This window comes from Herminiimonas sp. (genome assembly GCF_030655415.1).
The window spans coordinates 1-55,847 of the sequence record NZ_JAURVN010000015.1 but is presented as its reverse complement, the minus strand read 5'-3'; the positions used below and the strand labels follow the sequence as shown (position 1 = coordinate 55,847).

Here is a 55,847-nt window from a genome sequence, read left to right as displayed (position 1 = left end):
TTCATTATCAGTGGCGACAGAGCGCGCAGCAAATGTGCGCCTGATGATTTTTGACGTCGATGGTATTTTGACCGATGGCAGTCTGCACTTCGGCGCAGATGGCGAAGTAATCAAAACCTTTAACGTACTCGACGGCCACGGCATTAAATTGCTGCAGCAATCCGGCGTCGCGACGGCAATCATCAGCGCACGCCAATCGCCTATCGTGCTGCGTCGTGCTACCGATCTCGGGATTCAACATGTATTCCAAGGCATACATGACAAGCGCAGCGCATTCGAACAATTGCTCGCGCAAACGAAGACTGCAGCAGACGCATGCGGCTTCATCGGCGACGATGTCATCGACTTGCCGATTTTGTCGCGCGTCGGCTTTGCTGCCAGCGTACCTAACGGCCACCAAGAAGTCCGCTCGCGCGTGCATTATGTGACGCAAGCCAGCGGTGGTCGTGGTGCGGCGCGTGAGTTGTGCGACTTCATCCTGCGTGCGCAAGGCAACTACGAGACGGCTATCGCGCCGTACCTTTCATGAAAGCGATACGCCCTGCTACCAGCGTGCGCCTGATTGTGCTGATCGTATTGAGCGCAGCGCTCGCGCTGGGCAGCTTTTGGCTGGTCGAAGTGATGCAGAAAAAAACTGAAGATTCGATGCCAGATCGCGTGCGTACCGAGCCCGATTTTTATGTGGAAAAATTCAATTTCGTCCGCATGGCAAAAAGCGGTGAGGCGCGTTACAACCTGACCGGCACCGAGATGAAGCATTACCCGCAAGACGATTCGTATCAAATACAAAATCCGGTCATGCATAGTTACAGCCCAGATCGCCCACCGATGGTGAGTCGATCATTGCGTGCTACGGTGACCAATAACAATAGCGAAGTTCACATGTACGACAACGTGCATATAGACAGACCGGCATCGGCAACGTCACAGCATTTTCAATTGAAGACCTCGTATTTGCTGCTGCTGCCGGACGATGATGTGATGAAAACACCGAAGCCGGTTGAACTGCATCTTGGAAAATCAACACTGAATGGCTCGGGCATGTTCGCCAACAATGCAACTGGCGAGTTCCGTTTGTCGAGCAATGTAAAAGGCCAATATCAGGCGCCTGCCGTCACCAATTGATTTCGTGATCCGGCTTTTAATCGATGGATTATTTTAGAAAAATGTCATGAAACGATTACTTTCTGCAATGCTGCTTGTCGCTGGTTTAGGTACGCTTTCTTTCGCGCACGCCGAGAAAGCCGATGCGACCAAACCGACCAATGTCGAAGCTGATCAAATGCAGTACGACGACGTCAAGCAGATCAACACTTTCATCGGCAATGTTGTGCTGACGCGCGGTTCGATTTTGATGAAGTCCAACAAGATGGTCGTTACGCAAGATCCTTCCGGCTATCAATTCGTCGTCATGTATGCCGCGCCCGGCTCGCTCGCAAGTTTCCGTCAAAAACGTGACGGCGGTCCAGATCAATGGATAGATGGTCAAGCCGAACGCATCGAATACGACGACAAAAATGAAATCATGAAACTGTTTTCCAAAGCACGCATGCGCCGTTTGGAAAATGGCAAGCCGACGGATGAAGTGAATGGCGAGTTCATTTCCTATGACACGCGCGCTGAATTTTTCACCGTACACAACACCGCCGGCGGCGATAGCAAACCAGGCGCGGGACGCATCAAGGCAGTGATTCAGCCGCGCGCCGCCACTACCCCAAAGGCGCCATAAAATGTCGAGCAAGTTAATCGTCAGTGGTCTGCAGAAAAGCTATGGCGCGCGGCAGGTTGTGCGCGACGTCGCACTGCAGGTTGAAAGCGGCGAAGTGATTGGATTGCTGGGCCCAAATGGGGCTGGAAAAACCACTTCGTTTTACATGATCGTTGGCTTGGTACCTTCTGATGCCGGCAGTATCGAACTGGATGGCGTCAACATTTCGCGCCAGCCCATACACGCACGCGCACAACTTGGTTTGTCGTATCTGCCGCAAGAAGCGTCCGTCTTCCGCAAGCTAAGTGTCGAAGACAATATCCGTGCCGTGCTTGAACTACAACGCGTCAATGGCAAGTCTTTAAGTAAACCGCAAATCGAACAGCGTCTCGATACTTTGCTGGCTGATTTGCAAATCGAAAAGCTGCGAGAAAATCAGGCGCTGTCTTTATCAGGCGGCGAACGTAGACGCGTCGAGATTGCGCGCGCACTCGCGACCAACCCACGTTTCGTTTTGCTTGATGAACCGTTCGCTGGCGTTGATCCAATCGCCGTGATTGAAATTCAGCGCATCGTGCGCTTCCTGAAAGAACGCGGCATCGGCGTACTCATCACCGATCACAATGTGCGCGAAACTCTGGGTATCTGCGACCGCGCCTACATCATCAATCAAGGCGCCGTCTTGGCCAGTGGTAGCCCGGATGAAATCATTGCAAATGAATCAGTCCGCCGGGTTTACCTCGGCGAACACTTCCGCATGTAACGGCGGAAGAAGATAACACTCTATGAAGCAATCCCTGCAGCTACGCGTTTCGCAACACCTGGCACTCACGCCACAATTACAGCAATCAATCCGCTTGCTGCAATTATCCACGCTAGAACTGCACCAAGAACTCGAACAAATTCTGGCAGATAATCCGCTGCTGGAACGCACTGACGATCCTCTCGATCACGCGATACGCTTATTAGCCGATGGCGCGATCGGTTCCACTGGCACCACTCCAGAAGGCGCGAGCGTAGAAGCGAATGCGCAAGTACCTGAGAGCGACACCAGCTTTGATGCGCCATCCGACGCACCCGAGTCATCCAACGGCGACGCCGAATGGAGTTTCGACGACGTAGCGCGCACATCGAAAGCACCCGAAGATGACGACGCGCGCCCGCAGCTCGAAGCGCACGAAACAACCTTGCGTGAACATCTGCTGGAACAGATGCGCGTTACCGTTCGCGAGCGACGCGATCGCGCTTTGCTCGAATTAATTATCGATGCATTAAACGACAACGGTTATCTGGAAGAAGAGCTAGAAGAAATTCATTCTCGCTTGCCAGAAGAGTTGGAAATCGAGTTAGAAGAATTGCAGATTGCACTTAACCTTCTGCAGAGTTTTGATCCACCTGGCGTAGGTGCACGCAACGCGTCTGAGTGTTTGGCACTGCAAATCAAGCGCATGCCAAAAGTAGCCATGGTCACACGTCGCATGGCACTCGCAATTGTAGAAAATCATCTCACGCTGTTTGCGCAACGCGACTTCAACAAATTACGTAAAGCGCTGGATTGCGATGACGAAGATTTGCGCGAAGCACAAGTCATCATCAAGCAATGCAATCCGCATCCGGGTGCGATCTTCGCCAGCGGCTCATCTGATTATGTAGTGCCAGACGTCATCGTCAAACGTACACGCAGCGGTTGGCAAGTCATGCTTAATCATGACGTCATGCCGCGCCTGCGCGTCAACAGCATGTACGCGAACATTTTGAAGCAAAGCAAAGGCGACGGATCGCTCGGCTCGCAGCTGCAAGAAGCAAAATGGTTGATCAAGAATATGCGTCAACGCTTCGATACTATCCTGCGTGTATCGCAGGCGATTGTAGAGCGGCAACGAAACTTTTTCTCGCATGGCGCTGTCGCGATGCGCCCACTTGTGTTGCGCGAAATAGCTGATACACTAGGTCTACACGAGAGCACTATTTCTCGTGTAACAACGCAAAAGTACATGCTCACACCGCATGGAATGTTCGAATTGAAATATTTTTTCGGCAGCCATGTCGCAACGGAAACAGGTGGCGAAGCATCCTCCACCGCGATACGGGCGCTGATCAAACAACTGATAGGAGCTGAAAACCCGAAGATCCCATTCTCTGATAGCAAAATCGCAGAAATGCTGGCGGAACAAGGCATGGTTGTGGCGCGGCGCACAGTTGCAAAATACCGTGAAGCCTTGAAAATCCCACCAGTCAATTTGCGTAAATCGTTGTAGAACTGTCCTTAGTAGTTTTTGTTATACCTTGCTGTGTTCTTGTGGCCAGGTAACAAGGCGCATGAACCTCCAGTGAATTATCATAGGAGCACTGTATGAATCTCACAATCAGTGGACATCACCTCGAATTAACCCCAGCAATCCGCGAATATGTACAAGGAAAACTGGAGCGTATCAAACGACATTTCGATCACGTTATCGATATTGCAGTCATCCTGACTGTAGACAATCTTCCCGAAAAAGAAAAACGCCAGAAAGCAGAAATCAACTTGCGCGTGAGAGGCAAGGATCTGCATGCGGAAAGCATAGCCGACAATTTGTATGCGGCGATTGACGCCTTGGTCGACAAACTCGATCGACAAGTCATCAAATACAAAACCAAACAGCAAGATCATCAACATGAGGCAATCAAACGATTACCGGATGAATCGGACGCTGTCGCGCCTTAGGGTGCAATAACCTGATCGAGAAATCGGTCGTTAAAAATGAAGGGCGCAATTGCGCCCTTTTTTATTGTTCACTCAGAAAAATAATCGCGTTGATACCTTTTCAAGAGGCTAATCGCATCAACTATTGGTTGTCAAACCCATCATCTAATCTCACCTCAATTTTCAGTTGACTCTTTACAGGCATCCCATCAATTTTTCCTGGCTGAAATTTTGATTTTGAAAACGTTTCCATAACCAATCGCTGATCGCTTTCCGACAACGGAGAATCATCAATGAAGATTTCATCAATCTGCCCCTCCTCATTTATCAACAACCTCAATACAGCTAATTGCGCAGATGCACTGTGCAATGAAAAAGCCAAGCTAGGAGAAAGATCTAGCTTAACTTGCGGCATCTCACTTAACTCATTCGCAGGAAAATAGTAAGGCTCTAAAGCCCGCACTATTGGAAACAATATATCCTCTTCTTTGGGGGCGTGTATTCTTTGAGTCTCTAGATCAAGAGTATCTTTTTCTGGCTTTTTAGAGCCTGTCAGGAATTTAGTTTGCGATAGAGATAAATGATCTGCAACTACCTCTACTTTTCCTTTGTGGTGGCCATTGAGTTTGGACGAGTTAACTGCACCAGGAACGACCGGCTTAACAAGCTCCGCAATTATCAATACAGATCCTTGCTGATGCTTTGCATGAGCAACATCAATACGTCCGCTGCCAAACACAAAAACCATACATAAATGCGCCGCAGTGGAAATAAGCAAGCAGAAAATTCGAGAGGAACGATTTTGCAAAAGACTTTTATACAGCGATCATCTAAGTAACGACAGACTTGATTACGGGATGATCAAATGATCCCGTAATCCTCTTTCTCTATTGGGCGTTCAAGACTCGCCAAGAAACTCGACGAGTACCACTGGCCGAAGGCGGATTTACTGGGGGAGTTATAACAATAGTTCCACCTAAATCGCTACCACTTGATGCCCCCGTTGATGTTCTAATTAATGCTCGTACTGTCCCATCAGCCTGCAATATCATCACTGGGCGTGTAACAAGACCCGAACCCAAACTAATACCACTCACACCATTTGATCCTTCGACTGCCCCACCGGTCAGGTAATTCAGCGCATAAACAAAACTGGCGGCCGTGCCCGTCGTTGCGCCACAGGCACTCACGGTCGATGCTTGCGGCGTAATCGTCGTAAACAAAATAGTCCCCAAAGCAAGTGCGGGATCAGTGCTAGAACGTTCACCGCCAGTCAGAAAATCAACGTACCAACCATTTTTGGTGTTCCAATCCACACTGTTGCTACTACTGGTACGCACTACCTGTTGAGGTATACAAACTGAAGTGGCAGTATTAGCAGGGCAAGTCGTGTTGGTAAATGTTTGAGCGACGAAATTATTACTCGTAGTACGTGGATTCCCTAAGGTGGTTGAGTTCAAATTGTCTTTGATTGCATAAAACGATTGCGTGTCAGCATTAGCAACATCTGTAGTACCTAAGTAGCGTCCGGTCCCGACAAAAATTACAGGTTTTCCGCTAATAGTGGCCTGCACAGGCCTAGTCGTAATCGGCTGCGCATTCCCTGCCGCGTCTACCAAACTCACCAATAATTGTGCGTCGTAACCGGTTGCGCCAATATCTCCATTAATGTCAAACCGCCACAGATTTCCCAGCGTATCACCACCGTATGCAGCCCTCGCTGTGTTATCTGTCGATGACTCGAGCACGTGTGCACTAATACGAGTCAAGCCGCTAGGCGTTGTTGCACTACCAACTCCGGTACTGATGTCTCTTATAATGTCGCCTGTATTTGCGTCAAGCACATACAATCGACCTTTTCCCACATCTGCCGCAACAGTTCCATCAGTATTGTTATAACCGGAACTGATAAGGACCACCCATCTACCATCTCTAAGTTTAGTAATGGTTGGATTGCCATAGCTGTAACCAAGATTGGCATCGGTAAATTCCCACAATAATGTCGGCGACCCTGGAGTAGTTATATCAAGTGCGTAATAACCTTTTCCACCCCGATTCAACCCACCAACCAAAATGGTTTTCCACTGCCCAGCCGTACAAGTGGTTGGAGTAGTCAAGTTTGCGTTGGGGCAAATATCACCAGTCTCAGGCGAGTTATCGACAGAATATTGATGTTGAGTCGAATAGTTTTTATCAGCTAACTTATACAAATCCGGCAAGACCATTCCTGGAACATATGCCCATAACTCTTGCCCCGTAATCGCGTTAAAGGCATGCAACATACCGTCATTAGCACCCACATACACTGCACCCGCACGTGAAGACTTGTTTATCTTGAACTGGCTGTAATTAGCGTCTCGGTAGTTATATAAAGGCGTTTGTACATAGCGCGCCTCGGACGACACGATGTCACCTAAAACGTGAGTACGTTGTCGGAAATATCCTGTCGCACCACCTGCCTCATTACTGCGATCCCCACGCAGAAAATTAACCAATGCCTCCCCTGCTGCACCACCAGTTGCAATAGTGTTGTTGCTTTGCAGTGCAGTACTCAAACATGTCCCCCCAGCAGGAGAGCAAAACTGCGATAAACCCGATCTTGGACTAGCTACATAAGTAACATACGGGGCAGTGAAATAGCTTTTCTGAGTATTTGATAAACTCGCCCACTCAAACGAAATCAACCCGCTCGCGCCTTTCGTATAGATAGTTCTTGCAGCAAGTGGTGTGGCCGGTACTAATGTCGTTGCGGCCTCATCGACATTTATCACTGCTGTGTTGCTCACATCCAAACCACCTGCATTGAATGTTGCAGGTGAAACATATTCAGAATTGACCGAGTAACAGCTGCCACTTTGTCTAAACACACTGCCGACGACATATAATTTTCCTGCTGCCCATTCTGTTGTCGCACAATCGAGTAACTTCATAGATGACCAATTCTGGGCAGTCAACGACCCCGTAGCAGTAATCTGCTGACGAATAAGCTCCCCGTACCATTCCACCGACTTGTAAGAAGAGCTGAACACGTAATTGTCGCTGGCACTTACGTTTGGATTGCTGCTCGCGGCCGCCGCGGCCGTACCAGGACGCGGGGTATTAGAGATTGTTGCCAACGCTTTAATCAAGCTACTCGATAGAGATGATGGATCCGCAGCACTAAAGTAAGTCCCATGCCCATTAATCGCGGTATGCCACAAATCATCAATAGTGGTATTAGCATTCGCAACAGGCGCAGGCCAATTACACGCGCCACTGCTTTGCCAAGAGCAAACACCAGCGCTGGAACTTGTAGCATTTCCCTTCAGCACATCGAAAAAATCACCGCTTGTGTCATTCCAATAATCTTGAGTATCAGTAGGCGCATAAACCATCTGCCCTTGAGCCCCTAAACCCAGCGTGAATGTCGTCATATGCTGCGCAGTTGCAACGTCCCGACCGTTTGATGGGACATTATTAGTGCACAGGTTATTTGGAGTCGTTGCTGGGGAAATAGTAGGTCCAACGCACGTTCCAGTTACATCGTCACCCGTTGCTGTTGAGTCGCGCAAATCGGTATTGTAGTAATAGGACGCTACGTCAGCGAGCGTATCCGACGCGCCGCCATCAGTAGATCGATATGAACATGCCCTAGCAGTTGCCACCGTGTAATTAGGAGGAGCTGATTCCCTGATAGGAGTGCAGGAAGATGCATCCGAAGTACTCGTACTATACTGGCAATCTGTTGCATTGCTGATAGTCATATTGCCAGCATTTGGACTGAGATTCAAAGTACAACTAGACACATTTGTCCAAGCAGTCCAGTTATATCTGCAGGTGTTCGTATTCGCGTTACAAGTCGCAACGGTAGTCCAACCGCCCCCCGACCGTCTCTGAAGCGGGCCTGTGCGTTGCTGTAAAGTGCTGGTTGTGATTTGAAGTTGCGCGGCACCTCCGTCATAGTAAGGCCTAGATAACCCTACGTCTTGATTACCCACAGGAACACTGTCATCTAGTTTGAAGCCTGCGCCACCATTCCAAAACCCATCTGTAGATAAAATTGTATAGTTTTGTTGACACGAATACTGCATAGGATCAACAACCGTACTACCTTGGAAAGTTGTTCCATTCAGTTTTCCCGCGTACAAGCGACCAGCCTGCGACAGAGCGGAACGTAATCCGGTACCGTTACTCGGCTGCGCACTAATTAATTTGGTGTACCAATCGTATTTTTGGGCGCCGGTAAATTCAGCTAGATTAAGATAATCGCTATTGGTATTATTATTAATACTCATATAACCCAAACGAAACCGCGAAACTCCACTGCTTATATCTGCTGCTGAATCAATCGTTGAAAATGCATTACTGGCAGATGTTTTCATCATCTGCATACGCGTCCGGTAATACGTCCACCAGTTCGCATAGTTCGTCATTTCTTCATTGTACGTACAGGTAGTGCCAACGCAGTCAGTACGAGTAGCGGCTTTACTACTGCTACCTGGATAAGGATAACTAGTAATCTCCGGAGTAAGTACTGTGCGTCTATTTTCACCCCGGATAGTGGTACTTGCCACAGCAAACGCTGCAGCAGTCACGGTCATACCAGTTTTGGTCACCGCCGGCAAAGATGTGGTTGCACTAGGCGCAACAATTGTGACGACAGCACCAGACCTAGATGCACTGTAACCAATCACTTGGCAATTAGTACTCACCTTAGTAAGAGTACAAGCGTTGATGTTATCCACAATTCGCTGTGCAACAGTATTGGCATTATTACTACTGACCGTCGAAGCAGACAGAATTTCAGAGCCACCTACGGTGATATTACTCACAACAGTATTTGTTGAGCCGGAAACAGTAATTGTTGCAACCGGTGGCGAGGGTGCCCGCACCCAGTCATAGCCCGTACCAAAAGTTGCCCTGCAAGTGCTTAAAGCATTATTAGTGCACCAACGCACTGTCGCGGGATAAGGATAAGTCGTAGTAGGCGCTGTAGCTGCAACACATGTTTTTAAATTCGGCGCTGTGCAATATTCTCCTGGCACCATCGTATAAAAATATGGCGGCGTTGCAGTATTTGTGAGTAAGTCTGACGTAGTCGTGCTTTGAATACCGTAAGCGTCATCTTTAACAGCTTTCCAATTTCGTGCAGAAGTCGTGGCGGTATTGTCCCCACCTGTGGTCGCCGATACTCCAGTCTGACTTGGATAAGTAGTCGTGTTAATTACTCCAGTAGCCCCAACCGAAATTGGTGGCACATATTTAACTGCAGGGTTGTAATACATACCGTTATAAGCGGCATTGCGGAATAAATATTCAGCACGAGCAGAAGCTGGATCCTGACCAGTACTAGAGCAAGAAGAATTACGGGTTGAAACGCCAGCACAGGCCCAATCCGGCATGAAATCCCAGTCCATACTGCCAGAATCATCAAGGATGAAAAAGACATTAGGCTTCACGTCCGTGGACGACGGTGCAGAATATGTATTCAACGGTGTTGTAGAGATGTCAGTTGCCGCCGCTGCAGAGCCGATAACAGCCCACACCATCAGCACAGCGCCGATTTTTTTGAGCGATTGATTATGGGGCATTTCGATCTCCTGAATTTGAAGCATATTTTGCGGCGTGCGCAATTGCCAATATGGTTGGGTTATTGCTGCCTCACCCATTACATTGAGGCCATTGCTTGAACATAGCTGACGGTATTTCGTGGTCCGACGATACGGACAGTAATTCTGTAATAAACAACCGATGGGGCATTAAGCTGAATTTCTTGATTTTCATTATTCCCTGTAGCCGCAGTCACCACCGGCGATGCAATACACGAACCGCCCGATGTCTTGCCACCGGCGTTATTGCACATACGGTCAATTACGTAAGAAATCTTGTTACCAGCCTCGTCTGCGGCGCCGTTGTTCAAATCAAATTTTCTGGCAGCTAAGGTTGCAGCCCAATAAGCATCCCACGACTGTCCTGCAGCCGGGCTATGTGACGCGGCACTGCCATTTGCGGCGTACCCGTTCCCCGAACTGTCCGCCTCCAAAGTTGCTGCACTTGCTCCAGCTAAAAATGCAATTGCGGCTTCAACACCCGCGTCACCAGATCGGGTTGCAGCCTGTTGGAAAGCTAAATTTCCCGCAATCAAATTATTCGTATCCACCGAGCGCATTAATGCAATGCCGGCGAGCGTCATCGCTACCAACACAATAAGAGCAATGATCAGAACTACACCCGACTGCCTTGAGCGCCGCATTGGAGAGAAAGCTTTGATTAACATCCTGTCGGCACTCCCATCCACGTAACGTTTCGAATCGGGACTACGGTCTGTGAAACTTTATAACGATAGTGCTTCCAAGGCTCATCTAGGGCGGCATCTGGACCCAAGGTTCCCGTGGCAGCAACAATGGGAGCACCCGCGTTACCATCCCAAGTAGGGGCATTTACCAGATTATTCACATTCAACGAGGTTGTCGTAACAAGCCCTTTTTCAAATTGATTGCTACGTGCCACCACAGCTATTCTTACTGCAGAGGTTCTTGACCAACCGCAAGTGGCCGGTATGCCACTTGCATCTGCGGCACTGCCTGGCGTAATTTGATCAAACACATCAGGAACTGCATCCATCGTCGCGGTAGTATCGCGAGCGTACTGCGCTTTCAAGCTGACAATATTGCTAGCGAGGGGTACCCATATCGCTGGATTTGCCTTATTAGCATCCAGACCGCAATCGTTGAGCATGTAATCGCATACGGTAAGACTCCCGCCGCGAACAGCATAGGCACGCACCGTGGGAGATGGTCCGAGGTTATAAAGTATCGTTCCCACCGCCCCAGTTGCTGCGGTTACTGTATTTGTAGCGACAGCAGTGATACGATCTACAATCAAGGTGCCACACGTAGCTGGAGGAGTAGGTCCAGCGATTACCTTGTCCCCAACGCCGACTACACCAGCTGTGAATGAACTTGGCATTTGAACCGTATAGACGGCAGAAGCTTGCGCAGTAATGGTATTGCCTTGAGGCTGCCCATTTCCATTCCCGAACAGAATTAACAAGCGATCAGTATTCGGGTCACCTGCCGGAATAATTGTAGTAGCTGGATTAATCGTTACAGGCGCCAAAGGCACAGCCGTTGCTATGGTCGCTCCCGACGCTACAGACCAAGTCACGTTGCAGTTGAACATACTTGGCGCAACAAAACCATAACCCGCCTGTCCTATGTCGCGCTGTAACTGATAAATCATCAAAGCGCCATTACTTTGCGCATCACCGCCACTCGTAGTAGTACGTTTGCGCCCTTCCGAAAGTGCAAACACTTGCAAGATAACGATGACAGCCAACATGCCGATAGCGACGCCAACCATGATTTCCACCAAACTGAAACCAGCAGTACGGCGCATAGAAAATTTCGACATCTTCAACAATTTAATCTCCTCACCGTATCTGCGCGACGGTGACGTATTTATGGGCGTCTTGGGATGGATCTCCGGGCGCTAGCCAGAAAATTGTTACCGTTACCGTCCCATCGTTTGTAGTTCCGATTGCAGTAACGTCTACCGTCGGCTGATTCACGTCATCGCTAATTCCCGGCAGAGCATTTGCAACAGCAGCCTTCCAGTTAGTAAGGGCAGCGGATGCAGTGGATGTGGATGTATCGAAGTTTGCTTTCAAGCCAGTTGCAGCTGCAGCTGGTGTCACTGTAGATCTCCGGTCTAAATTTACCCACATCGTCCCCAATAACTGACTTGCCAATAAGCTGGCATCCGAACGATACTTTGCATCTGTTACCTGTTTTACTGAGACTGCCTGCATACCAACCAATGCAAGTATGCCAAGAGAAAAAACAAGAATGGCAATCAGGCCTTCTAGCAACATCATGCCGGATTGCTTCTTCAACAATGTGGTGGATTGCATAGACATAATTGCCTTAACAGGCTTGAGGATCGGCAGAAGGAAGTTTTGGGTCGCACATACGAACCTGCCCTCCGGACGTAACGACTACTCTTAGACAGCGCATAGGACCACCGATAACGGCACACGTCCCGCCAGCGGCATTGCTTATATCGAAAAGCGCATTATTTCCGAGAGCGAGAGTGCCATTCGTTACTCGCCCTAAATTATTGAAACTTAGCGCAGACGTAAAAACCGGTGTAGCGGCGGCGACATTCGTAGATGCGACAACTTCAGATGTAGCGATAGAAATACTTGAAGACCCTTCGGCCGCAGTCCTCGCCTGAATCGTTGCAGGGCATCCCGCGACAACCGTCTCGCACCCTACTGTCCACGACGTACCACTACCAAGAACCAACTGAACGTTAGCGTTGCGCCTCACAGCCTCAACACGCGCCAAGCTAAGTCCATTTTGTATCGCCTCAGCAGCATTACGAATCTTTGTATTAGCGATGAAGGTACTAAAGTTGGGAACAGCAATAGCAAGCAAAACAGCAACAATTGCAAGACCAATTATCAGTTCGATCAAAGTAACGCCATCTTGCCTACTTAGGCGCATTGTTAACACACCCCACCTCGTTTGGTAACCCAGCAATTAGCATTACTAGTCCAACCAGATGGCGCGCCACTAGTCATCGTGGTTACTTTGGCATTATCTTGATCTATGGTGAAAGTAAAACCAGTCATTGTTCCCACGCCGACTGCCTGCAAGGTATAAACAGTGGATGTTCCCGCAACAGAGCAACTAAAAGTAAAGAAACGGCTGGTCGTCGTATCCGAAGCACAGGGTCCCGTGGCAGCAGGCGCATAAGTATGATTATCCTGAAAGTACTGCTCCATCTGCACTCTCTTGGCGGCAAGCGCAGATGTGGCGTCAGGAATTTTGCTACGGATTACATAGTTACTGTATGAAGGAATAGCTACAGCCGCGAGAATGCCAATAATCGCAACTGTGATCATCAACTCTATCAACGTAAAACCCGCTGATTTACGCCACGACGAGTAAAGATAAGTCCTGTTCATATAAAATTCCTTGTAAGTAACATTAATCTAAACCAATCAAATCTGAATGCCAGCAGCAGCTGATAAGCGGCCTGATTCCAGCCTCGAACGGCAACACTTCATTCGAAATGTTGTATGGAAGCCGCTAAAATACATTGCCGCCTTTAACTCATCTCATGTATGCAAACACATATCCATACCTCAACCAAAAATGGCTTAGGCTGCGTGATACTAGATCGCCCCGCCGCACTCAACTCCTTATCGCTAGAGATGATTCGTGCGCTTGCACAAACTTTGAGCTCTTGGCGAGAGGCGCCCGACGTAAACGCAATTCTCATACTTAGCACACTTCCTAAAGCATTCTGCGCAGGCGGCGATATTCACTTTTTTCACGAAGTCGCCAAAGCAGGCCTCACAGGTGGCAGCGCACTTTTGGAGGATTTTTTTACTGAAGAATACGCACTCAATCATTTGATTCACCATTATCCAAAACCTTACATAGCAATACTGGATGGCATCGTGATGGGTGGTGGCATGGGCATTTCGCAGAGCAGCGAAAGCATACGTATCGTCACAGAGCGCACCAGGATGGCAATGCCAGAGGTGAATATCGGCTTATTCCCTGATGTCGGCGGCGGGTATTTTTTGTCACGACTGCCAGGTGAACTTGGCACCTATCTTGGATTGACTGGTGAGATCATCGGCACCGACGATACCTTGTACGCAAATCTGGCAGATATATTTGTCCCTCGAGCAAAATTGCCCGCGCTAATAACTTTGATTGAATCGGTCGATGATCATCAATACCGCGAGGCGATTGAAGCATTTGCGGCGCCGTTTGCAGCACAAATCAATCCTGCAAACAGCATGCTCGCCAAACAACGTCATTTGATCGATCATCATTTTTCGCATGACAATGTCGCAGCGATTACCTCCTCACTGGCACAGGATGACGATCCTTTTGCGCAAAAAACATTGGCCACAATATTGAAGCGCTCACCATTGATGGTTTGCGTATCGCTGGAGCAAATTCGTCGTTCAGCAAAGATGGAGCTCGCTGATTGTCTGCGGCTGGAACGCACAATGGTAAGACGCTGCTTTGAACATGGCGAAACTGTAGAGGGAATACGTGCGCTTGTAATCGATAAGGATAACGCACCGCAATGGCGGCCCGCTTCTTTACAAGAGGTGACACCAAAAATGATCGCGCCGTTTTTTACTCCCGCATGGCCGGACTACGCACATCCATTACGCGACTTAGTCTGAAGAGTGGATTGTGTATTATTGGTTGGCTCGGATTTTTTAAGGAATATCTGCTGCGCTGGCCTACGCTGTCTGTCATTTTGAGAAAGCGAAATTTCCGACGAACAATAACGTTTACATCTCATCAATCAAGAACAAGCGTTTATGCTCTCGTATTGCATAACGGTCTGTCATGCCCGCGATGTAATCGGCAACTTTGCGCGCCTGCGTCGCAATAGCTTGCGGATTATCGCTGACTGATTGCTGGTAATCAGGCGGCAATAGATTCGGTTCCCGCATGAAGGCAGCGAACAATTCCATCACGATACGGCGTGCCTTGCTGGTCATCCGATTGACTTGATAATGCTGGTAAAGATTCTCTCGCAGAAAGCGCTTCAGCAAAACTGCTTCCGCACGCATTGCGTCGGAGAATGCGATTAACGGAACCGCATTACGCACATCATCCACCGTCATTATTTGTGCAGATTGAATCCGCTCTTGCGAGGTTTCGATCACATCAACAATCAATGCATTGATCATGCGACGTATCGTTTCGTTAATCGCGCGTCGTCCATTTATACCGGGAAATGCAAGTTCAACCTGATGACGATGACGCGCGTAAAAATCAATTTCATCAAGTTGCGAGGTCGTTAGCAAACCCGAACGCAAACCGTCGTCAATATCGTGATTGTTGTAAGCGATCTCATCGGCCAAATTGGCGAGTTGCGCTTCTAGCGTGGGCTGCTTTTTTTGAATAAAGCGCAAGCCGATTGCATCGAGCTTTTTTGCATTCGCTAACGAGCAATGCTTGAGTATGCCTTCGCGTGTTTCAAACATCAGGTTCAAGCCATCGAATGCACCGTAACGCTGCTCCAGCGTATCGACCACGCGCAAGCTTTGTAGATTATGCTCGAAACCACCGTAGTCATTCATGCAGGCGTTTAGCGCATCCTGCCCGGCATGGCCGAATGGCGTGTGACCCAGATCGTGTGCCAGAGAAATTGCCTCAACCAGATCCTCGTTCAAATGCAAATTACGCGCGATTGAGCGTGCGATTTGCGCGACCTCAATGCTATGCGTAAGACGAGTACGAAACAGATCGCCCTCGTGATTTACAAATACCTGGGTTTTATACTCCAGCCGACGAAATGCGGAAGAATGAATGATGCGATCGCGATCACGCTGAAACTCAGTGCGCGATGCAGTTGCTGGCTCCGTATGTCGACGTCCCGCGGATTGTTCTGAGTGCGCCGCATACGGCGCCAGATGGGCTTCGATGTTCATATCAAGAAAGCCTCATAACTGGACTTGCTGAAAATGGAATCAGGCGATGCATGCATTCAAAGTCTGGAGCAAAACATCTTGCCGCACCGTAGTGATAATCGATGCGCCCAAGGGTTTCAGCAAAATGAATTTGATTTCACCGCCTTCATTTTTCTTGTCGACTTCCATCAACTCCAACCATCGTGCCACGCCGAGATCCGGCGCCACTGTCGGCAAGCCAGCCGCTTTTACTAATGCGACTATGCGCTCTTTTGATGAGACATCAATGAAACCCAGGCGATGGGATAAATCGGCCGCCATCACCATGCCGCAACCGACCGCTTCGCCATGTAACCAAACACCGTAGCCCATACCGGCTTCGATCGCATGGCCAAAGGTATGGCCAAAATTCAGAATCGCTCGCAGACCCCCTTCGCGCTCATCCTGACGTACAACATCTGCTTTGATTTCGCATGAGCGTTTGATGGCATAGGCCAATGCGTCAGCATCTTTTGCGACGAGCTTGGCGATATTCGCCTCTATCCAATCAAAGAAAGGGGCGTCAATAATTGCGCCATGCTTGATCACCTCAGACAAGCCGGCGGACAACTCACGCGCAGGCAATGTGTTTAATGTTGAGGTGTCGGCAATCACCGCTTGCGGCTGATAAAACGCACCGATCATATTCTTGCCGAGAGGATGATTAATCCCGGTCTTGCCGCCCACAGATGAGTCAACTTGCGATAGCAAGGTGGTAGGCACTTGGACGAACGGCACGCCACGCATATAAGCGGCGGCCGCGAAACCTGTAATATCACCGATTACACCACCACCCAAAGCGATCAAAGTGGTTTTACGATCGCACTTCTCTGCGAGCAATACGTCAAACACCTTCATCAGATTGGCCCAGTTTTTTTCTTCTTCACCGTCAGGCAAAATAATTTGGGTTACTCGTTTGCCAGCCGCTTCCAACGTTTTACTGAGCCGCTCAAGATAAAGTGGAGCAACCACGGTATTTGTCACAATTGCGACGCGAGGGCCAGAGATATGTGCAGCGACGACTGCAGGGTCGCTGAGCAATTCCTGCCCAATACTAATGGGATAACTACGCGCGCCTAAATCAACGTGCAGGGTATGAAAAGAAGAGAGCTGTGCCATCGTAATGTGCTTTGATAAAGAGTCCTGTTGCTGCAATACAGGCGCATTAACTTGCGCGTGCTCCGGCCCTAACTGAGTCAGGATCGATTGCATCAGGAATTGTACGTTAGGCCGACCAGTGTCGATGACGATGTCGGCGACTTCATTGTAGAACGGTTCGCGCGCACGCGATAAATCTTCGATGGTTTTACGAGGATCTGTCGTTTGTAGCAAGGGGCGATTTTTATCGTGACTGGTGCGCTGCAAAATGCTATTGACGCTGGCACGCAGATAAATAACTGTGCCGCGAGATTTGAGATATGCACGACTTTCGGCGTTCAGCACGGCACCACCACCGGTGGCCAAGACAATGTCTTGTTGCGCCGTCAAGTCACGGATGACTTCTGCTTCGCGCTGGCGGAAGCTGGCTTCGCCTTCAATTTCAAAGATCAATGGAATCGATGCGCCAGTGCGCGCTTCGATTTCATGATCCGAATCAATGAACTGCTTGTTCAGCCGCTTTGCTAATGCACGGCCAACTGTCGTTTTGCCGGCGCCCATCAAGCCGACTAAAAAAATATTTCCACCCACGTTGCTCTAACTCTTTCTCGCCAGATGCAGCGGCCGGGAGGGCCGCCGCGACAACCAGCATCCTACCTGATTGATACCTTGTCGGTCAGAATTTTAGGGGTCAAGAAAATCAGCAATTCGGTTTTGTCGTTGGTACGGCCTGTGTTCTTAAATAAATTACCGAAAACTGGAATATCGCCAAAGAAAGGTACTTTTGAAATAGAAGTACGCTCTGTCTGCTGGAAAATACCGCCAATTACAACTGTACCGCCATTGTCAATTAGTACCTGTGTTTTTACGTGTTTGGTGTCAATAGCGAAGCCTGCAGGTGTTTCGATGCCGACACTATCTTTAGTAACGTCGACGTCAAGAATAACATTCCCATCCGGCGTAATCTGCGGAGTAACTTCAAGTTTCAGATTGGCCTTCCTGAAGGAAACACTGGTCGCACCACTACTGGTTGCCTGTTGATAAGGTAATTCCGTACCTTGCTCAATCAATGCCTTCAATTGATCCGCCGTAATGACACGCGGACTGGAAATAATTTTCCCTTTACCATCAGCTTCCAGCGCCGACAATTCCAGTCCGATAAACTTGGTAGCTGCGGCATTAAACAAAGTCAGCGCGACAGAGCCGGCAGCACCCGCTGTAGAATTAGCCGGCAAATTGACTGCACTGCCACCGAGAGTCGGCAAAGCGGTACTTCCGCCAGGAGTAGCTTGATTACCACCAATCGCGGCGTTGGTTGACCGCGAGCCAAAGGATAGCTTGGCACCTAAGCTACTACTAAACGTGTCCGTTGCCTCAACAATTCTCGCCTCGATCATGACTTGGCGACTGGCAATGTCTGTTTTTTGTACCAGAGCACGAATTTCTTCCAATTTGGATGGAATATCTGTGATGAACAGTTGATTAGTACGAGGATCGACAACGGCACTTCCCCGCTTGGACAAGATACTGCGATTACCACCATCAATACCGAAGACCTGTTTAAAAGATTCTGCTTTTTGATAATTGAGTTGAAAAGTTTCTGTTCGGACCGGCTCAAGCTCAGCAATCTGAGAACGTTGTTCAAGCTCCAACTTCTCTTTAGTCAACAATTCGTCCCGCGGAGCAATCCATAAAACCGAACCGTTTTTACGCATGTCCAAGCCTTTAGCTTGCATCACGATGTCAAGTGCTTGATCCCAAGGCACATCTTTCAAACGCAAAGTCAGATTACCGCTAACCGTATCACTAGTAATAATGTTCAAACCCGTGAAATCAGCTATAACTTGCAGTACCGCCCGCACTTCAACATTCTGGAAATTCAAGGATAGCTTTTCACCGCGATAATCGCGCACGCCCTGCCCGAGTTTATTCGGTTCCTCTTTAAGCGGCTTAACTTCGATGACCAATTGCGAATCGCTTTGATAAGCGCTGTGCTCCCACAAACCTTTTGGCTCGATAGTCATACGCACGTTTTCACCTAGCTGCTGGGTAGTAATGATATTGACCGGCGTGCCAAAGTCAGCAACATCCAAACGTCGGCGCAATACATCAGGCACTGTCGTCTTCATGAAATCGACTTCGATTTTTTTGCCTTGCTGACGAACATCTAGCGCGACTTGATTATTCGGCAAATCAACGACAATACGACCTTCGCCGTTATTGCCGCGACGGAAATCAATATCACGCAATGCCTGACGGCTCGATGCCGTATTTATCTGAGGCGTCCCTATTGGCAACCCCACTGTATTGACTGCCGTGGCCAAGCCACCAGTACCATCAATGGTAATAACAACATTATTGCCATCTACTGCCGTGGCGTAATTCAATGAACGTGTTAAGTTGAAAACTAGGCGCGAACGCTCACCTGCCTGCACCACATTGACATTACGCACGTCGCCCAAGCCGATATCTTGCATACCTTTGCCGGTAGCATTTGCCGTCCCGGCAAAATCAAGCGCGATACGTGCAGGATTAGTTATGGAAAATCCAATTGGAGGTTTCGTAAGCGGATTTTTCATCGCCACGCGAATCACCACATTGGAACCCTGCTGATTTGAAGTAATCGATTCGATTGCGTTTTCTTGAGCCGTTGCTAAACCGCAGATCGCGACGAGATAGATGAATGCACATGTACGCTTAAATGTTTGCATGATTCCCTGCGAGTCTTTGAATTGTTTTTGGTGCGCCATCATTTTTGCGTCTCCTGCAATTCCAACTTAGCCTCACGCTCGACCCATTCGCCGGACGCGTCTTGAACGATTTCTTTCAGCTCTACTTCTGTATCAGTAATTTTGGTAACCATGCCAAGATTCTGTCCGATGTAATTCCCTACTTTGACTTGAAATACCGAATTATTTGCCTGTAACAGGGCAAAGGTTAGACCCGGCCGAACCAAGGTACCGACCATGCGCAAATTATCAAGCGGGTAACTTTCAAGTGCTTCGCGCCGACGATCCAGATTTGGCTGTATGGAACCGTTGTTCTTTTTTGACTTTGCCAAAGCTACAGCCAGCTTATTAGGACTATATGGATCTTCCCGGCCCTTGGCATCGTATGCAAATGGTGTAAATTTCTTAGGTTCAGACAAAGGCTTGATCGACACTTTTGTTTGCTGGCGGACTTCTTTCATCCATTGGCTAACATCCTGTATCCCGCCATCGCCGCAACCGAACAGACTAACTAAAAGAAAGCCTGATGCGCCTAAACGAATCAATTGAAAGCGCTTCATTTCTTGCCACCTTTTTTTGCCCCTGCAGCCGTGCTGCGCTGCGCTGCAACTTCATCATCATCCAAATAACGAAATGTCTTGGCCACAGCATCAAGTGTCAGGGAACTATCTTTTCCTGCAGATAAATTCATCTGGTTAAGGGTAACGATACGAGGCAAATTAGCGATGTCACTGGCAAATGCTGCGACGTCATGGTAATTGCCAGTTACTTTTATATCGATAGGCAATTCAGCGTAGTAGTCTTTGACTAGCACTTGGCCTGGTTTGAATAATTCAAACTGCAAACCACGTCCCAAGCCTGCTTGATTAATATCCGATAGCAAGGCATCCATTTCCGCCTTGCTTGGCAATTGTTTTTCCAGCGAAGAAACATACTCATTAACCTGCACTTTTTGCTTACGCAAACCATCCAGATTAATCGCCTGTTGTACTTTTACTTTGTAGGCATCTTTGAGCGTCAATTCTTCTGCCGCGGTTCTATCCAACTCTTCAAGCTCAGTGCTCCAGTATGCGTACCATCCCACCACGATCACAGCGAGCAATACTCCCACTCCACACAACATACGCGGAACGATCGGCCACTGCCCGGGATGCAAGCCATTCAGATCGCGAAACTGCGCGCTGATCGACTCTCCAATATTCTTCAAATCTGCCATGGTGCCTGTCTCACAATCAAGGTTTCAACGGAGTTGCAGCTAGAGCGGGCACTTGCGCGTTTACAGCAGCTGGATCATTGTCACGCGGACGCTTGATACCGGCATTGATACTAAATTCAAAGACTTTTTTAGCATCTTTACCCTGTCCGATACCGACAGACCGAATTTCAATCAGATCTGGACGTTCCAGCCACGGAGAATGATTTCCCAAATTGCGCAGCAATTCAGAAACACGTTCATTTGATTGCGCATAACCATTTAACAAAACGCGCTGGCCATCTTGTTTGATCGATTTGAGATAAACGCCTTCTGGAACCTGTTGCGCCAATTCGTCCATCAAATAAATTGGCTGATTGCGATCACTCTGCAAGTCTTCCACTGCTTGCTGCCGGGCCTTAAGCGCTTCAATCTCTTGCTTAAGGCTTGCAACTTCCTTGATCTCTTCGTCTAGGCGAGCATTTTCAGTTTTAATGAAATTGTTACGCTGCTCTTGCTCAGAAAGCTGATTGGCAAAATAGCCACCAACAGCAATCACGATCAAAGCACCAACAATCGCACTCAACAACAACATCGCAACAAATTCTTTTTTACGTTGCTTACGCTTTTCCTCGCGATGAGGAAGAAGATTAATTCTGATCATCAGTCAAACCTCCGCATCGCCAGCCCGCATGCAACCAAATAGGCTGGCGCCTCTATGCGTAATTGCTTTTCGCGCACATTCGGGCCCAGCTGCATGCCGCTGAAAGGGCTTACGACTGAAGTAGACAACTTGGTGCGATTGGCAACCATATCAACCATGCCTGGAATGATTGCGCAGCCACCGGCAAGGAAAAGTTGATCTATGCGTGTGTAAGGTGTGGATGTGAAGAAAAATTGAATTGCGCGGGTAACTTCAAGTGCAGCGCTTTCAAGAAAAGGATCAAGAATTTCAGTTTGATATCCATCCGGCAAATCGCCAGCTTTCTTTTTAGCTTCCGCTTCTTCGTAAGACAAACCATAGGTACGCACAATCTCTTGAGTCAATTGATGGCCACCGAACGGTTGTTCACGCTCATAAACCAACTGACCATCCAGCAAAACGGAGACGTGCGTTACTTGCGAACCGATTTGAAACAAACCCAGAATCTGGCCTTTGCCACCATTAGGTAATTGTTTGGTGAGTCGATCAATTGCCGCGCGCGCGGCATAAGACTCAATATCCATCACAGTAGGGGTAATACCTGCTGCTTCTGCCACCGCGACTCGATCCTCTACTTTTTCCTTACGTGTTGCGGCCAACATGACTTCAACATCTTCAGGAGAATTTTCTACCGGACCAATGACATCAAAATCCAGACGCACCTCATCCAGCGCAAACGGAATGTATTGGCTGGCCTCGGTTTCCACCTGCAACTCCAGTCCTTCTTCGGACAAACCGCTAGGAAGAATGATTTTCTTGGTGATCACGGAAGCGGGTGGCATGCCCATCGCAGCCAACTTGGCGCGGGTGCCGCTCTTTTTCCATACGCGATGGATAGCGTCTGAAACTTGATCGATGTTTTCAATGTTGCCGTCAACCACTGCACCACGCGGGAGAGGTTCAGAAGCAAAGCATTCGAGGCGTAATTCACCTTTGCCAAGCTCGGACAACTCGACGAGTTTTACCCCGGAGCTACTAATGTCCAAGCCAATCAGCGGCGGATTCTTTTTGCCGAATAAGGAGCCAAAATCTAAAGCCAAGGGCAGTTCTCCCCAAAAACGTTATTAGTATATGAACGCGATGCCGTTTAGCTTGTCAAAACCCCGACCCCGATTAAAAGATATGAGGATTTCAATAAAAATGTGTTTAAAAACGTGTATTTAGGACACATTGATAAAACGTTACATTAAATCGTAGCAACAAGCCTCCAAAACTGTAAAGCAATTTCCATAAAGTAATTTGCAAATCCGTTGCCAAAAATCCACGCGGGGTATGGGATGTTGCAATTACAGCCGATTCTTGGTCACAATCGCGTCCGCTTGCGGCAGACGGCTATAATGGCGCGGATATCTACCCCTCACTTTCTCTCTGCATGGCTTCCAAACAATCCTCGTCCGGCAGTACTTCTTCCAAACCCGCAAAAAGCACCTCGAACACCCTCTTAAAATTCGGGCTTGGCTTTGTCGGCTTAATCTTCGGCCTTGGTGTCATCGGAGCGCTGATCCTGTTTTTTGCACTGGCAATGGCGTATCCCAACTTGCCGGCCTTGGATTCCTTAACGGATTACAGGCCTAAAATTCCGCTTCGTATTTTTTCTGCGGATAACGTTCTGATTGGGGAGTTCGGCGAAGAACGCCGTAATTTGGTCCATATCAAGGAAATTCCCGACATCATGAAGAAAGCCGTGCTGGCGATTGAAGATGATCGCTTCTTCGAGCATGGTGGCGTGGACTACGTCGGGATCGTTCGCGCAGCTGTACATAATCTGAGCGGCGGCGCCCGCCAAGGCGCATCCACTATTACGCAACAAGTGGCACGGAATTTCTTCCTGTCCAGCGAGCAAACCCTCAAACGCAAAATCTACGAAATACTGCTGGCGTGGAAAATTGAAAAGAACCTGTCGAAAGATCAGATTCTTGAGGTCTACATGAACCAGATTTATTTGGGTCAGCGCGCCTACGGTTTCTCGTCCGCAGCGCAGATTTACTACGGTAAAAAACTACAGGACGTCAGCATCGCCGAAGCAGCAATGTTGGCTGGCTTGCCTAAAGCGCCGTCCGCCTACAACCCTGTGGTCAATCCGAAACGCGCCAAAGCGCGCCAGCAATATATTCTGCAACGCATGTATCAACTGGGCTACATCACCGAGCCAGAATACACGCAAGCCAAGGCAGAAGAGCTCAAGATCAAGACAAATAGCAGCGAGTTCGGCGTACATGCTGAATATGTAGCCGAAATGACGCGCCAATTAGTCTACGAGCAATTCAAGGAAGAAACCTACACGCGCGGTTTGAACGTCTTCACCACGATTACCAAAGCGGATCAGGATGCGGCGTATCTTGCCGTGCGCAAAGGCGTGATGGATTACGAAAAACGCCACGGCTATCGCGGCCCGGAAAACTACATCGAGATCCCGACCAATAAGGAAGAAGCCGAAGACGCAATAGAAGTTGAGCTGGCGAACCATCCTGATAGCGACGATCTGGTTGCCGCGGTCGTGCTGGACGCAACGCCGCAAGTAATCACTGCCGTACTGGTATCTGGTGAGGAAATCAAAATTGAAGGCGCAGGCCTGACCTTCGCAGCCAACCTGCTCAGCGCCAAAGCGCCGCCAAATAAACGCGTCAAACGCGGCGCAGTAATTCGCGTCATGCAAGAAGGTAAAACCTGGAGCGTGATCCAGATGCCTGAAGTGCAATCAGCATTTGTTGCAGCCAATACCGATGATGGCGCGATACGCGCATTGGTGGGCGGCTTCGACTTCAACCGCAACAAGTTCAACCACGTCACGCAAGCATGGCGTCAACCTGGATCATCGTTCAAGCCATTTATTTATTCAGCATCGCTGGAAAAAGGCTTGTCGCCATCGACGATCATCAACGACGCGCCCATCAGTTTTGATGCCGGACAAACTGGCGGCCAGCCGTGGGAGCCAAAGAATTACGACGGCAAATACGATGGTCCGATGACGATGCGCAAAGGTCTGACGAAATCGAAAAACATGATTTCGATCCGGATCTTGCACAAAATTGGCGCCAAATACGGACAGGAATACATTACCCGCTTCGGCTTCGATGCAGATAAAAATCCACCTTATTTGACCCTCGCTCTGGGCGCTGGCGCGGTCACACCGTTGCAAATGGCAGGCGCGTACGCCGTATTCGCCAATGGCGGTTACAAAGTCAGCCCTTACCTGATTTCCAGAATTTCCGACGCCAGCGGAAAAACTTTGTCTGAAGCCAAACCAGACAAGGCCGGCGATGAAGCCAATCGTGTTATCGATGTCCGCAACGCATTCTTGATGGATAGCATGTTGAAGGATGTCGTTACCTCCGGCACCGCGGTCAAAGCCATGGCATTGAAGCGTACCGATCTGGCAGGCAAAACCGGCACGACTAATGATTCGTTTGATGCATGGTTCGCTGGCTATCAGCCAGAAATCGTCGGTATTGCGTGGATCGGTTTTGATCAGCCGAAAAATCTGGGCAATCGCGAAACCGGCGGCGGCTTGGCTCTTCCGATCTGGATTAATTACATGCAAAAAGCGCTTAAGAATGTGCCTATGGCAGAGCGCACCGTGCCGGAAGGAATTATCACGGCGAACGGCGAATATTTCTACGCAGAGAACCCGCCAGGTTTGGGCGTACGCAATCTCGGTCTGAGCGACGCGCCTGCGCATGCCAACGAGCCGACCAAGGATGAAGTGAAGAACGAATTGTTCTAGCCGACACAGCCGAATCGGCATGAAAAAAGCGGAAAAGTCACAAGACTTTTCCGCTTTTTTCTATTTGGACGAGACTTAACTCAATTAGCATCACTCAAGGTGACTTCGATACCACCCTGCTGACTCACCATTTTCGACAAGGCAGCGAACAACTCCACACCGCCATCACGACTATTGATCCATTTCGAGCCGTCGACCTTGAAATGGAAACCGCCGGATTTCGCTGCCACCCACAACTCCTTCATCGGAGCCTGGCTATTCACGATAATTTTGGTGCCGTTATCGATAAACTCGATTTCCAGCACGTTGCCGCTACGCGTGCATTCCACGTCAAGGTCACTAGTGTTCGCCAACTCTTCCAAAGTCGCCTCGATTTGGCTCAAAGTTGCCTCGGCCTGCTGCAGGAATTCTGATTCGGTCATGCTACACTCCAACACGTTTTCGTTAAACAGTGATTCTAATCGTGAAGTCCCTTCTTTGTTTGCCGCGCATCAGCGCTTTTTTCACAATCCTGGCCGGTGCCTTGTGCGTCAGCCTGCTCGCCGGTTGCGGTCAAAAAGGTCCTTTGTACATGCCGCAAGGCGAAAAAGGTTACCAAACGACGACCGTGCAAACGACAGGCAGCTCGACTTCTGTCTCACTCCCGGTCAATACACCGCCAGCCAGCAATTCAGATTCCAAATAAATTCGCCATGTCGCATTTTTCTTATCAAGACGGCGTGCTGTGCGCGGAGAATGTTCCGCTGACGCAAATCGCCCAGCAATTCGGTTCGCCAACCTACATCTATTCCAAAGCAGCGTTGGTAGAAAATTTTTCTTCCTACGCCGACGCCTGCAAAAAGCATGGCCGCAATGACGAGACAGCGCTGGTTTGCTACTCAGTCAAATCCAACTCGAATCTTGCAGTATTGAATCTGCTCGGCAAATTCGGCTCCGGCTTTGATATCGTTTCTGGCGGTGAATTGCTGCGCGTATTGGCAGCAGGTGGCTCACCACGCAAAGTGATTTTTTCAGGAGTGGGTAAATCGCGCGGAGAAATGCAACTAGCCTTGTCGCACGATATTCTGTGCTTCAACGTTGAGTCGATTCCTGAAGTACATCGGTTAAATGAAGTTGCTGGTGAAATGGGCAAACGCGCTTCCGTTTCGCTGCGCGTGAATCCAAATGTCGATGCAAAAACGCATCCGTATATTTCTACCGGATTGAAAGATAATAAATTCGGCGTCGCATACGAAGATGCATTAGCGACCTATCGCGTTGCGGCATCATTACCAAACATTAGCGTGACCGGCATCGACTGCCACATCGGCTCGCAATTGCTGGACGATGCGCCCTTGCTGGAAGCAGTAGATAAATTAATCGAGTTGATCGACACGCTGGCAAGCGAAGGTATCGTTCTGCATCACATGGATATTGGTGGCGGCATCGGTATCAATTACGACAACGACAAGCCAGTGGCAGTTGGCGATTATCTGTCACGCGTATTCACAAAAATTGATGCATGGCGCGCAAAGAGTTATCAAGGCGCAGCGATCAAAGTATTGTTTGAACCAGGCCGCTCTATCGTTGGCAATGCCGGCGTGCTGCTGACCGAAGTGCAATACATCAAACATGGCGAAACCAAGAACTTCGCGATCGTCGACGCAGCAATGAATGATTTGATGCGCCCTGCAATGTATGAAGCATGGCATGGCGTGCAACCAGTCTTGCAACGCGAAACTGGTGCACAAACTTACGACGTGGTTGGTCCAGTATGTGAGTCTGGTGATTGGCTGGCGCGCTCGCGTGAATTAGCAATTCAAGAAGGCGATTTGCTGGCGATCATGTCGGCCGGCGCATACGGCATGACGATGTCATCCAACTACAATACGCGCGGCAGAGCTGCAGAAATTATGGTCGATGGTGCAACGACTCATTTGATTCGCAAACGTGAATCGGCAGCCGATCTGTTCGCACTGGAATCATTGCTTCCGTAATGCAAGGAGCCGGAATGCGCAACGCATATCCGGCTCGTCTTTAACCTGCAGTGCCCGCCAATGCATTCGCTTTCGAGCGCTTTTGCCAAGCCCAAAATACTCGCATCAATAACAAAGCCGCAACGATCACACCGAAAATAATTGGCTGTTCAAAATCGTGCTTGCCTGCCTTCATCCACCAGTAATGCAATATGCCTAGTGATGCGACGACATAGATCAGTCTATGCAGCCATTGCCAGCGTTTGCCACCAAGCCGCTTCACCATGCCATTCGTGCTGGTGATCGCAAGCGGAATCAACAATACAAACGCCGCAAACCCCACAGTAATAAATGGACGTTTGATCACGTCTTTCAGCATCTCGCTCACATCAAAGAAATGATCGAACCAGAGGAAAGTCGTGAAATGTAAAGTGGCGTAGAAGAACGCAAACAAGCCTATCATCCGACGCAATTTAATCAGCCAGTTCCATTTACTCAAACGGCGTAAAGGCGTGACTGCCAAGGTGAGGCATAAAAAATAGAGCGTCCAATCACCCGTGTTACGTGTGATGAATTCAATCGGATTCGCACCTAGTTGATCCGTAAAAGCGAACAAGAACAGTCTGCCAAATGGCAGCAAGGCGAGCGCGAACAGCAGACTTTGAATAATCGTCAACTGCTTGGGCGAAGGATTAAATGCCGTCATTGTTTGTCCGAATGCAATCGATCGACGATAGGAAGTAGAGCCTCATTTACCGCGAAGGAAATCAGAAAAATTTCTTCATATCCATGCCCGTGTACAAAGATGCGACTTGACTGTATCCATTGAACATCAGCGTCGGACGTTTTTTCGCAAAGAAACCATCTTCGCCTATGCGGCGTTCAGTCGCTTGCGACCAACGCGGATGATCAACATCCGGATTAACGTTGGAATAGAAACCGTACTCGCGCGGCGCCGATGCATTCCATGCGGTGCGCGGTTGTTCTTTGACGAAGCGAATCTTGACGATGGACTTGGCTGATTTAAAACCATATTTCCACGGCACGATAATGCGTACAGGGCCGCCATTTTGATTAGGCAGCACTTCGCCATACATTCCCAGCGTCAACAGCGTCAGCGGGTGATTAGCCTCGTCTATGCGCAAGCCTTCTACATATGGCCAATCCAACACCGGACGACGCAAGCCATTCATTGCCACTTTGTCTTCAACCGTGACGAACTCGACATATTTTGCGTTTGAAGTTGGCTCGACTTTCTTGATCAGCTCGGCCAGCGAATAACCACTCCATGGAATCACCATAGACCAGCCCTCGACACATCGTAGACGATAGATCCGTTCTTCCAGCGGCGCCAGTTTCAGCAAGCTGTCGATATCCAGCGTCATCGGCTTTTTGACTTCGCCCTCGATAGTCAACGTCCATGGCCGCGTCTTCATCGCTGGTGCAGCGCCCGCAGGGCTCGCCTTGTCAGTGCCAAATTCGTAAAAATTATTGTAGGTCGTCGCGTCTTTATATGACGTCGCTTTATCGAGCACGACGTAGGACGGATTGGGATGCGCTGCGAGTTTTTGCGCTGTGGCAGACGTCGCGGCAAAGGCTTCGCGTGACGCCATTTCCAGCATTGCGCCGCTAGCAATTGAGCCCGCGGCTATTTTTTGAATGAAAGAACGACGCGATTCGAATATTGCGCGTGGTGTGATTTCAGACGCGAATGGAATGTCGATTCCATTCGGATTGCGCTTGATTAACATAGCGGCTCCGTAGTGATGGTGATGACCATTGATCTCTTCAGACCTGCCAACATTACAGGAGTTTCATTACAGAAAGCAGAATACGTAATTTTACATTCCGCCTTTATGCAATGATTTTATAGCTCGCCGTAAGAATGCAAACCTGACAAAAACATATTAACGCCAAGGAAAGCAAAGGTAGTTACCAGTAAGCCAACAACCGCCCACCATGCCGCAATCTTGCCGCGCAAACCCTTCATCAAGCGCATATGCAACCAAGATGCATAGTTGAGCCACACGATCAGCGCCCAGGTTTCTTTCGGATCCCACGACCAGTAACCACCCCACGCTTCGGCCGCCCACAATGCGCCCAGAATCGTGGCAATCGTGAAGAATGCGAAGCCGACCGCAATCGACTTGTACATCACATCGTCCAGCACTTCTAGCGCAGGCAAACGATCAACTAATAATCCGTGCGATTTCAACAAATAGGCAACCGCGACCATCGCCGCCAACGAGAATGTTCCATAGCCGATGAAGTTGGCTGGAACATGGATTTTCATCCACCAGCTTTGCAGTGCGGGCACCAATGGTTGGATTTCTGACGCATCACGACTTACCGTATACCAAAGCAAAAATCCAACGGCCGCGCTAATCACCAGTAATACAAATGGCCCCAATTGGCGCGTTGCATAAACCTGCTCGTAATACAGATAGAACAAAGCCGTGATCATGCAAAACAAGATGAACACTTCATACAGATTAGAGACGGGAATATGACCGACGTCAGCGCCTATCAAGTAGGACTCATACCAACGCACCAGCATGCCGGTAAAGCCCATGATGACGGCGGCCCAGCACAGCTTGCTGCCAATGGAGCCACCAGTCTCCGAGCGCGCAATCAATCCGCCCCAATAAAACAGTGTCGCAAGAAGGAACAAGGTGCTCATCCATAGAATTGCCGATTGGCTGGACAGCAAATACTTCAGGAAGAATTTTTGTTCGCTCATCGCCAATGAGCCGTCGTACATAGAGATCGCGGATAGCGCCAGCACAGCCAGCACAGCCATCAACCAGCGCACGGATTTCCAATGCCAGCCCAGCCACGCAAATGTAGGCGCGGTCAAAACCAGAATCACTTCTTCATAGACATCCATGTGATGGCCGAAGCGATTCAGCGCAAACAACGATGCGGCCAGCAAGGCTGCAGCATATATCCAGTCGATGACTGACAGACGTTTAAAAAAACCTGGCGGCTGCGCGTAAATCTGATCTTGTACTACATCCATGACTATTCTCCGTAATGACTGTGGCCGACTTGCGCGATCGTCTTGCATCATCGCAGTGCGGCTTCATTTCCTGCTACGAGCTCACGGCTAGAAACGCGGCTCAGTATAGTCGAGTCCAGCCGCTTAGTGGCGCTCTGGCGCGGACTGTAACAATTGCTGTTTTAACACTTCAAATTCTTTCTCGAAGTCCAAAGTCTTGCGCTGCGAACTGACCGCCATCAACGCATGCGAACCGCCATCGGCTTCCGACTTGATCCATATCCACAGACGACGTTCACGTATATAAAACATCGAAAACACGCCGAGAACCAGCAACAGGCAGCCGAAGTAAACGATGTTTTTTCCTGGTGAGCGCGTCACCTGCAGCACCGAAGCTTTGACTTCATCAAAGCCTTGCAACTGCAAATAAACTGGTGCACCGTAAAAGAAGGCATCGGAAAAAGCATTCGTCGCCAGTTGCAAAAAGCGCCCGTGCTTTTCGTCTGCTTCTATTGGTTTCAAACCATCTTTTTCACGCGCAACCTGCCACAAATCCCACAAACTGCCATTCAGGATTTTCATGAAAATATCTGCGGCTTTTTCCTGATCTTGCTCTGGAATTTTTTCAAGAAATTTTGAAACTGCAATGTAGCCAGCTTCTTCAGTATCACCGCCAAAGATGGTCAAACCTTTTAACGACGATGCCTGTAATTGCGCACGTAATTCAGACGCGTCAGTGCGCGCAGTCGGCAACGCGCGTTTGGCATAACGTTGCGCAGCCAGTGCGCGCAAATCCGGATTGAGAATAGCAGCACGCAAGCGCATCCATTCTTCCACCGTGTCATTGTCGTCCGCTGGAATCCGCAAGAAACGGAAAGGCTCAGATGGAGAATCACGTACACCAGCAAGGAACACATAAGCATCGTCCACCAACACTGGCTGCATGTAATTACTGTATTCACGCGCCTGCCCATTCTTGTCGCGCAACTTATATTGCATGCTAGGGCCGACGTTTTTTAGATCCTTGTTATTCGCGGTCTTGGCCGCAGAGCCGAGGTGCTTGTCGAGGCTGGACGCCATGAAATTTTTGTTTGGATTAACAGCGCGTACATCTTGTCCGTTCTGCGCCATGTTCTCGATATTGAATGGCCGGAAGCCCGACCATTCAACCGTGTAATCGCCACCTTTGTCTGCATCTAGCGGCGAGGTATTGCCGACCTCACCCTGCATCGTAAATGAGGTATGGCCAACACCTTGCATCGGATAGCCAGCCAGCTTCAATTTACTGCCACCATCTTCAAAACTGGATTGATATACGGCGACACCGCGATAAATCAACGGTTCGTTGACCTTGATCGTCGCGGCGAATACTTTACCGTTTTCATGATCGGTCACCACAACATCGCTGGCAAACAACTTCGGCATGCCTGTCGAATAAAAATCGATGACAAATCTTTTTAACTGGATCGTGAATGGCAGATCCTGAATCAGTACGCCATCTTGCTGCGGGATAATCGCAGTGCTACTGCTACTGCCTTCAGGGATCAGTGTATTCCCGCGAAAAGTTGGATTACCCACACCAAGGCGATGCTGCGCAGGAATTTGCGCAATCACGCCATTCCCGGAAAACGATGTTTTGTCGTAGATGAGTTTCTGTATGCGTATCGGCAATTCGGAATCAAGCATGCCGCCTATGCAGATAATGATGATCGAACTATGCGCGAAAATATAACCCCACTTGTTCGCAGCACCTTGCTTGGCGGCGATCAGCGTGGCGTTTTCTTTTGCTACGACCTTGGATTTGTAACCGTGCGCGGCGATACGAGCAATAGTTTGCGTGGTTAATTCGACACGCGAAAGTTTGGTTTGCCATTCCGCTTTGTGATGAAAATTACGCAGAGATTGCTCGCGTACATTTTCACGCCAGCTACGCATATCCTTCAACATCTTGGGCGCATTGCGGATCAGGCACAGCGATGTCGAGATCACCAAGAAAGTCATGATCAACAAAAACCACCACGTCGAATACAACCCGTACAGATTGAACTTGGCGAACACCTCAAACCAGAACGGTCCAAACTGATTGACGTAATTCGGCATCGGCTCGTTTTGCTTGAGCACCGTGCCGATAATCGACGCAATTGAAATCAAGGTCAGCAAGCTGATCGCAAAGCGCATCGAAGACAGCAATTCAACTGCATCTGCCAACCAGCGACGACTGGTTTTTAATTCCCAACCGCCAGTATTTGTTTCTGTCTCGCTCGTCATTCCATCATCCTAAAACCACATTCAGACCTACGCTGAATATGCGGAAACTCTCTCTGGAGTTGCTTGCACAACATTGATCGCAGTTGAAAAGAAAAAGGGGCAGCCTTGGCCACCCCTCTTATTCATTCACTGGCAATTTTAATAATTATTATTTCAAGCCAGCGACGTAATCTGAAACGGCTTGAATTTCTTCATCCGACATCCGTTTAACGATTTTGCTCATCTGCTCATTCTTGCGTGTATCAGCGCGGAAGCTCATCAACTGGGCCGTTGTATATGCCTGATGCTGTCCAGCCAGACGTGGGAACTGTGCTGGCATACCGGCGCCATTTGCGCTGTGGCAAGCGGCACACGCAGGAACATTCTTCTCGGCGATACCGCCGCGGAAGATTTTCTTGCCGAGCTCTACTGTGTCTTTGTTTTTGGCCGCGCCTGGTGTCGGTTTCGACTTCGCCAGATAGGCAATCAGGTTTTGCATGTCTTCTTCAGTCATGCCTTTGGCAATAGGCGCCATGATGGCGTTTTTGCGTTCGCCAGTTTTAAAGCTGACCAGTTGCTTGTGAATGTATGCGCCGTGTTGACCGGACAGCTTTGGGTTCTCCGCAATGGAAGAATTACCAGCGGCGCCGTGGCAAGCTATACAAGCAGTGATGTTGCGCGTTACATCGCCCGTGTTGTAAAGCGCTTCACCTTTGGCGGCGTCGGCTTTGACAACTTTCTTTTCTTCGGAGGCGTGGGCAACAGAAACGATTGCCAAAAATGCGATGCACAAGGACTTTACGATTGGTAAACAAACACGATTCATTCAGACACCCTGAGACTTAGTATTAAAATCTGCCTATTGGCGACGTTTTTTGTTACAACCGAGACGCTTTACCTACCGCAGTGCAACAAGCGCAACCCCTTATTGTACAATAGCTTTCCGGCATTTTTGCCACACCTTATGCATTTTGTACACAACTTATGTCTCTACTTTGGCAAGCCCGCTTCTTCACCACGGTGAATCATCTCCGTGATTTGCCAAATACGCAAGTCCCTGAAGTCGCCTTCGCCGGTCGCTCCAACGCCGGCAAATCAACCGCGATCAATATCCTGTGCAATCAGAAAAAACTGGCCTTTGCATCCAAAACGCCTGGTCGCACACAACACATTAATTACTTTTCGATAGGCGGCTCCCGCGTTGGGCAACATCGAAAAGATGAAACCATCGTCGAAGAAATCCGCGGCTTGCTGGTCGATTTGCCTGGTTATGGGTACGCGCAAGTATCTGGCTCGGCCAAGCTGCACTGGCAAGAACTGCTCGGTGATTATGTACAACGTCGTGAACAACTTGCTGCCTTAATATTGATCATCGATTCACGTCGGCCGTTTACCGACCTCGATATTCAGATGCTCGAATGGTTTGCGCCTACCGGCAAACCGATTCATTGCATCCTGACGAAATCGGATAAGTTAAACAGAAATGAATCGACAAATGCGTTGCGTACTGCGCGTACCATTTTGGGAAGTTATGTTGATGCTGACGGACAGCCGTTTCCATTTACTGCGCAATTATTTTCCGCGCTGAAACGCAACGGCATAGAAGAAGCCGATGCGAAAATTCTGGAGTTGCTCGGCATGAATGATGATGCCGATGGCGAAACTTCGGAAGAAGTGGCAAACAATGATGCCGCATCGAACGAATAAAAAGACAAAAAAAAGCCCTGGAGAAAGGGGAGTATCTCCAGGGCAATAACGCCATATCGCATAGTACGACCTGGCCCCGCTCAGGGAGGAGAAGCGGGAGATGCAAAGCATCTGCTATTAGGACGAGCTCGCGATCAAAAAGTTTCATTTATTTTTATCGCTTTTTTTATCCACCTCATCTTTGCTGAAGACCGCCATGTCCAAACTATTATCCAACGCACAATTTCCAGCCCTACGGATGCGACGCATGCGCAAGGATGCGTTCTCGCGCGCGATGATGCGCGAAAATGTATTGACGCCAGCCGATCTGATTTATCCGGTGTTTATTACCGAGGGTGAAAACCAGCGCGAAAAAGTTTCTTCCATGCCTGGCGTGGAACGCCTGTCTGTCGATCTGCTGCTACACGTCGCCGAAGAGTGCGTCGCTTTGCATATACCCGTACTGGCCTTATTCCCCGTTATCAATGCGTCGTTGAAAACACCTGACGGTATTGAAGCAACCAATCCTGACGGCTTGGTGCCGCGTGCAGTACGTGAATTAAAAAAACGTTTTCCTGAGCTGGGCATCTTGACCGACGTCGCGCTCGATCCGTACACCAGCCACGGCCAGGACGGCTTGCTCGATACAAGCGGCTATGTGTTGAATGACGAAACTTGCGCCATTCTAACTAGACAAGCATTGACGCAAGCCGAAGCAGGCGTCGACATCGTTGCACCGTCCGACATGATGGATGGTCGCATCGCGGCGATACGCAATGCGTTGGAAGCACATCACCATATCTATACGCGCATCATGGCCTATTCGGCAAAATACGCGTCGGCATTTTACGGCCCGTTCCGCGATGCAGTCGGCTCATCCGCGACACTCGGGAAAAGCGACAAAGCCACTTATCAAATGGATCCAGCCAATAGCGATGAAGCTTTACGCGAAGTCGCACTCGACATAGCCGAAGGTGCCGATATGGTCATGGTCAAACCGGGCATGCCATATCTGGATATCGTGCGTCGCGTTAAAGATGAATTCAAAGTACCGACCTTCGCCTACCAAGTCAGCGGCGAGTACGCAATGATCAAAGCCGCTGCGCAACAAGGCTGGCTCGATCATGACAAGACCATGATGGAATCGATGATGGCCTTCAAACGCGCTGGTGCTGATGGCGTGCTGACTTATTTTGCACGCGACATTGCACGCCGCCTGAAACTTGGCTGATCTATCGCAGTCGAAATCCTGCAACTAGCGCTTACAGTTTTAGCTCCATGTTGCAGGATGAATAAACAGATTGCATTGCTTGATCCAGCATAAACCTTGCGTGAATCCCGTCACTCACGAATCTCAGCCATTTTTGAAAACCATTCTGCCTATGAATATTTATCAAATCGGCGAACATCAAGTTACCCTCGTTAGCGAAGTCCCCTATTCTGTACCGGAAGATGGTTTTCTGTGGATAGATGCGACCCATGATGAAGTCGCGGACAATCCTGAGCTTTGGCGCAACGCCATTGAGCATGCAACGAACACGCGCATCTACGATCTGCATTTGCAGGATGCGGTCAATCAAAAGCACCCATCCTATTTTGACTCGACGCAAGATTATGCGATGGTGATATTTCGCAAGTTGTCGTTCGGCTCCGATTTATCCGCGCTGGAATTAACGGAAGACAGCGAGAAGCGCAAAATTCCGCCAGCGCTCAGCAAGCTGATGACGCAGCCAGTAACCTTCCTGTTGATGGAACGTGCGCTGGTCACCATACATGCCGCCAACAGCCGTACGATAGAAGCAACGCGCACGCGTTTGCTCGAATACAAACACCGGCCTGAAGGCACTACGCAACACAATCGTCCACCAACTTCACCTGCAGAATTAGCGCTGCGCCTGCTGAATGCAATGGTGGATCAATATCTTGATTTGCGCCAGCCATTGACTGGGCAGATTGATCGCTGGCAGCGCGCACTACTTAATCCGCGCCGTGCGTTTCAGGATTGGACTGCATTGCTGGATGCGCGTATCGAGTTGCGAAAATTAGATCTTCTCTGCGAAGAGCAGCATGATGCATTGCAAGAGCTGCGCGATTATTTTGTCGATAGCAGCGAAAGTACAAGTAATCGTTCACAGGATTTGCTATTGGTGCGCGTGCACGATGTGCTGGAGCACATTACACGCGTATTGAATCATGCGCGCAGACTGGAAGCATCGATAGAATCCGCGGTGCAAATTCACTTCTCTGCAATGGCGCATCGCACAAGTGAAATCATGCGGACTTTGACAGTCATTACAGCACTCTTCATGCCGCTCACAGTGATCACTGGCATCTTCGGCATGAACTTTGTCGACATGCCTTTGCTGAAAGATCAGTCAGGTTTCTGGATCGCAATGGGGATGATGGTCGTCATCGTGATTGGCTTACTAGTCTTCTTCCGTCGCAGAAAATATTTGGATGATAGAAGTTCAGATAACGAGCGACCACGTAATTGAGTAGAATAATTGCGCAAAATCATGCAATAAAAAAGCGTCCACATTGGACGCTTTTTTATTTACAACACCACGACATATTTCCGCGATTTATTTATTCGGTTGTGGGGTCAGGCGCAAGTACGGGCGCTCTGCCTTGTAGCCTTTTGGAAATTTCTGTTTGATGACTTCTTCATCTTGAATCGTCAATGGAATGATGACATCGTCGCCGTCTTTCCAGTTGCCTGGAGTAGCGACACTGTAGCCATCAGTCAATTGCAAGGCATCGATAACGCGCAAGATTTCATCAAAATTACGGCCTACGCTCATAGGATAAGTCAGCGTCAAACGTACTTTCTTTTGCGGGTCGATGATAAATACTGAGCGCACTGTCGCGGTTGCGGATTGATTCGGATGAATCATGTCGTACAGCGTTGCGACCGTTTTATCTGCATCGGCAACGATAGGAAAACCAACTACGGTTTTTTGCGTCGCTTCGATGTCCGCAATCCATTGCAAATGCTTCTCAGCCGGATCAACCGATAGCGCTATTGCCTTGACATTGCGCTTGTCGAAATCCGATTTGAGTTTTGCGGTAAGACCGAGTTCGGTCGTGCACACAGGCGTGAAATCTGCCGGATGCGAAAACAGAACGATCCACGAATCACCTGCCCACTCATGAAATTTGATTTTCCCTATCGAACTATCCTGTTCGAAATCTGGGGCGATGTCACCTAAACGTAAAGTCATGTTTCCTCCTGTGCGATTGCAATCACTAAAGTCTGACTATAGCTGCGTCAGACTGTTTTCCCAACGACAAATATCAACTATACAAATAACGAGAAGCTATGATCATAGCGCAATGCGTGCGAGATTTAGAATTGCTTGATGAGCGCCAATGACTGAGTAAATTTGTCCGCTTTTTGAAATCCGATGACACGGCCACCGCGAATTTCCTGACCATTCTTGTCGAAGAAAATAATTCCCGGCGGGCCGAATAGATTGAAGCGACGCAATAGTTCTTTATCGTGTGCATCGTTCGCAGTGACATCGACTTGCAGTAAAACCATATCGGCGAATTGTGTTTGCACGCGCGGATCGGTAAAGGTCAATTTTTCCATCTCTATGCAGGAGACACACCAGTCTGCATAAAAATCCAGCATCACATTTTTGCCATGCGCTTTGGCAATTGCGGCATCCAGATCAGCCGCTGTTTTTACACGAGTGAATGCTGCGTGCTGGATGCCGTCATTCCTCAAATGCGCTAGCGGCGCCAGTGCATCGCGGCCACCGGTTGCTACGCCGACTAATTGAAGTAATCCAAGCGCGGCGAAAACCAGTCCGACAGCTTTCGAGATCCACCCACCCTTTGCGGCCCACAGTAGGTACGCGCCATAAGCAATGCCAAGCGCAGCCCATGCAATCATTTGCACCGCATCAGGAATGATCGGCGAGACCATCCAGACGGCGAGTCCCAGCATCAACACGCCAAAGAAACTCTTGACCGCATTCATCCACGATCCTGCCCGCGGCAATAAAGCACCGGCAGATACGCCAACCAGCAACAAGGGCACACTCATGCCGTTCGCCATCGCGAACAAAGCGCTACCGCCAACGACGACATCACGCGTTTGACTGATGTAGACCAAGGCGCCTGCCAGCGGTGCAGCGACACATGGGCCGACGATCAAGGCCGATATCGCGCCCATGACAAAAACGCCGAATAGTTTTCCCGCTGTTTGTTGCGACGATGCGCGCGTCAATCTGTTTTGCACAGATGCATGCATTTGCAAGTGGTAGACATCAAACATCGATAGTGCGAGGCCGACCATCAAAATCGCGAATGCGCTCAGCACCCACGGATTCTGTAATGCGGCCGACAAGCCCTCGCCCACCAATCCTGCAGCAATACCGAGGCATGTATAAACCAAAGCCATACCGAGCGAATACACAGCCGCCAGCAACAAGCCGCGACTACGTTTTACCTGAGCGCCTTCGCCAACAATGATGCTCGATAAAATCGGCACCATAGGCAATACGCAGGGCGTGAATGCCAAGCCCAAGCCGAGCAAAAGGAAGAGAGGCAGAATTGCCAGTAACTTGCCACTTTGCAGCGAACGCTCTATGCGCCCCATATCTGAATCCAGAACTACATTCGCACTTGACGACTCGCTCAGAGAAGACACCTCCACGCTCTGCTGTCCACTAACAGATGCATCGCCTTTAACAGACAGCGTCGCGCTTGAATCCATAGGCGAATAGCACAAGCCTTTGTCCGAACAGCCCTGGCTAGTGGCGGTCAACGTAAAGCGTCCATTGCCTTGAACGGGTATGCGTATCGTCACGCTATTGCGATACGTCTCCACATCTTTCTGGAAGGTTTCATCGAATTTGATTTTGCCTGCAGGGATTTGCGGTTCGCCTAAAGTCGCATTGTTCGCTTTGAAGGCAAAGCGTTCGCGATACATGTAATAGCCATCTGCAATCACGTAGGTGACCGCTACGGTTTGCTCATCCAGCATGCGAGCGGAAAATTTAAATGCCACTTCAGGCGCGAGGAATTCTTCATCGGCGTGCGCCGTGAAAGGCAACGTGCACAACAGGACAAACACTGCGACAACACGGGCTAAGGTCGCACCTGCTTGCGATATTTTGCGCTTCTGCTGGCTGTAGCAGAAACGATGCGAAGCGCACAAGCGAGACAACAAATTCTTAAGCATTCCGTTCCTTACTTGTTTCCTGCTTGATCCAATCCAGATATGCCGGCAAGCCATCGACAATCGGAATGGCAATAATCTCTGGCACGGCATATGGATGTGCGGTCTTGATTGCGGCTTCTAACTCAGCGTAATGCGCGGCAGTCGTTTTGATTTGCATCGCCACTTCGCGCGCCTCTTCAACTTGGCACTCCCAACGATAAATCGAACGCATCGCGGGCAATATATTGACGCATGCTGCCAGTCGTCGTTCGACTAGCAAGCGCGCCAATTGTTCTGCGAATTCTTCATTTGGTGCGTTGCTTAAAACCAGCAGGGCTTGAGACGCTAGCGACATAATGAAAATGACACGGTTAAGTATCGATGGTGATTGAAGGACTCATAGTAAGTGCCATCAAATTATCTGCGCTTACCTCTATAGTTAGGCCCTCTATCTTGCCACAAACAACGCTGCATAAAAGCCTCGCCACAAAAGCAAAAGCCAGGCAATGCCTGGCTTTTGTTGTACATGCAATCGCGTTTGCGATTACTTGCTGATTGGCTTAATCGCCTGTGTTGTCTTCAACAGCTTCAGTGATTTCTGGACGATCGACCAGTTCAATAAATGCCATAGGAGCGTTGTCACCAGCGCGGAAACCCATTTTCAAGATACGCAGGTAACCACCATTGCGGTTTGCGTAACGTGGGCCGAGTTCTGCGAACAGTTTGACAACCATTTCGCGATCGCGCAGACGGTTAAACGCCAAACGTTTGTTAGCCAGGCTGTCGGTTTTGCCGAGGGTCAGGATCGGTTCGATCACGCGACGCAGCTCTTTAGCTTTTGGCAATGTGGTTTTGATTGCTTCGTGACGCAGCAACGAAACAGTCATGTTGCGCAACATTGCGAGACGATGGGAAGAAGTACGATTTAATTTACGAAGGCCGTGACGGTGACGCATGGTAATTCCTTTCAGTTTTTGAGTTTAAATCCAGTTCTTCTATCGACAATGCATAGTGCAATGACGCGGACCGGTATCTATATTTTTTAAGACGGCAGATTTTACACCAAAATTCATTGGGACAGAGGTACCTCTGTCCCGACAAAAATTACTTCTCCAAACCAGCTGGCGGCCAGTTTTCGAGTTTCATGCCCAAAGTCAAACCACGCGACGCCAGAACTTCTTTGATTTCATTCAAAGATTTACGGCCGAGGTTAGGCGTTTTGAGCAGTTCGTTTTCGCTACGTTGGATCAAATCACCAATGTAGTAAATGTTTTCTGCTTTGAGGCAGTTAGCCGAACGAACTGTGAGTTCCAGATCATCAACTGGGCGCAACAAGATAGGATCAACTGCTGGTGCACGTGAAGGTGCATCTGCAGGTGCTTCTGTGCCTTCCAGCGCAGCGAACACATTCAACTGATCAACCAGAACGCGCGCCGATTGACGAATCGCTTCTTCAGGGGTGATCACGCCGTTGGTTTCGATGTTGATAACCAGTTTGTCCAAATCGGTACGTTGTTCAACGCGAGCCGATTCAACAGCGTACGAAACGCGGCGAACTGGCGAAAACGATGCGTCCAGAATGATACGACCGATAGTTTTGTTGGTGTCTTCTGACAAACGACGAACGTTACCTGGCACATAGCCACGGCCTTTTTCGACTTTGATCTGCATGTCGAGTTTGCCGCCGGCTGTCAAATGAGCAATCACGTGATCTGGATTGACCAGCTCAACATCATGTGGCAATTCGATATCGGATGCGAGAACAGCGCCTTCGCCTTCCTTTTTCAAGATCAGTGTGACGTCGTCGCGGTTGTGCAGCTTGAACACAACGCCTTTCAAGTTCAACAACATATCTACGACGTCTTCTTGTACGCCGTCAATAGAGGAATATTCATGGACGACACCGGCGATCGATACTTCTGTCGGCGCGTAGCCAACCATCGAAGACAACAGGACGCGACGCAGTGCGTTACCCAAGGTATGGCCGTAGCCACGTTCAAATGGCTCCATCACGACTTTAGCGTGACCAGGACCGAGTACTTCGACTTCAATAATACGTGGCTTCAACAAACTGTTTTGCATGAAATGTCCTTTTCAATACCCTCGGCTCATTACACCGATAAGGCTGATGGCATGACGAAAAAAGCCCACCAGATGGTGGGCCCGGAATTCAAAATTAACGTGAATACAATTCGACGATCAACGATTCGTTGACGTCTGCAGCGATTTCGCTACGATCTGGAACGGACTTGAAAGTACCTTCCATTTTTTTCGAATCAACTGCTACCCATGAAGGCATGCCGATTTGTTCAGCCAGTGACAGTGCTTCAACAATACGCACTTGCTTTTTCGATTTTTCACGAACAGCAACGATGTCGCCTGGTTTGACTTGGTACGAAGCGATGTTGACAACGATACCGTTGACGGTGAACGCTTTGTGCGAAACCAATTGACGGCCTTCAGCACGTGTCGAACCAAAGCCCATGCGATACACGACGTTATCGAGACGGCCTTCGAGCAATTTCAACAATGTTTCGCCGGTGTTGCCTTTACGGCGATCGGCTTCAGCGAAGTAGCGACGGAACTGACGTTCCAGGACGCCGTACATACGTTTTACTTTTTGTTTCTCACGCAATTGATTGCCGTAGTCAGAGGTACGAGCACCGGAAGTGCGACCATGTTGACCAGGTTTCGAATCAAGTTTGCATTTCGAGTCCAGCGAACGACGTGCGCTTTTCAGGAAAAGGTCGGTACCTTCACGACGGGAGAGTTTTGCTTTAGGTCCAATATAACGTGCCACGAGAATTTCCTTTAGATAATGACGCCCCGAATGAATCTTCTAACGAAAACCAATTCATTGAGCGCTAGTCTGATCAATCTGCAATCAGACGGTGGGCTTACTAAGAACAAAACCCGCCAAGGTCATTGGCGGGTAGATAACGGCACAACTACGTCCGTTGAAACGAATGCTTAGATACGACGACGCTTAGGTGGGCGGCAACCGTTATGTGGCACTGGTGTGACATCTTGAATCTGGGTAATTTTGATACCAAGATTGTTCAATGCACGAACCGAAGATTCACGACCTGGGCCTGGGCCTTTGATACGCACTTCAAGGTTCTTGATACCGCATTCGATCGCGACTTTACCAGCGGCTTCTGCTGCAACCTGCGCTGCAAACGGGGTCGATTTACGCGAACCTTTAAAGCCGGCACCGCCAGACGTTGCCCATGACAGCGCATTGCCTTGACGATCGGTGATCGTGATGATGGTGTTATTGAAAGACGCGTGGATGTGCGCGATGCCTTCAGCAACGTTCTTTTTAACTTTTTTACGCACACGTGCTGCTGCGGCGTTATTAGGTGCTTTTGCCATAATTCTTTCCTTGAATCCGACGACTAGTCAAACTGCGCTTGGATTATTTTTTCAGCGATTGAGCTGCTTTACGCGGACCCTTGCGAGTACGAGCGTTTGTACGTGTACGTTGACCACGGCAAGGCAAGCCTTTGCGGTGACGCATACCACGATAGCAACCCAAGTCCATCAGGCGCTTGATGTTCATCGAGATTTCACGACGCAGATCGCCTTCAACGATGAATTTTGCTATCTCATCGCGCAGCTTTTCCAGCTCGTTATCGTCCAGATCTTTAACCTTTTTAGTGGTCAGAACACCTGTTGTGTCGCAAATTTTTTGCGCACGTGGGCGGCCAATACCATAGATAGCTGTGAGGCCGATTACGGTATGTTGATGATTGGGTACGTTTACCCCTGCGATACGTGCCATTCGTTATTCCTCAAATCAATAACGTTAAATTAACCTTGGCGCTGCTTATGACGCGGTTCGATGCAAATTACTCGAACGACGCCCTTGCGCTTGATGATCTTACAGTTGCGGCAGATCCGCTTAACTGATGCGAGCACTTTCATTTTTGCCCTCTTTCTTACAGTTGATTCGTTTTAAAGTTACTTAGTACGGAACACAATACGTGCCCTACTTAGATCATAAGGTGTCAACTCAACCGTCACCTTGTCGCCAGGCAGAATGCGGATATAGTTCATGCGCATTTTTCCTGAAATATGACCAAGCACTATGTGCCCATTTTCCAACTTGACTCTAAATGTCGCGTTTGGGAGATTTTCTAGAATCTCCCCCTGCATTTGAATTACGTCGTCTTTTGCCATTCGTTTCGTTTTCCTCGCGCTTAACGCGTCGGAATCCCGCCCTTGAAGTTCGCTTTGCGAAGCAACGATTCATACTGCTGAGACATCACGTAGTTTTGAACTTGCGCCATGAAATCCATCGTTACCACAACAATAATCAACAGCGATGTACCACCAAAGTAAAACGGTACTTTCCAACGAGCAATCAGAAACTCAGGTAACAAACAAACCAGCGTAATGTAGACCGCGCCAGCTAACGTCAACCGAGTCAAAATCTTGTCTATGTAACGAGCGGTTTGATCGCCAGGACGAATACCTGGAACAAACGCACCACTCTTCTTCAAATTATCGGCTGTCTCTTTGCTGTTGAATACCAAAGCGGTATAGAAGAAGCAGAAGAAAACAATCGCAGCAGCATACAACAACGCATGTATCGGTTCGCCCGGCGCCATCGATGCAGCCAAATCTTTCAGGAAACGAACAAACGGACTGGTCGTTTCGCCTGATGTGAACCAACTCGTAATCGTCGCCGGGAACAGAATGATCGACGAAGCGAAAATTGGAGGAATCACACCAGCCATATTCAGCTTCAGTGGCAAATGACTACTTTGACCACCGTAAATTTTGTTACCAACTTGACGCTTGGCGTAGTTCACCAGAATCTTGCGCTGACCGCGTTCAATGAACACAACCAGATAGGTAACCGCTGCAACTACCAGACAGATCAGAATCGCCGACAATGCATTCATTGAACCGGTGCGAACCAATTCAAACAAACCGGCAACTGCTGTAGGCAAGCCTGCTGCAATACCTGCAAAAATGATGATCGAGATACCGTTACCCAAGCCGCGTTCGGTAATTTGCTCGCCCAACCACATCAAAAACATCGTGCCAGTAACAAGCGTAATCACTGTTGTCAAACGAAACGCCATACCTGGATCAATGACCAGATTTGCTTGCGATTCCAATGCAACAGCAATACCCAAGCCTTGGAAAGTCGCCAGCAACAACGTGCCGTAGCGCGTGTACTGCGTGATTTTCCGACGGCCAGCTTCGCCTTCTTTTTTCAACGCTTCCAGCTGCGGTGACACTACCGACATTAACTGCATGATGATCGATGCAGAAATGTACGGCATGATGCCGAGTGCAAATACTGTGAAGCGGGACAATGCGCCACCAGAGAACATGTTAAACATGCCCAAGATGCCGCCTTGATTTTGCTTGAACAACTGCGCCAATTCGTCTGGGTTAATACCCGGAACAGGAATGTGCGCGCCGATGCGGAATACTACCAACGCACCGAGCAGAAACCACAGGCGATTCCACGGAAAACCAGTAGAAGCGCCTTTAGCAAGCTGAGGAGTAGTTGCCACTATTTACTCCGTTATCAGACTAAACTTAAGCAACCGAACCGCCAGCGGCTTCGATCGCTGCTTTTGCGCCTTTGGTCGCGATCAGGCCTTTGAGTGTCACTTTTTTAGTGAGCTCACCGGACAAGATAACGCGAACTACGCGTGCCAGTTCACCGATAACGCCGGCTTGTTTCAATGCCAGAATATCGATTTCCGTTACTGGCAATGCTTCCAAATCGGACAAGCGAACTTCTGCTTTGTACGGTGTTGCCAGCGATTTGAAACCACGCTTAGGCAAACGACGTTGCAAAGGCATTTGACCGCCTTCGAAACCGACTTTATGGAAACCGCCTGAACGGGATTTTTGACCTTTGTGACCACGGCCGGCTGTCTTGCCCAGACCGGAGCCGATACCGCGACCAACGCGACGCTTGTAATGCTTGGCGCCGTCTGCAGGTTGAATAGTATTCAATTCCATGATGTTCTCCGTGCGTAAGCCGAGGCTTACGACACTACTTTCACGAGGTACGATACTTTGTTAATCATGCCGCGCACTGACGGTGTGTCTTCCAACTCGGATACCGAGTTGATACCGCGCAGGCCGAGGCCACGAACGGTAGCACGATGTGTTTCACGTGTGCCGATCAGACCCTTAACCAATGTAACTTTAACTGTCTTTGCCATTGTGTTCACCTTAGCCCAGAATTTCTTCGACAGACTTGCCGCGTTTAGCTGCAATTTCCGAAGCGGTATTCATTTTTGCCAAGCCTTCCAACGTCGCACGAACCATGTTGTAAGGGTTGGTCGAGCCAGTGGATTTAGCCACTACGTTCGTCACGCCCATTACTTCAAAAATTGCGCGCATTGGACCGCCAGCAATCACACCAGTACCGTCTTTAGCTGGCAGCATCAAAACTGATGACGCGCCGTGCTTGCCGGTAACCATGTGCTGCAAAGTACCGTTTTTCAACGTCACTTTGATCATTTTGCGGCGTGCTTCTTCCATTGCTTTCTGTACGGCTACTGGCACTTCTTTCGATTTGCCTTTACCCATACCGATGCGGCCATCGCCATCACCAACGACTGCAAGTGCTGCGAAACCCATGATACGACCACCCTTGACCACTTTGGTCACACGGTTGACCGCGATCATTTTTTCGCGCATGCCGTCGTCCGGCTTGTCGCTTTGCATTTTCGATTGCATTTTTGCCATGACGATTTTTCCTTAGAACTTCAGACCAGCTTCACGCGCAGCTTCAGCAACTGCTTTAACGCGGCCGTGATAACGGAAACCGGAGCGATCGAACGCAACTTCGGCGATTCCTGCTTTCAGTGCTTTTTCTGCAACGCGCTTGCCAACCAAAGCAGCAGCAGCGACATTGCCGCCAACACCAGTTTGTCCAGCCAACTCTTTACGCACTTCAGCTTCAAGCGTCGAAGCAGATGCCAAAATTTGGGCGTCCGGTCCGATGATGCTTGCGTAGATGTGCAAGTTGGTACGATGCACTGCCAGGCGAACCACCTTCAACTCGGCAATCTTGGCCCGAGTTTGGCGTCCGCGGCGCAGACGTGATTGTTTCTTATCCATCGTCAACCCTTACTTCTTCTTGGTTTCTTTAATCACAACCACTTCGTCCGAATAACGAACGCCCTTGCCTTTATAAGGCTCAGGACTGCGGTATGCGCGGACTTCAGCAGCCACTTGACCAACTTGCTGGCGGTTGATGCCTTTGATCAGGATCTCGGTTTGCGTCGGTGTTTCCACTTTTACGCCTGCTGGCATTTGGTGTACTACAGGATGCGAGAAACCCAACGAAAGGTTCAGCTTGTCACCTTGCGCAGCGGCACGATAACCAACACCAACCAACGTCAATTTTTTTTCAAAGCCTTTGGTAACACCATTGACCATGTTGTTGACGAGAGCGCGAATCGTACCCGACATCGCATTTGCTTCGCGACTGTCGTTAGCGGCTTTGAAACTCAAAGTACCGCTGTTATTTTCGATTTGCACCAGGCCGCTCAACGACTGGGTCAAAGAGCCCAATGGACCTTTAACTGTGATTTGCGCTGCTGTGATGGTCGCTTCCGCGCCACTAGGCAGTGCAACTGGCATTTTACCTACACGAGACATCTTGTGCTCCTTAGGCGACGTAGCAAATAACTTCGCCACCGACACCGGTTGCGCGCGCTTTGCGGTCAGTCATGACACCTTTTGGTGTCGACACAATCGCCACACCCAAGCCGTTCATAACGTTTGGAATGTCATCTTTGCCTTTGTAGACGCGCAACCCTGGACGGGAAACACGCTCCAAACGCTCGATAACTGGACGACCGGCGTAATATTTCAAACCGATTTTCAGTTCTGCTTTACCAGCATCTTCTGTCACGGCGAAGTCTTCAATGTAACCCTCGTCACGCAGGACGTTGGCGATGGCAATCTTGACTTTTGACGAAGGCATTGCTACCGACGTTTTTTGAACAACTTGCGCATTGCGGATACGGGTCAGCATATCGGCGATAGGATCGCTCATACTCATTGCTTATTCTCCTATTACCAGCTGGCTTTAGTCATACCGGGAATTTCGCCACGCATGGCGCATTCACGGAGCTTAATACGGCCCAAACCGAACTTACGGAAAGTGCCACGCGGGCGACCGGTGATCGAGCAACGGTTACGTTGACGAGTAGGAGCCGAGTTACGTGGCAACGCCTGCAATTTCAGGCGCGCTTCGTAGCGCTCTTCTTCCGACTTCGATTGGTCATCAATGATTGCCTTCAACTCAGCACGTTTGCCAGCGAATTTCTTCACCAGGTCTGCACGCTTTTGTTCACGGTTAATCAGTGCCAGTTTTGCCATGGCAACCTCAGTTTCTGAACGGAAATTTAAATGCGGCGAGAAGCGCTTTTGCTTCTTCGTCGGTCTTTGCAGTTGTCGTGATACTGATATTCATACCACGCAACACGTCAATCTTGTCGTACTCAATTTCGGGGAAAATGATCTGCTCTTTCACACCGATATTGTAATTGCCACGACCATCGAATGCCTTGCCCGAGATACCACGAAAATCGCGCACACGTGGCAACGCAACTGTGATGAAACGATCAAGGAATTCATACATCTGAGCGCCGCGCAAAGTCACCATACAACCGATTGGATAACCCTCACGAATTTTGAAACCCGCAATCGCTTTACGCGCTTTGGTCACAACCGGTTTTTGACCTGCAATCTTGGTCAAGTCGCCAACTGCGTGCTCGATGATCTTTTTGTCCGCAATCGCTTCCGACAAACCCATATTCAGGGTGATCTTCAGGATACGCGGAACTTCCATTACCGATTTGTACGCGAATTTCGCGGTCAAATCGCCAACGACTTTTTCTTTATAGAATTCTTGGAGACGGGCCATGATCTCTTAAACCTTAACGACTTCGCCGCTTGACTTATAAACGCGGACTTTTTTACCGTCCACATCTTTAAAGCCAGCACGATCTGCCTTGCCAGTTGCTGCATTGAACAACGCAACATTCGACACATGAATTGGCATCAACTTATCGACGATGCCACCAGTTGAACCTGTCATCGGGTTAGGCTTGGTCGCTTTTTTAGCAACGTTCACACCGTCAACAACCAGGTAATTAGCGTCAACGCGACGTTGTACAACACCGCGTTTGCCTTTGTCTTTGCCAGTTAGCACAATGACTTCGTCGCTTTTACGAATCTTATCCATCACGACTCCTTACAGAACTTCAGGGGCGAGAGAAACGATTTTCATGAAGCGCTCAGTGCGCAATTCACGTGTAACCGGTCCAAAAATACGCGTACCAATTGGCTCCAGCTTTGCATTCAGCAAAACTGCTGCATTGCTGTCGAACTTGACCAGGGAGCCATCTTGACGACGAACACCTTTGGCAGTACGCACAACAACTGCGTTATAAATTTCGCCTTTTTTCACGCGACCACGTGGCGCAGCAACTTTGACGGTGACTTTAATCACATCGCCAATGCTTGCGTAACGGCGCTTTGAACCGCCGAGCACCTTGATGCACATAACTTCGCGAGCACCCGTGTTGTCGGCTACTTCGAGCCGGCTTTCAGTTTGAATCATATGTTTTCTTTCCCAACTTAACCCGCTCTTGCACACGATGTGCATTTGCAGTCAGTCTTGGTCCCGGCAGCCTGCCGAAAGCAGTCTGATGAGGTGGACGATTTTCAAAACTTCAATTAACGCAAGTTCTGCGCTAAAACTTTTACTGCAGCTATCGCAACCGAAAGATTGCAACAGCGAAGCCCGCTATTATTACACCGAAATAGCGGGCCCGCAACAACTAATTAAACTATTTGTGCTGCTTGTACAACGCGTGTCACGGTCCAAGCTTTAGTCTTGGAGATAGGACGACCTTCTTGAATCTCGACCGTATCGCCAGCTTTTGCTTGGTTGCCTTCATTGTGCGCGTGATACTTATTCGAACGCATAATGATTTTGCCGTACAAAGGATGCTTGACGTGACGCTCGATCAACACGGTTACTGTCTTGTCCATCTTGTCAGATACGACTTTGCCAATCAACGTACGCTTCAGCGCTTGTTTTACTTGATCGTTCATTATTTGGCGTCCTTCTGTGTCATAACCGTTTTGACGCGTGCGATGTCGCGACGTACTTTTTTCAGCTGCGATGTATTGTTCAGCTGTTGCGTTGCTATCTGCATACGCAGACCGAACTGCGCTTTCAGCAGATCGTTCAGTTCTTTGGTCAAAGCCGCTTGGTCTTTGCCTTGGAGTTCAGATGTTTTCATGTTCATCCCTATCATTGTCCGACTTGACGGACGACGAACTTGGTCAACAGCGGCAGTTTAGCTGCAGCTAACCGGAACGCTTCGCGTGCCAGAGTTTCGTCAACGCCGTCCATCTCGTACAACATTTTGCCTGGCTGAATTTCAGCCACGTAGTATTCCGGATTACCCTTACCGTTACCCATACGGACTTCAGCAGGTTTGTTCGAAATTGGCTTGTCTGGGAAAATACGAATCCAGATACGGCCACCACGTTTGATGTGACGCGTCATTGCACGACGAGCCGCCTCAATTTGGCGCGCTGTAATACGACCGCGACCAATAGCTTTCAAACCGAATTCACCAAACGAGACGGCAGTGCCGCGCGAGTGAGAAATACCGGTATTACGGCCTTTTTGCTCTTTACGATATTTTCTGCGTGCTGGTTGCAGCATGATTATTCTCCTGCTTTCTCAGCCGAAACAGCACCGTCAACAGCGGCATCCGGCTTTTTAGCACGAACACGTTTAGCAGCTGGAGCCGCGCCTGGTGCAGCAGCTGCTGCAGTTGGTGCGCCTTCTGGGCGTGCTGTACGTGGACGGCTGCTTGGTTTGCCATCATCGCGGCGTGGGCCACGACGTTTGGTGTCATCTTCTTTAGTCAGGTCGACTGGTGGTTCGCCGCTAGGCAAACGATCACCTTTGTAAACCCAGACTTTGATACCGATGATGCCGTACGTTGTTTCAGCCTCGCCGAAACCGTAGTCAATCTCAGCGCGCAATGTGTGAAGTGGTACGCGACCTTCGCGATACCATTCTTTACGTGCGATCTCGATACCGTTCAAACGACCGGACGACATGATCTTGATACCTTGTGCGCCGAGGCGCATCGCGTTTTGCATCGCACGCTTCATTGCACGACGGAACATGATGCGTTTTTCCAATTGCTGTGCAATCGAATCAGCGATCAATTGTGCGTCGGTCTCTGGCTTACGAATTTCTTCGATATTCACATGAACCGGCACGCCCATCATTTTTGTCAGCGCGGATTTCAATACTTCGATGTCTTCGCCTTTTTTACCGATCACGACGCCTGGACGTGAGCTGTAAATAGTGATGCGAGCATTTTTTGCTGGACGCTCAATAATAACGCGACCAACAGAAGCATTCTTCAGCTTGGTTTTCAGGTATGCGCGAACTTTGAGATCTTCGTTCAGCATGGTGGCAAAATTACTATTGCCAGCGTACCAACGTGATGCCCAGTTGCGTGTAACCGAAAGACGGAAACCGGTTGGATGTATCTTCTGTCCCATCGTGACTCCTTAGTTACCGACAGTCACGTATATGTGACAGGATTGTTTAGAGATACGATCACCCCGGCCTTTAGCGCGTGCTGTGAAGCGCTTCAGGATCGGGCCCTTTTCGACATAGATCGTTTTCACGAACAATTCGTCGATATCTGCGCCGTCATTGTGTTCGGCATTCGCGATTGCGGATTCCAGAACACGTTTGATGATCGCAGCACCTTTTTTAGGGCTGAACTGCAGAAGATGCAGAGCGGCGTCAACTTTCTTGCCGCGGATTTGATCCGCAACGAGACGACCCTTCTGATCCGACAGGCGCACGCCTTTGAGGATAGCTTTAGTTTCCATTATTTCTTAGCCTTCTTGTCAGCAGCGTGGCCCTTGAACGTACGGGTCAGCGCGAATTCGCCAAGCTTGTGACCAACCATGTTTTCCGACACATAAACAGGCACGTGTTGCTTGCCGTTATGTACCGCGATCGTCAAGCCGATAAAGTCAGGCATGACTGTCGAACGACGGGACCAGGTTTTGATTGGCTTTTTGTCTTTGTTCGCTTGCGCGGCTTCGACTTTTTTCACCAGATGGGCGTCGCAAAACGGCCCTTTTTTTAATGAACGTGTCATGTCTTATCCTTATTTCTTACCGCGGCGCGAGACGATCATAGAAGTCGTGCGCTTGTTGCGACGCGTCTTCTTACCTTTAGTCTGCTGGCCCCATGGTGATACTGGATGACGACCTGCTGCCGTTTTGCCTTCACCACCACCGTGTGGGTGATCGACCGGGTTCATGACCACACCGCGAACGGTAGGACGAACACCACGCCAGCGCATCGCACCTGCTTTACCGATTTTACGCAAGCTGTGTTCGGCATTGCCGACTTCACCTACGGTTGCACGGCATTCAACGTGGATACGACGAACTTCGCCAGAGCGCAAACGAACTTGAGCGTAAGTACCTTCACGTGCCATCAACACAACGCCAGCGCCGGCTGTACGTGCAATTTGAGCACCTTTGCCTGGCAACATTTCGACGCAATGCATGATAGTACCGACAGGGATATTACGGATAGGCAAGCAGTTACCCGATTTGATCGGCGCTTCCGAACCATTCATCACTTGATCGCCAACGGCCATGCCTTTGGTTGCAATGATGTATTGACGCTCACCATCCGCATACAACACCAACGCGATGTTTGCCGTGCGGTTTGGATCGTATTCAATACGTTCCACTTTCGCAGGGATAGCATCTTTAGTGCGTTTGAAGTCGATAACACGGTAATGCTGCTTGTGACCACCACCGATATGACGGGTAGTGATGTGACCGTTGTTGTTACGGCCAGCAGTTTTCGATTTCTTTTCGATCAGGCCTGCGAATGGGCGGCCTTTGTACAGGTCGGCATTGACGACCTTGACCATACCGCGACGACCAGGCGAGGTCGGCTTGACTTTAACGAGTGCCATTATTTAGCCTCCTCGGTGAAGTTGATTTCTTGACCAGGCTTCAGGCAGACAAACGCACGACGTGTGTGATTGCGACGACCATTGAAGCGACCTGAACGTTTTTGCTTACCTTGACGATTGGCAACTTGAACAGATTCAACTTGAACCTTGAACAGCAACTCAACCGCAGCCTTGATTTCAAGCTTGGTAGCGTCCGGCATTACGAGGAAAACGACTTGTTCGTTTTTTTCAGCAACGAAAGTTGCCTTCTCGGAAATGACTGGCGCCAACAATACTTTCATCAAGCGTTCTTCACTATGTTTCAGAATCGCGCTCATGCCAGCATCTCCTCAATCTTGGCCAACGCCAATTTCGTGATCAGGATCTTCTTGTAGAAGACCAACGAAACTGGATCAGCATGACGTGGCTCGCAAATCAGCACGTTAGGCAGATTGCGCGATGCCAACAACAGGTTTTCATCCAGGCTATCAGTAATGACAAGCACGGAATCCAGACCCATATCTTTCAATTTTTGCGACAAGAGCTTGGTCTTTGGCGCATCAACTGACAGGCTTTCGATTACGGAGAGACGACCTTCGCGAGCCAACTGCGAGAGGATCGAGCAGAGACCTGCGCGATACATCTTTTTGTTAACTTTGTGCGAGAAGTTTTCATCAGGCGAGTTCGGGAAAATCCGACCGCCGCCGCGCCACAAAGGCGATGACGACATACCAGCACGAGCACGGCCCGTACCTTTTTGACGCCAAGGTTTTTTGGTGGTGTGATGAACTTCTTCACGATCTTTTTGTTTGCGATTACCGCTGCGTGCGTTGGCTTGATAGGCAACGACGACTTGGTGAATCAGCGCTTCGTTGTAGTCGCGACCGAAAATAGTATCCGGCGCAGCAACGTTCGAAGACGATTGACCTTGGTCATTCAGGAGCTTGAGTTCCATGAATTAAGCCCCCTTCTTTGCTTTGGTTTTAATAGCCGGCGAGACAATCACCTGACCATTTTTCGCACCAGGAATCGCACCCTTAACCAGCAACAGCTGGCGATCAGCATCAATACGAGCGATCTCAAGGTTTTGAATTGTGCGATTCACGTCACCCAAGTGACCAGTCATGCGCTTACCAGGAAAAACGCGACCTGGATCTTGCGCCATACCGATGGAGCCTGGGACATTATGCGAACGTGAGTTACCGTGGGTTGCACGACCAGAAGAGAAGTGATAACGCTTGATAACACCAGCGTAACCCTTACCGATAGTCACGCCTTGCACGTCTACTTTTTGACCGACTTCGAACAGACTGGCAGCGATAACATCGCCGACCTTCAATTCGGAAGCAGCAGTAGCAGCAATACGGAATTCTTTGAGGACGGTACCGGCTTCAACACCTGCTTTGGCATGATGGCCAGCAGAAGCTTTATTTACACGAGAAGCACGGCGGCTACCGAAAGCAACTTGGACAGCCGAATAACCATCGACGTCAGGCGTTTTGATTTGCGTCACACGATTGTTTGAAACGTCAACCACGGTAACAGGAATCGAATCCCCATCATCCGTGAAAATACGCATCATACCAACCTTGCGACCAAGCAGGCCTTGGCCTTTATCTTGGTTTTGGTTCATTTTTTCTCCATTCCCACCTACGATTGGGCGGGGCTGATATATAAAACAACTTAAACTACGAATTTGATGAGAATTCCAATTGGGAATCCTCAGCGAAGCCCGAGATTATAACCGGTGAACAGCCCTTCCACAACATCTAAATGCGTGAATTGTTGTTCCCCAGCGTATAAATGCGGGACATTTCTGCCCCGCATTATCAAAAACAAATTATTGCAGTTTGATTTCTACATCAACGCCAGCAGGCAAATCCAGTTTCATCAATGCATCAACTGTTTTATCTGTAGGATCAACGATGTCCATCAAGCGAACGTGCGTACGAATTTCGAACTGATCGCGCGATGTTTTGTTGACGTGCGGCGAACGCAAAACGTCAAAACGCTGAATACGTGTTGGCAATGGAACCGGGCCTTTTACAACCGCGCCAGTGCGTTTTGCTGTTTCAACGATTTCGAGTGCCGATTGATCGATCAAACGATAGTCGAATGCTTTCAGACGAATACGGATCTTTTGGTTTGGAGCTGATTTCGGTGCTGTAGACATGTTCATTCCTTAAAAGAGCGAACCGCGAGTGAGTGAACACTCGCGGCGATAGTAAATGGCGTTATGCCAAATCGTTTATTGCTTACTGATTACTCAATAATTTTAGCAACAACACCGGCGCCGACGGTACGACCGCCTTCGCGAATCGCGAAGCGCAGACCTTCTTCCATCGCGATCGGGTTGATCAACATCACGGTAATCGAGACGTTGTCGCCTGGCATAACCATTTCTTTGTCTTTCGGCAACTCGATCGAACCAGTTACGTCCGTTGTACGGAAGTAGAACTGTGGACGGTAGTTGTTGAAGAATGGTGTATGACGGCCGCCTTCATCTTTCGACAGAACGTAGATTTCGCCTGTGAAATGTTTGTGCGGTTTGATCGAGCCTGGTTTTGCCAGAACTTGACCACGTTCTACGTCTTCACGCTTGGTGCCGCGCAACAGTACGCCGACGTTGTCGCCTGCTTGACCTTGGTCGAGCAATTTACGGAACATTTCAACGCCGGTGCAAGTAGTTACTTGGGTGTCGCGAATACCAACGATTTCCAGTGCTTCACCAACTTTGACGATACCGCGTTCGATACGACCGGTAACAACTGTACCGCGACCTGAGATCGAGAATACGTCTTCTACTGGCAACAGGAAGGCGCCGTCTACTGCGCGTTCTGGTGTTGGGATGTAGGTGTCGAGTGCATCAGCCAGCGCCATGATGGCTTGCTCGCCCAATGGACCGGTGTCGCCTTCGAGTGCCAACTTGGCCGAACCTTTGATGATAGGCAAGTCGTCGCCTGGGAATTCGTATTTCGAAAGTAATTCACGTACTTCCATTTCAACGAGTTCCAGCAGTTCTTCGTCATCAACCATGTCGCATTTGTTGAGGAAGACGATAACGTACGGCACACCAACTTGGCGCGCGAGCAAGATGTGCTCACGGGTTTGTGGCATTGGGCCGTCTGCTGCTGAGCAAACCAGGATCGCGCCGTCCATTTGGGCTGCGCCGGTGATCATGTTTTTAACATAATCAGCATGGCCTGGGCAGTCAACGTGCGCATAGTGGCGCGCTGCTGTTTCGTACTCAACGTGTGCTGTGTTGATGGTGATGCCGCGTGCTTTTTCTTCTGGTGCTGCGTCAATTTGATCGTACGCTTTTGCTTCGCCACCAAATTTTTTCGACAATACTGTCGCAATCGCTGCTGTCAGTGTGGTCTTGCCGTGATCGACGTGACCAATCGTGCCGACGTTGACGTGCGGCTTGGTCCGCTCGAATTTGCCTTTTGCCATTTT

66 protein-coding genes (1 of these 66 running past the window's edge) are annotated in these 55,847 nt (G+C 49.3%); 13 read left to right on the top strand and 53 right to left on the bottom strand.

Translation table 11 applies throughout. The features are described from left to right. From Q7T66_RS15135 to hpf, 6 genes are all read left to right on the top strand, one after another. Positions 1-529: the 3' portion of an HAD family hydrolase gene (locus Q7T66_RS15135; RefSeq protein ID WP_304933826.1), read on the top strand. 32 nt of this gene lie to the left of the window's left edge; 529 of the gene's 561 nt are visible here — the last part of the coding sequence; the start codon falls outside the window, past its left edge; the stop codon is at positions 527-529. Then, positions 526-1,125, top strand: coding sequence for an LPS export ABC transporter periplasmic protein LptC (gene lptC, locus Q7T66_RS15140; protein WP_304933825.1), 600 nt, complete (start codon positions 526-528; stop codon positions 1,123-1,125). Before Q7T66_RS15135 ends, lptC begins: the two co-directional genes overlap by 4 nt. 46 nt (positions 1,126-1,171) lie before the next feature. Then, positions 1,172-1,729 (top strand): lipopolysaccharide transport periplasmic protein LptA, encoded by a 558-nt coding sequence (gene lptA, locus Q7T66_RS15145; protein ID WP_304933824.1) that lies wholly within the window; start codon positions 1,172-1,174, stop codon positions 1,727-1,729. Position 1,730: 1 nt separating this feature from the next. Then, positions 1,731-2,471 carry an LPS export ABC transporter ATP-binding protein gene (gene lptB, locus Q7T66_RS15150; RefSeq protein ID WP_304933823.1) on the top strand — a complete coding sequence of 247 codons (741 nt, stop codon included), beginning with the start codon at positions 1,731-1,733 and terminating at the stop codon, positions 2,469-2,471. A gap of 22 nt (positions 2,472-2,493) precedes the next feature. Continuing rightward, positions 2,494-3,966: an RNA polymerase factor sigma-54 gene (locus Q7T66_RS15155; RefSeq protein ID WP_304933822.1), complete on the top strand. Its 1,473-nt coding sequence runs from the start codon at positions 2,494-2,496 to the stop codon at positions 3,964-3,966. A gap of 95 nt (positions 3,967-4,061) precedes the next feature. Then, on the top strand, positions 4,062-4,415 hold the full coding sequence (hpf, locus tag Q7T66_RS15160) for a ribosome hibernation-promoting factor, HPF/YfiA family (RefSeq protein ID WP_304933821.1): 354 nt from the start codon (positions 4,062-4,064) through the stop codon (positions 4,413-4,415). A gap of 121 nt (positions 4,416-4,536) precedes the next feature. Here the strand turns inward: hpf and Q7T66_RS15165 are convergent, their stop codons facing one another. From Q7T66_RS15165 to Q7T66_RS15195, 7 genes are all read right to left on the bottom strand, one after another. Further along, the gene (locus Q7T66_RS15165) at positions 4,537-5,202 is read right to left on the bottom strand and encodes an energy transducer TonB (RefSeq protein WP_304933820.1); all 666 of its coding nucleotides are present in this window, start codon (positions 5,200-5,202) and stop codon (positions 4,537-4,539) included. 79 nt (positions 5,203-5,281) lie between these two features. Continuing rightward, positions 5,282-10,042 carry a pilus assembly protein gene (locus tag Q7T66_RS15170; RefSeq protein WP_304933819.1) on the bottom strand — a complete coding sequence of 1,587 codons (4,761 nt, stop codon included), beginning with the start codon at positions 10,040-10,042 and terminating at the stop codon, positions 5,282-5,284. Next, a complete protein-coding gene (locus Q7T66_RS15175; RefSeq protein ID WP_304933818.1) occupies positions 10,042-10,650 on the bottom strand; it encodes a hypothetical protein in 609 nt (202 codons plus the stop codon). Before Q7T66_RS15175 ends, Q7T66_RS15170 begins: the two co-directional genes overlap by 1 nt. After that, the gene (locus tag Q7T66_RS15180; RefSeq protein WP_304933817.1) at positions 10,644-11,786 is read right to left on the bottom strand and encodes a PilW family protein; all 1,143 of its coding nucleotides are present in this window, start codon (positions 11,784-11,786) and stop codon (positions 10,644-10,646) included. The genes Q7T66_RS15175 and Q7T66_RS15180 overlap by 7 nt, the downstream gene beginning before the upstream one ends. Before the next feature lie 19 nt (positions 11,787-11,805). Continuing rightward, positions 11,806-12,285 carry a type IV pilus modification protein PilV gene (pilV, locus tag Q7T66_RS15185; protein ID WP_304933816.1) on the bottom strand — a complete coding sequence of 160 codons (480 nt, stop codon included), beginning with the start codon at positions 12,283-12,285 and terminating at the stop codon, positions 11,806-11,808. Positions 12,286-12,298: 13 nt separating this feature from the next. Next, a complete protein-coding gene (locus Q7T66_RS15190) occupies positions 12,299-12,880 on the bottom strand; it encodes a GspH/FimT family pseudopilin (protein ID WP_304933986.1) in 582 nt (193 codons plus the stop codon). Positions 12,881-12,882: 2 nt separating this feature from the next. Then, a complete protein-coding gene (locus Q7T66_RS15195) occupies positions 12,883-13,344 on the bottom strand; it encodes a type IV pilin protein (RefSeq protein ID WP_304933815.1) in 462 nt (153 codons plus the stop codon). A gap of 159 nt (positions 13,345-13,503) precedes the next feature. On the opposite strand from Q7T66_RS15195, the gene Q7T66_RS15200 reads away from it, so the two are divergent. Further along, complete coding sequence (locus tag Q7T66_RS15200) at positions 13,504-14,589, top strand: enoyl-CoA hydratase/isomerase family protein (protein WP_304933814.1); 1,086 nt, start codon at positions 13,504-13,506, stop codon at positions 14,587-14,589. A 111-nt stretch (positions 14,590-14,700) separates the two neighbouring features. Here Q7T66_RS15200 and Q7T66_RS15205 read toward each other — a convergent pair whose 3' ends face one another. From Q7T66_RS15205 to Q7T66_RS15235, 7 genes are all read right to left on the bottom strand, one after another. Then, a complete protein-coding gene (locus Q7T66_RS15205; protein WP_304933813.1) occupies positions 14,701-15,849 on the bottom strand; it encodes a deoxyguanosinetriphosphate triphosphohydrolase in 1,149 nt (382 codons plus the stop codon). A 39-nt stretch (positions 15,850-15,888) separates the two neighbouring features. After that, a complete protein-coding gene (aroKB, locus tag Q7T66_RS15210) occupies positions 15,889-17,556 on the bottom strand; it encodes a bifunctional shikimate kinase/3-dehydroquinate synthase AroKB (protein WP_304933812.1) in 1,668 nt (555 codons plus the stop codon). Positions 17,557-17,618: 62 nt separating this feature from the next. Next, positions 17,619-19,676: a type IV pilus secretin PilQ gene (pilQ, locus tag Q7T66_RS15215; protein ID WP_304933811.1), complete on the bottom strand. Its 2,058-nt coding sequence runs from the start codon at positions 19,674-19,676 to the stop codon at positions 17,619-17,621. Positions 19,677-19,714: 38 nt separating this feature from the next. After that, positions 19,715-20,254 carry a pilus assembly protein PilP gene (locus Q7T66_RS15220; RefSeq protein WP_304933810.1) on the bottom strand — a complete coding sequence of 180 codons (540 nt, stop codon included), beginning with the start codon at positions 20,252-20,254 and terminating at the stop codon, positions 19,715-19,717. Beyond that, positions 20,251-20,910 (bottom strand): type 4a pilus biogenesis protein PilO, encoded by a 660-nt coding sequence (locus Q7T66_RS15225; RefSeq protein WP_304933809.1) that lies wholly within the window; start codon positions 20,908-20,910, stop codon positions 20,251-20,253. The genes Q7T66_RS15220 and Q7T66_RS15225 overlap by 4 nt, the downstream gene beginning before the upstream one ends. 16 nt (positions 20,911-20,926) lie before the next feature. After that, positions 20,927-21,550, bottom strand: coding sequence for a PilN domain-containing protein (locus tag Q7T66_RS15230; RefSeq protein WP_304933808.1), 624 nt, complete (start codon positions 21,548-21,550; stop codon positions 20,927-20,929). Further along, complete coding sequence (locus tag Q7T66_RS15235) at positions 21,550-22,629, bottom strand: pilus assembly protein PilM (RefSeq protein ID WP_304933807.1); 1,080 nt, start codon at positions 22,627-22,629, stop codon at positions 21,550-21,552. The genes Q7T66_RS15230 and Q7T66_RS15235 overlap by 1 nt, the downstream gene beginning before the upstream one ends. Before the next feature lie 332 nt (positions 22,630-22,961). Here Q7T66_RS15235 and Q7T66_RS15240 point away from each other — a divergent pair, with 332 nt between their 5' ends. Next, entirely contained in the window at positions 22,962-25,313 is a 2,352-nt protein-coding gene (locus tag Q7T66_RS15240) for a penicillin-binding protein 1A (RefSeq protein ID WP_304933806.1), read from the top strand. Positions 25,314-25,393: 80 nt separating this feature from the next. On the opposite strand, the gene cyaY is transcribed toward Q7T66_RS15240, so the two are convergent. Next, on the bottom strand, positions 25,394-25,735 hold the full coding sequence (gene cyaY / locus Q7T66_RS15245; RefSeq protein WP_304933805.1) for an iron donor protein CyaY: 342 nt from the start codon (positions 25,733-25,735) through the stop codon (positions 25,394-25,396). A gap of 41 nt (positions 25,736-25,776) precedes the next feature. Here cyaY and Q7T66_RS15250 point away from each other — a divergent pair, with 41 nt between their 5' ends. Both Q7T66_RS15250 and lysA read left to right on the top strand, forming a co-directional pair. Further along, positions 25,777-25,998 (top strand): lipoprotein, encoded by a 222-nt coding sequence (locus Q7T66_RS15250; protein ID WP_304933804.1) that lies wholly within the window; start codon positions 25,777-25,779, stop codon positions 25,996-25,998. 7 nt (positions 25,999-26,005) lie between these two features. Then, a complete protein-coding gene (gene lysA, locus Q7T66_RS15255; protein WP_304933803.1) occupies positions 26,006-27,289 on the top strand; it encodes a diaminopimelate decarboxylase in 1,284 nt (427 codons plus the stop codon). Between the two features lie 40 nt (positions 27,290-27,329). On the opposite strand, the gene msrQ is transcribed toward lysA, so the two are convergent. From msrQ to Q7T66_RS15280, 5 genes are all read right to left on the bottom strand, one after another. Beyond that, entirely contained in the window at positions 27,330-27,974 is a 645-nt protein-coding gene (gene msrQ / locus Q7T66_RS15260; RefSeq protein ID WP_304933802.1) for a protein-methionine-sulfoxide reductase heme-binding subunit MsrQ, read from the bottom strand. A gap of 61 nt (positions 27,975-28,035) precedes the next feature. Further along, positions 28,036-29,019 carry a protein-methionine-sulfoxide reductase catalytic subunit MsrP gene (gene msrP / locus Q7T66_RS15265; protein ID WP_304933801.1) on the bottom strand — a complete coding sequence of 328 codons (984 nt, stop codon included), beginning with the start codon at positions 29,017-29,019 and terminating at the stop codon, positions 28,036-28,038. A gap of 116 nt (positions 29,020-29,135) precedes the next feature. Beyond that, the gene (ccsB, locus tag Q7T66_RS15270; protein ID WP_304933800.1) at positions 29,136-30,287 is read right to left on the bottom strand and encodes a c-type cytochrome biogenesis protein CcsB; all 1,152 of its coding nucleotides are present in this window, start codon (positions 30,285-30,287) and stop codon (positions 29,136-29,138) included. 123 nt (positions 30,288-30,410) lie between these two features. After that, positions 30,411-32,534 (bottom strand): cytochrome c biogenesis protein ResB, encoded by a 2,124-nt coding sequence (locus tag Q7T66_RS15275; RefSeq protein WP_304933799.1) that lies wholly within the window; start codon positions 32,532-32,534, stop codon positions 30,411-30,413. 148 nt (positions 32,535-32,682) lie between these two features. Beyond that, a complete protein-coding gene (locus Q7T66_RS15280) occupies positions 32,683-33,339 on the bottom strand; it encodes a cytochrome c (RefSeq protein WP_304933798.1) in 657 nt (218 codons plus the stop codon). A gap of 158 nt (positions 33,340-33,497) precedes the next feature. On the opposite strand from Q7T66_RS15280, the gene yihA reads away from it, so the two are divergent. The 3 genes from yihA to Q7T66_RS15295 all read left to right on the top strand — a co-directional run bounded on the left by yihA (position 33,498) and on the right by Q7T66_RS15295 (position 36,694). Continuing rightward, positions 33,498-34,220 (top strand): ribosome biogenesis GTP-binding protein YihA/YsxC, encoded by a 723-nt coding sequence (gene yihA, locus Q7T66_RS15285; RefSeq protein ID WP_304933797.1) that lies wholly within the window; start codon positions 33,498-33,500, stop codon positions 34,218-34,220. Positions 34,221-34,416: 196 nt separating this feature from the next. Further along, positions 34,417-35,430 carry a porphobilinogen synthase gene (hemB, locus tag Q7T66_RS15290; protein WP_304933796.1) on the top strand — a complete coding sequence of 338 codons (1,014 nt, stop codon included), beginning with the start codon at positions 34,417-34,419 and terminating at the stop codon, positions 35,428-35,430. A gap of 151 nt (positions 35,431-35,581) precedes the next feature. Beyond that, on the top strand, positions 35,582-36,694 hold the full coding sequence (locus Q7T66_RS15295) for a magnesium transporter CorA family protein (protein ID WP_304933795.1): 1,113 nt from the start codon (positions 35,582-35,584) through the stop codon (positions 36,692-36,694). 87 nt (positions 36,695-36,781) lie between these two features. Here Q7T66_RS15295 and Q7T66_RS15300 read toward each other — a convergent pair whose 3' ends face one another. The 33 genes from Q7T66_RS15300 to tuf all read right to left on the bottom strand — a co-directional run bounded on the left by Q7T66_RS15300 (position 36,782) and on the right by tuf (position 55,844). Then, positions 36,782-37,420 carry a peroxiredoxin gene (locus tag Q7T66_RS15300; RefSeq protein WP_304933794.1) on the bottom strand — a complete coding sequence of 213 codons (639 nt, stop codon included), beginning with the start codon at positions 37,418-37,420 and terminating at the stop codon, positions 36,782-36,784. Positions 37,421-37,545: 125 nt separating this feature from the next. Next, the gene (gene dsbD / locus Q7T66_RS15305; protein WP_304933793.1) at positions 37,546-39,390 is read right to left on the bottom strand and encodes a protein-disulfide reductase DsbD; all 1,845 of its coding nucleotides are present in this window, start codon (positions 39,388-39,390) and stop codon (positions 37,546-37,548) included. Continuing rightward, positions 39,383-39,724: a divalent-cation tolerance protein CutA gene (gene cutA / locus Q7T66_RS15310; protein ID WP_304933792.1), complete on the bottom strand. Its 342-nt coding sequence runs from the start codon at positions 39,722-39,724 to the stop codon at positions 39,383-39,385. Before cutA ends, dsbD begins: the two co-directional genes overlap by 8 nt. Positions 39,725-39,929: 205 nt before the next feature. Next, the gene (gene rplQ / locus Q7T66_RS15315) at positions 39,930-40,325 is read right to left on the bottom strand and encodes a 50S ribosomal protein L17 (protein ID WP_112990616.1); all 396 of its coding nucleotides are present in this window, start codon (positions 40,323-40,325) and stop codon (positions 39,930-39,932) included. A 148-nt stretch (positions 40,326-40,473) separates the two neighbouring features. Continuing rightward, positions 40,474-41,451, bottom strand: coding sequence for a DNA-directed RNA polymerase subunit alpha (gene rpoA, locus Q7T66_RS15320; protein ID WP_304933791.1), 978 nt, complete (start codon positions 41,449-41,451; stop codon positions 40,474-40,476). Positions 41,452-41,545: 94 nt separating this feature from the next. After that, complete coding sequence (rpsD, locus tag Q7T66_RS15325) at positions 41,546-42,169, bottom strand: 30S ribosomal protein S4 (protein WP_304933790.1); 624 nt, start codon at positions 42,167-42,169, stop codon at positions 41,546-41,548. Between the two features lie 170 nt (positions 42,170-42,339). Beyond that, entirely contained in the window at positions 42,340-42,744 is a 405-nt protein-coding gene (rpsK, locus tag Q7T66_RS15330) for a 30S ribosomal protein S11 (protein ID WP_011872507.1), read from the bottom strand. A 43-nt stretch (positions 42,745-42,787) separates the two neighbouring features. Next, the gene (rpsM, locus tag Q7T66_RS15335; protein ID WP_112990612.1) at positions 42,788-43,153 is read right to left on the bottom strand and encodes a 30S ribosomal protein S13; all 366 of its coding nucleotides are present in this window, start codon (positions 43,151-43,153) and stop codon (positions 42,788-42,790) included. A gap of 29 nt (positions 43,154-43,182) precedes the next feature. Then, positions 43,183-43,296 carry a 50S ribosomal protein L36 gene (gene rpmJ, locus Q7T66_RS15340; RefSeq protein WP_012081231.1) on the bottom strand — a complete coding sequence of 38 codons (114 nt, stop codon included), beginning with the start codon at positions 43,294-43,296 and terminating at the stop codon, positions 43,183-43,185. A 36-nt stretch (positions 43,297-43,332) separates the two neighbouring features. After that, on the bottom strand, positions 43,333-43,551 hold the full coding sequence (gene infA / locus Q7T66_RS15345; RefSeq protein WP_014004414.1) for a translation initiation factor IF-1: 219 nt from the start codon (positions 43,549-43,551) through the stop codon (positions 43,333-43,335). 20 nt (positions 43,552-43,571) lie between these two features. Beyond that, on the bottom strand, positions 43,572-44,903 hold the full coding sequence (gene secY, locus Q7T66_RS15350) for a preprotein translocase subunit SecY (protein WP_304933789.1): 1,332 nt from the start codon (positions 44,901-44,903) through the stop codon (positions 43,572-43,574). A gap of 25 nt (positions 44,904-44,928) precedes the next feature. Continuing rightward, a complete protein-coding gene (gene rplO / locus Q7T66_RS15355; protein WP_011872510.1) occupies positions 44,929-45,360 on the bottom strand; it encodes a 50S ribosomal protein L15 in 432 nt (143 codons plus the stop codon). A 26-nt stretch (positions 45,361-45,386) separates the two neighbouring features. Then, positions 45,387-45,566, bottom strand: a complete 180-nt coding sequence (gene rpmD, locus Q7T66_RS15360; RefSeq protein WP_304778476.1) for a 50S ribosomal protein L30 — start codon at positions 45,564-45,566, stop codon at positions 45,387-45,389. Positions 45,567-45,576: 10 nt separating this feature from the next. Next, positions 45,577-46,095 carry a 30S ribosomal protein S5 gene (rpsE, locus tag Q7T66_RS15365; RefSeq protein ID WP_304933788.1) on the bottom strand — a complete coding sequence of 173 codons (519 nt, stop codon included), beginning with the start codon at positions 46,093-46,095 and terminating at the stop codon, positions 45,577-45,579. Between the two features lie 12 nt (positions 46,096-46,107). After that, complete coding sequence (rplR, locus tag Q7T66_RS15370) at positions 46,108-46,470, bottom strand: 50S ribosomal protein L18 (protein WP_304933787.1); 363 nt, start codon at positions 46,468-46,470, stop codon at positions 46,108-46,110. Between the two features lie 9 nt (positions 46,471-46,479). Next, positions 46,480-47,013: a 50S ribosomal protein L6 gene (gene rplF / locus Q7T66_RS15375; protein ID WP_304933786.1), complete on the bottom strand. Its 534-nt coding sequence runs from the start codon at positions 47,011-47,013 to the stop codon at positions 46,480-46,482. A gap of 10 nt (positions 47,014-47,023) precedes the next feature. Next, positions 47,024-47,419, bottom strand: coding sequence for a 30S ribosomal protein S8 (gene rpsH, locus Q7T66_RS15380; protein ID WP_304933785.1), 396 nt, complete (start codon positions 47,417-47,419; stop codon positions 47,024-47,026). Positions 47,420-47,433: 14 nt separating this feature from the next. Further along, entirely contained in the window at positions 47,434-47,739 is a 306-nt protein-coding gene (gene rpsN / locus Q7T66_RS15385; protein ID WP_304933784.1) for a 30S ribosomal protein S14, read from the bottom strand. A 7-nt stretch (positions 47,740-47,746) separates the two neighbouring features. Further along, the gene (gene rplE, locus Q7T66_RS15390; RefSeq protein ID WP_304933783.1) at positions 47,747-48,286 is read right to left on the bottom strand and encodes a 50S ribosomal protein L5; all 540 of its coding nucleotides are present in this window, start codon (positions 48,284-48,286) and stop codon (positions 47,747-47,749) included. Positions 48,287-48,292: 6 nt separating this feature from the next. Further along, complete coding sequence (gene rplX / locus Q7T66_RS15395; RefSeq protein ID WP_304933782.1) at positions 48,293-48,607, bottom strand: 50S ribosomal protein L24; 315 nt, start codon at positions 48,605-48,607, stop codon at positions 48,293-48,295. A 9-nt stretch (positions 48,608-48,616) separates the two neighbouring features. Next, complete coding sequence (rplN, locus tag Q7T66_RS15400) at positions 48,617-48,985, bottom strand: 50S ribosomal protein L14 (RefSeq protein WP_304933781.1); 369 nt, start codon at positions 48,983-48,985, stop codon at positions 48,617-48,619. 224 nt (positions 48,986-49,209) lie between these two features. Beyond that, complete coding sequence (rpsQ, locus tag Q7T66_RS15405) at positions 49,210-49,482, bottom strand: 30S ribosomal protein S17 (RefSeq protein WP_011872520.1); 273 nt, start codon at positions 49,480-49,482, stop codon at positions 49,210-49,212. After that, the gene (gene rpmC / locus Q7T66_RS15410) at positions 49,482-49,673 is read right to left on the bottom strand and encodes a 50S ribosomal protein L29 (RefSeq protein ID WP_304933780.1); all 192 of its coding nucleotides are present in this window, start codon (positions 49,671-49,673) and stop codon (positions 49,482-49,484) included. Before rpmC ends, rpsQ begins: the two co-directional genes overlap by 1 nt. 11 nt (positions 49,674-49,684) lie before the next feature. Continuing rightward, complete coding sequence (gene rplP, locus Q7T66_RS15415) at positions 49,685-50,104, bottom strand: 50S ribosomal protein L16 (protein ID WP_304933779.1); 420 nt, start codon at positions 50,102-50,104, stop codon at positions 49,685-49,687. A gap of 2 nt (positions 50,105-50,106) precedes the next feature. After that, a complete protein-coding gene (gene rpsC, locus Q7T66_RS15420) occupies positions 50,107-50,961 on the bottom strand; it encodes a 30S ribosomal protein S3 (RefSeq protein ID WP_304933778.1) in 855 nt (284 codons plus the stop codon). Positions 50,962-50,970: 9 nt separating this feature from the next. Continuing rightward, the gene (gene rplV / locus Q7T66_RS15425; RefSeq protein WP_181666429.1) at positions 50,971-51,303 is read right to left on the bottom strand and encodes a 50S ribosomal protein L22; all 333 of its coding nucleotides are present in this window, start codon (positions 51,301-51,303) and stop codon (positions 50,971-50,973) included. Next, on the bottom strand, positions 51,300-51,575 hold the full coding sequence (gene rpsS / locus Q7T66_RS15430; protein WP_112990599.1) for a 30S ribosomal protein S19: 276 nt from the start codon (positions 51,573-51,575) through the stop codon (positions 51,300-51,302). The genes rplV and rpsS overlap by 4 nt, the downstream gene beginning before the upstream one ends. Positions 51,576-51,584: 9 nt before the next feature. After that, complete coding sequence (rplB, locus tag Q7T66_RS15435; RefSeq protein ID WP_112990598.1) at positions 51,585-52,412, bottom strand: 50S ribosomal protein L2; 828 nt, start codon at positions 52,410-52,412, stop codon at positions 51,585-51,587. Beyond that, on the bottom strand, positions 52,412-52,729 hold the full coding sequence (gene rplW / locus Q7T66_RS15440) for a 50S ribosomal protein L23 (protein ID WP_112990597.1): 318 nt from the start codon (positions 52,727-52,729) through the stop codon (positions 52,412-52,414). The genes rplB and rplW overlap by 1 nt, the downstream gene beginning before the upstream one ends. After that, positions 52,726-53,346 (bottom strand): 50S ribosomal protein L4, encoded by a 621-nt coding sequence (rplD, locus tag Q7T66_RS15445; protein ID WP_304933777.1) that lies wholly within the window; start codon positions 53,344-53,346, stop codon positions 52,726-52,728. The genes rplW and rplD overlap by 4 nt, the downstream gene beginning before the upstream one ends. 3 nt (positions 53,347-53,349) lie before the next feature. After that, a complete protein-coding gene (gene rplC, locus Q7T66_RS15450; protein ID WP_304933776.1) occupies positions 53,350-54,024 on the bottom strand; it encodes a 50S ribosomal protein L3 in 675 nt (224 codons plus the stop codon). Positions 54,025-54,231: 207 nt separating this feature from the next. Then, entirely contained in the window at positions 54,232-54,564 is a 333-nt protein-coding gene (rpsJ, locus tag Q7T66_RS15455; protein WP_011872529.1) for a 30S ribosomal protein S10, read from the bottom strand. An 89-nt stretch (positions 54,565-54,653) separates the two neighbouring features. Beyond that, positions 54,654-55,844 carry an elongation factor Tu gene (gene tuf, locus Q7T66_RS15460; RefSeq protein WP_304933985.1) on the bottom strand — a complete coding sequence of 397 codons (1,191 nt, stop codon included), beginning with the start codon at positions 55,842-55,844 and terminating at the stop codon, positions 54,654-54,656. Between the last annotated feature and the right edge of the window lie 3 nt (positions 55,845-55,847).

Excerpts from the sequence above, each read along its gene's own strand:
- rpsK (WP_011872507.1), bottom strand. The coding sequence starts at position 42,744 with ATGGCAAAAGCACCTAATAACGCCGCAGCAGCACGTGTGCGTAAAAAA.
- rpmJ (WP_012081231.1), bottom strand. The coding sequence starts at position 43,296 with ATGAAAGTGCTCGCATCAGTTAAGCGGATCTGCCGCAACTGTAAGATC.
- rplQ (WP_112990616.1), bottom strand. The coding sequence starts at position 40,325 with ATGCGTCACCGTCACGGCCTTCGTAAATTAAATCGTACTTCTTCCCAT.
- rplC (WP_304933776.1), bottom strand. The coding sequence starts at position 54,024 with ATGAACCAAAACCAAGATAAAGGCCAAGGCCTGCTTGGTCGCAAGGTT.
- msrP (WP_304933801.1), bottom strand. The coding sequence starts at position 29,019 with ATGTTAATCAAGCGCAATCCGAATGGAATCGACATTCCATTCGCGTCT.
- rplX (WP_304933782.1), bottom strand. The coding sequence starts at position 48,607 with ATGGATAAGATTCGTAAAAGCGACGAAGTCATTGTGCTAACTGGCAAA.
- hpf (WP_304933821.1), top strand. The coding sequence starts at position 4,062 with ATGAATCTCACAATCAGTGGACATCACCTCGAATTAACCCCAGCAATC.
- dsbD (WP_304933793.1), bottom strand. The coding sequence starts at position 39,390 with ATGCTTAAGAATTTGTTGTCTCGCTTGTGCGCTTCGCATCGTTTCTGC.
- lptC (WP_304933825.1), top strand. The coding sequence starts at position 526 with ATGAAAGCGATACGCCCTGCTACCAGCGTGCGCCTGATTGTGCTGATC.
- rplW (WP_112990597.1), bottom strand. The coding sequence starts at position 52,729 with ATGAGCGCGATTCTGAAACATAGTGAAGAACGCTTGATGAAAGTATTG.
- Q7T66_RS15180 (WP_304933817.1), bottom strand. The coding sequence starts at position 11,786 with ATGTCGAAATTTTCTATGCGCCGTACTGCTGGTTTCAGTTTGGTGGAA.
- rpsH (WP_304933785.1), bottom strand. The coding sequence starts at position 47,419 with ATGAGTATGAGCGATCCTATCGCCGATATGCTGACCCGTATCCGCAAT.
- tuf (WP_304933985.1), bottom strand. The coding sequence starts at position 55,844 with ATGGCAAAAGGCAAATTCGAGCGGACCAAGCCGCACGTCAACGTCGGC.
- rplF (WP_304933786.1), bottom strand. The coding sequence starts at position 47,013 with ATGTCTCGTGTAGGTAAAATGCCAGTTGCACTGCCTAGTGGCGCGGAA.
- infA (WP_014004414.1), bottom strand. The coding sequence starts at position 43,551 with ATGGCAAAAGACGACGTAATTCAAATGCAGGGGGAGATTCTAGAAAAT.
- rplE (WP_304933783.1), bottom strand. The coding sequence starts at position 48,286 with ATGGCCCGTCTCCAAGAATTCTATAAAGAAAAAGTCGTTGGCGATTTG.
- cyaY (WP_304933805.1), bottom strand. The coding sequence starts at position 25,735 with ATGACCGAATCAGAATTCCTGCAGCAGGCCGAGGCAACTTTGAGCCAA.
- Q7T66_RS15205 (WP_304933813.1), bottom strand. The coding sequence starts at position 15,849 with ATGAACATCGAAGCCCATCTGGCGCCGTATGCGGCGCACTCAGAACAA.
- lysA (WP_304933803.1), top strand. The coding sequence starts at position 26,006 with ATGTCGCATTTTTCTTATCAAGACGGCGTGCTGTGCGCGGAGAATGTT.
- rpmD (WP_304778476.1), bottom strand. The coding sequence starts at position 45,566 with ATGGCAAAGACAGTTAAAGTTACATTGGTTAAGGGTCTGATCGGCACA.
- Q7T66_RS15170 (WP_304933819.1), bottom strand. The coding sequence starts at position 10,042 with ATGGGTGAGGCAGCAATAACCCAACCATATTGGCAATTGCGCACGCCG.
- lptB (WP_304933823.1), top strand. The coding sequence starts at position 1,731 with ATGTCGAGCAAGTTAATCGTCAGTGGTCTGCAGAAAAGCTATGGCGCG.
- rpsM (WP_112990612.1), bottom strand. The coding sequence starts at position 43,153 with ATGGCACGTATCGCAGGGGTAAACGTACCCAATCATCAACATACCGTA.
- yihA (WP_304933797.1), top strand. The coding sequence starts at position 33,498 with ATGTCTCTACTTTGGCAAGCCCGCTTCTTCACCACGGTGAATCATCTC.
- rpsS (WP_112990599.1), bottom strand. The coding sequence starts at position 51,575 with ATGACACGTTCATTAAAAAAAGGGCCGTTTTGCGACGCCCATCTGGTG.
- Q7T66_RS15200 (WP_304933814.1), top strand. The coding sequence starts at position 13,504 with ATGCAAACACATATCCATACCTCAACCAAAAATGGCTTAGGCTGCGTG.
- ccsB (WP_304933800.1), bottom strand. The coding sequence starts at position 30,287 with ATGGATGTAGTACAAGATCAGATTTACGCGCAGCCGCCAGGTTTTTTT.
- rpsC (WP_304933778.1), bottom strand. The coding sequence starts at position 50,961 with ATGGGACAGAAGATACATCCAACCGGTTTCCGTCTTTCGGTTACACGC.
- Q7T66_RS15175 (WP_304933818.1), bottom strand. The coding sequence starts at position 10,650 with ATGTTAATCAAAGCTTTCTCTCCAATGCGGCGCTCAAGGCAGTCGGGT.
- Q7T66_RS15295 (WP_304933795.1), top strand. The coding sequence starts at position 35,582 with ATGAATATTTATCAAATCGGCGAACATCAAGTTACCCTCGTTAGCGAA.
- pilV (WP_304933816.1), bottom strand. The coding sequence starts at position 12,285 with ATGCAATCCACCACATTGTTGAAGAAGCAATCCGGCATGATGTTGCTA.
- Q7T66_RS15230 (WP_304933808.1), bottom strand. The coding sequence starts at position 21,550 with ATGATCAGAATTAATCTTCTTCCTCATCGCGAGGAAAAGCGTAAGCAA.
- Q7T66_RS15220 (WP_304933810.1), bottom strand. The coding sequence starts at position 20,254 with ATGAAGCGCTTTCAATTGATTCGTTTAGGCGCATCAGGCTTTCTTTTA.
- Q7T66_RS15240 (WP_304933806.1), top strand. The coding sequence starts at position 22,962 with ATGGCTTCCAAACAATCCTCGTCCGGCAGTACTTCTTCCAAACCCGCA.
- Q7T66_RS15275 (WP_304933799.1), bottom strand. The coding sequence starts at position 32,534 with ATGACGAGCGAGACAGAAACAAATACTGGCGGTTGGGAATTAAAAACC.
- Q7T66_RS15190 (WP_304933986.1), bottom strand. The coding sequence starts at position 12,880 with ATGCGCCTAAGTAGGCAAGATGGCGTTACTTTGATCGAACTGATAATT.
- rpsN (WP_304933784.1), bottom strand. The coding sequence starts at position 47,739 with ATGGCAAAACTGGCACTGATTAACCGTGAACAAAAGCGTGCAGACCTG.
- msrQ (WP_304933802.1), bottom strand. The coding sequence starts at position 27,974 with ATGACGGCATTTAATCCTTCGCCCAAGCAGTTGACGATTATTCAAAGT.
- pilQ (WP_304933811.1), bottom strand. The coding sequence starts at position 19,676 with ATGCAAACATTTAAGCGTACATGTGCATTCATCTATCTCGTCGCGATC.
- Q7T66_RS15300 (WP_304933794.1), bottom strand. The coding sequence starts at position 37,420 with ATGACTTTACGTTTAGGTGACATCGCCCCAGATTTCGAACAGGATAGT.
- Q7T66_RS15280 (WP_304933798.1), bottom strand. The coding sequence starts at position 33,339 with ATGAATCGTGTTTGTTTACCAATCGTAAAGTCCTTGTGCATCGCATTT.
- rpsQ (WP_011872520.1), bottom strand. The coding sequence starts at position 49,482 with ATGAACGATCAAGTAAAACAAGCGCTGAAGCGTACGTTGATTGGCAAA.
- rplR (WP_304933787.1), bottom strand. The coding sequence starts at position 46,470 with ATGGATAAGAAACAATCACGTCTGCGCCGCGGACGCCAAACTCGGGCC.
- rpsE (WP_304933788.1), bottom strand. The coding sequence starts at position 46,095 with ATGGCAAAAATGCAATCGAAAATGCAAAGCGACAAGCCGGACGACGGC.
- lptA (WP_304933824.1), top strand. The coding sequence starts at position 1,172 with ATGAAACGATTACTTTCTGCAATGCTGCTTGTCGCTGGTTTAGGTACG.
- rpoA (WP_304933791.1), bottom strand. The coding sequence starts at position 41,451 with ATGCAAAACAGTTTGTTGAAGCCACGTATTATTGAAGTCGAAGTACTC.
- cutA (WP_304933792.1), bottom strand. The coding sequence starts at position 39,724 with ATGTCGCTAGCGTCTCAAGCCCTGCTGGTTTTAAGCAACGCACCAAAT.
- Q7T66_RS15195 (WP_304933815.1), bottom strand. The coding sequence starts at position 13,344 with ATGAACAGGACTTATCTTTACTCGTCGTGGCGTAAATCAGCGGGTTTT.
- rplO (WP_011872510.1), bottom strand. The coding sequence starts at position 45,360 with ATGGAATTGAATACTATTCAACCTGCAGACGGCGCCAAGCATTACAAG.
- Q7T66_RS15225 (WP_304933809.1), bottom strand. The coding sequence starts at position 20,910 with ATGGCAGATTTGAAGAATATTGGAGAGTCGATCAGCGCGCAGTTTCGC.
- rplD (WP_304933777.1), bottom strand. The coding sequence starts at position 53,346 with ATGGAACTCAAGCTCCTGAATGACCAAGGTCAATCGTCTTCGAACGTT.
- Q7T66_RS15155 (WP_304933822.1), top strand. The coding sequence starts at position 2,494 with ATGAAGCAATCCCTGCAGCTACGCGTTTCGCAACACCTGGCACTCACG.
- rplB (WP_112990598.1), bottom strand. The coding sequence starts at position 52,412 with ATGGCACTCGTTAAAGTCAAGCCGACCTCGCCTGGTCGTCGCGGTATG.
- rplN (WP_304933781.1), bottom strand. The coding sequence starts at position 48,985 with ATGATTCAAACTGAAAGCCGGCTCGAAGTAGCCGACAACACGGGTGCT.
- hemB (WP_304933796.1), top strand. The coding sequence starts at position 34,417 with ATGTCCAAACTATTATCCAACGCACAATTTCCAGCCCTACGGATGCGA.
- rpsJ (WP_011872529.1), bottom strand. The coding sequence starts at position 54,564 with ATGTCTACAGCACCGAAATCAGCTCCAAACCAAAAGATCCGTATTCGT.
- rpmC (WP_304933780.1), bottom strand. The coding sequence starts at position 49,673 with ATGAAAACATCTGAACTCCAAGGCAAAGACCAAGCGGCTTTGACCAAA.
- rplP (WP_304933779.1), bottom strand. The coding sequence starts at position 50,104 with ATGCTGCAACCAGCACGCAGAAAATATCGTAAAGAGCAAAAAGGCCGT.